Genomic DNA, 57671 nt, shown 5'->3' on the forward strand with positions numbered 1-57671 from the left:
GCTCAAGTTAGTACTGATTCAGCGAATGCAGCTTCAGTAGCAACGCTAGACTTGACCAATACCGCAAGTGACTATGCGGTGAAAACGGGAAGTGCTAATTCACTTGCCCAATCGATTGCCAGCGTCTACCCAACGGACGATGAAATTCAAAGTGCCGCTAAGGATGCCGTGGTCGCGGTTGCGAGTGCCAATGTTGCTGCCACTAGTGCATCCAGTGCGCTAACTGCTGCTAAATCAGCAGCTGATCAGGCCGTTGCACAGTCGTCAGCCGCTAATTCCTACGCTGCTCAAGCTGGGAGTGAATCAAATAACGTTAGTTCTGCCGTTGCTGCGGCTTCCAAGGCGCTTGCTGAAAATGACCATGTATCCGCTAGCTCATACGCTTCAATTGCTAGCCTTGCGGTGTTGCAAGCTAGCATTGCCGCCACGAGTGCTGCCAGTGCCAGTGCAATTGCTGCTGCAGCCAGTGAGACTGCTAAACAACAGGCCCTGCAGGCCAGCCAAGCGGCAGTCAATGCTTCCAATGCTTACGGAGTAGCTAGTTCTGCGTTGAACCTAATTGACCAACGGGCAAACTCATCTGCCAACAGTAAGGCCAGTTCAGCAAACTCTGCTGCGCAAAGTGAACACAGTGCCGCTAGTCAAGCCGCCTTTGGTTCTTCTAAAGCCCACGGCGCTAGTCAATATTCCGACCAGGTTAGTTCGTACGCCAGTCAAGTTGCGAGTGCCAACACCGACGTTAATAGCAACGCCGTCGTTGCAAATGATGCAACTCAGGCGGTGAATAGCTTAGTCAACCAATTCTCAGATAATCCTGACGTGAGTGCCGCTGCTGACAAGGCGCGTGCTGCCAATTCGACTGCCGATGCAGCTGCTAGCACCGCGATTGAAGCGACCGACCAGGCTGCTGCGGCCCAAACTAGCGCTAACAACGCTTATGCTGCTGCTTCAACCGCGGCTGCGAGTGCTTCTAGTGCTGCAGACCGGGCATCATTAGCCTCATCCCAGGCCTCAAGTGCTGCGCAGGCTGGTGATCACGTTGCTGCAGATAGCTATGCTGACCAGGCTAGCCTAGCTGAAATTGATGCTAGCAATGCTGCTAGCGAGGCCCAAACAGCTTTTGATAGCGCTGAAATGATTAACCAAGCGGCCAGTGCCGCGTTCAGTACTGCTTCATCAGCAAGTGCGGTGGCTAGCCAAGCTGCAGCGGATGCTAAGGATGCATTGAACGCTGCCCAAAGCGCTGCGAATAACAATGCGAATGAGACCGCCAGCTTAGCTAGCAGCGTGGCTTCAGTTGCCAATAGCGTGGCCAGTTTTGCGGCCTCCGGTTCATCTGATGCCCAGGGAGCTTCTCAACACGCTGATTCGACTGCCGTTATTGCTGGTTCAACGGCAAACTTACAACCATCCGTTGCAAGTGACCACCAATTGACCAGTAGCATTGCTAGCGATGCTAGTTCAATGGTTGCAAACAACCCGAATAACACCGTAGTTAGCAGTGCTGCTGAGGTCATTAATTCTGCCAATGCAGTGGCTGAACAAGCCGATGCGAGCGTCTCCCAAGCAGTTCAGGATGCTAATCAGGCTAAGCAATCAGCAGCCGAAAATTCATTAGCGGCTTCTATTTCAGCATCACTAGCTTCCAGTGCTGCTGCATACACTTCCAGTGCATCGGTCGCAGTCTCCAACGCAGTTGCCAGCGGTGACATTAACCGGGCCTCTGCAATGGCGAGTGAAGCTTCATTAGTAGCTAGCAGCGCTAGTTCCGCTGCCATTCGGGCCAGTGAAGCCAATTCGATTGCTGCCCACCAAGAAGCACTAGCCAGTTCAGCGTTATCCACTGCCAATGCGTCTAGTGATACCGCTAGTTCAGCGCGTTCTGCTGCCCAAAGTGCATTTAACGATGCGTACGAGAATGCCGGAAATGGCTCTAAGTACGCTAGTTCTGCCGCCAGTGCGAACGATCAGGTCGCCCAAACCAGCCAAGCTGTTTCACAAGCCACTAGTAATGCACAGACCAATCAATCACAAATTAGCACCGCCACCGCTCAGGCTGACGCTGCTTCTTCAGCGAACAATCAGGGCGTTTCAAGCGTGGCAAATGCAAGTGAAATCATCAGTAGCTTAAACGCATTAAATAGCGCTAATCCAGCGGTTTCAAGTGCATCGGTTGCAATTAGTAATGCTGCCGTGGATGCCGCTAGTGCTTCAACGAAGGCTTCAGCTGCTGCTAGTGCTGCCCAGCAGGCAAGCAATGATGCAATCAAAGCTAGTCAAGCAGCTAGTTCAGCGAATGCCACTTTAAGTCAAGCTGCACAGGATGCATCATCCTTTGCCGACCAAGCGAAGGTAGCTGCTGAACATGGTGATCAAAGTGGCGCTTCAATTGCAAACTCAAACGCCCAATCCGCATCCGCTGCAGCGAGTGCCGCTGCGGACCAAGCTAATGCTGCTAACGATCAGTTGAATTCAGCCGCACAGGCTGCCGTTAGTGCGGCTCAAGAAGCCCAACGGGAAAATGAGGTTGTGAATTCAGCCGCTCAAACGGCTTCAAATGCTGCTAGTGCGGCCTCTCAAGCTGTGGCTGATGGCATGGGTAGCGATAGTGATAAAGCCACTCAGGCTAGTTCACATGCATCAAATGACGCTAGTCAAGCTAGTCAGGCTGCCAATGGCACGCAAGCAAGTGCTGATGCGGCCAGTTCGTTTGCCGTGCAAGCTAGTTCAGCGAATGAACAGACCAGTCACTTTGCTTCTGAGACCGCTAGTGCGGCCGAACAGGCGAGTCAATTTGCCTCCAATAATCCGAATAACAAAGAAATTGCTGCTGCCGCTAGTGTTGCTAGTTCAGCTAATTCAGATGCCCAGTCCGCTTCCGCAGTGGCGAGTCAGGCTTCTGATGCTGCTTCCAACGCTTATTCAACTGCGAGTTCTGCGGTGGCGGTAGCTAGTCAAGCCGTTATTGAAGCCAGTGTTGCTGCTTCGAATGCCGCCAGCGCTTCAATTGCAACTGCTGACGCTGTTAACCGTGGTGATAGTGTCGCTGCTGCTAGTCATGCTGCTGCTGCCTCCTCAGCTGCCAGTGTGGCCCAAAGTGCCACTAACCATGCGACCCAGGCAAGTACTGCTGCCAGTCAAGCCACGCAACAGGCTTCCGCTGCTGCGAGTCAGGCCATTTCAGCCCAAGCCGTTGCATCGAATGCCGCTTCAATTGCCACTAGTGCTGAACAACGGGCTAGTGAATTGAACAGCTTTGAATCCAGCGCTGCTAATGATACGCAGGCTGGTAATAGTAGTGCCGCTTCCGCCTCGACTGCCGCTAGTCAAAATGCTGATCAAACTAACTCGATCTATGAATCCCTTGCAGCCGTTGCCGTTAGCTCCGCTAATCAATTCTCACAAGCCACCAGCGCAATTAGTGAGTACGCTAGTTCCGCAACCGACACGGTCGCAAGTGCTAATCAAGATGTTCAAAGCCACCTCAGTCAATATCCAGGCCATCCAGCCCTGAGTGCGGTAGCCCAAAGTGCTAGTGCTGCCAATAGTGCCGCAAATAGTGCTAATCAGGTTGCCAGTCAAGCTAGTCAACAGGCTTCGATTGCGAAGTCGATCGTTGATTCAGCTACGAATACGGCCAGTTACCAAAAATCAATCGCAGACTCTGCCAATAGTGCCGCTGCAGCCAACAGCGTTGCTGCGAGCCAGGCCTATGCCAACTCCGACTTTGCCGCTGGAAATGAATATGCTAAGCAGGCTTCGCATGCTGCTAATGACGCATCCAATGCCCACAGTAGTGCACTGCTTGCCTCAACTGCAGCTGCTAATGCCATCAATGATGGGAACACCGCATTGCAAAGTGCTCAAGCAGCCTCTGCTGCTGCAAGTGACGCTAATTCCTTAGCGCAAAGTGCTAGTTCCGCGGCCGAATCAATTGCCAATTCAATTGCCCAGGCTGCTAAGGATGCCAACGGGGACGTAGAACGGGCGACTAGTGCTGCCCATGGTGCAAATGGGGATGCCGAACAGGCTGCCGTTGACAATGCCCAAACGGAAACCGCCACTAGCAACGCCCACGTGGCCGCTAGCAATGCCACTGTGGCTGCTAGTCACGCTTCAACGGCTGCCAATGAGGCAAATGTTGCTTCCATCGCCGCTAGCAACGCCGCCAGTGGGCATGAAGACGTTGCCGGGATGAGCGAGGCCACGGCTCAAGCTACCAGTGCGAACACGACTGCTGTTAGTGCGGCTTCAGTGGCTAATTCCGCCAATGCCGATGCCCAAACTGCGTCTGCGAACGCAAGCAGTGCAACTGCTGATGCGCAAAAGTACGGTTCGGCTGCCGCCAGCCATGCGGCCACTGCATCGACTGCCGCGCAATCAGCAATTGATGCTGCGAACCGTGGTGATCAAAGCACTGCCGATTCATACAGTAATGCTGCTAGCCAGGCTGCTGACGCTGCTGTAGCCGCTTCTAACAGTGCGGCGCTTGCTTCTAGTGCAGCTACCGATGCTAAATCAGCTGCCATGACCGCTGAATCGATTGCAAACGCGGCTAATCAATCCGCTAGTTCCGCTGCGAACGAAGCCGGTGCTGCCGCATCCACTGCCCAATCACTGGCTGCATTTGCCGATGCTTCCCAAAGTGCCAAGCGGGCTAGCAACGCCGTTGATGATGTTAATAAGCACAGTGCCGCCATTTCAGTGGATGCTGATCAGGTAACGCAGGCCTCGATTGCCACTTCGAGCGCAACGGTTGCAACTGGTTCGGTCAATGCTGAATTAAGTTCGGCGGTAACTAGTGCTAGTCAACAAGCAGCACAATATTCTACTAACCCAATCGTTAGTTCCGCTGCGAGTGTAATTAGCAACGCAAGCCAGCAGGCTAGTTGGGCGTTAAGTGATGCCCACCAGGCTAGCCTTGCTGCCGATGCTGCTAAGTCGACTGCTGATTCCGCCACCGTTGTGGCTAACCAGGCGCAAGCCGCTGCAAGTAGTCACTATGCAGCTGCGAGTTCAGCCGCTGCTAATAACGACCCAACTACCGCTGAAGCTGCTGCTGATGCCGCTGCCGCCGCTGACCAATTGGCCAGTCAAGCTGCAGTGGCCGCAAGCAACGCGACCGTCAGTGCGAATAATGCTTCCGCACGGGCCAACAGTGATTTAGCGGTGGCCCAAAGTGCCGCTAACGCAGTGAATGCTGCTAGTTCAGCCATTCGGGATGCTGCCAGTGCCGCAGATGGACTGGTAACCGGCGTTCAATCGGATGCTGAGCGGGCCAAGAGTGCCGCCAGCGACGCTGAGCATAGTAACCAAGCGGTGATCGATGCATCATCCGTAGCGCAAAATAGCGCCCACCAAGTGGGAGCTGATCAACAAACGGTCAGCGCTACCGTAGATAACATTAGTCAAGCTGCTCAACAGGCCCAAACTGCATCATCAATCGCCGCTAGCGCCGGGCTTAGTAGCCATGCTGAAATGAGCAGTGCGGTTGCTACCATCACCAGCGCCCAAGGCGTCGCTGATTCAGCTGCGCAGGCCATTAGTGTTGCAAACAGCGGGGTTCAATCAGCAACTACTGAAATGAATACTGCTAGTTCGACTGCAAGCAGTGCGGCGGATGCTGCGAATAGCCATGCCCACCTTGCAAGTAGTGCGGCTGCTGATGCGGTTGCCGCTAATGACCGTGGTGACCTATCCGCAGCGCAATCAGCTAGTCAGGCTGCAAAACAATATGCCGACCAAGCGGTTGCTGCTTCCAGTGTTGCCGCTGCCGCTCAATCACAAGCTGCGCAAGCCGGTGATACGATTAAGCAACTAGCGCAAACGGCTGCTGATAATTCACAAGCTGCCTACCAGGCCAGCCAAGCTGCTAGCCAGGCGTTAGATGCGGCTCAATCAATTGCTGCGTCTGCTGATGCGGATGCTAGCGTGCAACGCGCTTCAGACGCCGTCAGCAATGCGAACGTCCATGCGAGTCAGGCTGCAAGTAACGCTGACGCGGCTAGTGCGAACTTCAATACAGCAAGCCAAGCCGCTGCTTCCACCGCTGCTAACCAGCAAGTGGCCCAAAGTGCGGCTGAACAAACTAGTGGCTTTGCTAGTCAATATCCAAACCACCCTGCAATTAGTAGTGGCGCTGCCGTTGCCCAATCCGCAACGAGTGTGGCCGCTAGTGCCAGTCAAAGCGCCGCAAGCGTTGCCAATGAAGCGGATAGTGCTGCTAAACTTGCCGAACAACAATCCAGTGTTGCAAGCAGTGCCGCAAGCGTTGCTGCTGATTACTTTAAGCAGGCCAGCGCTGCTGCTAGCAACGGGGACGTGTCAGGGGCTGCCAGTGCTGCTGATCAAGCAGTTATAGCACAACAAAGTGCTGCCGCCGCTTCATTTGCTGCAAGTCAAGCGGCTGATTACGCTGCAAGTGCCTTGAACAGTGCAAATGATGCTTCCAAGGTCGCAAGTCAGGCCGCTCAAGCGGCCACTGATGCTGCCCAAGCGGTCAGTGCCGCCGTTGACACGTTAAATAATCTTAATAACGGAGCGGATGCAGATGCAAACCGAGCTGCAAGTGCTGCTAGTTCCGCTACCGCCAGTGCTAGTGTTGCTGCCAATACGCACGCTGCTACCAGCGGGGATTCACAAACGGCTAGTTCCGCCGTTCAAACCGCAATGCAGCAATCAGTTGTTGCTAGTCAAGTCGTAGCCGACCTGCAAACGGCCGTTAGTGATGCCGCTAAGTACAACTTACCTGCGATGGATTCGTATGTAGCTGCGCTTAATAGTCATTCCGCCGTTGCCAGTCAAGCTAGCGATGCGGTGTCAGTGGCGAACGCCTCCGTTAGTGCTGCAATCAGTTCAGCAAGCTCTGCTGCTGTGGTTGCAAGTAGTGCCCAGGTCACTGCGGATTCATTCGCCCAGGCTGCAGCCGATCACGCCAGTGCTGCCAAGTCAGCCGCATTAGCCGGCGACGAAGCTGCCGCTAATCAGTTCAGTCATGCCGCTAGTCAGGCTGCTGATGCCGCCGCTGTTGCTTCTAATACTGCGCAAACGGCCAACCAATCAGCTAATGCTGCGAGTCAAGCTGCTGCTAAATCCGCTAGTGAAGCTGCCAGCGCTGCTGATCAGCTCAAACAAGCGGTCAGTGCAATGAGTAACGTTGCCCAATCAGCTCAATCGGAAGCTGGCGCTGCAAATGCGAACGAAAGTAAGGACCGGGCTAGCAACGCCGCTTCAGCTGCCGGAAGTGCCGCAATCAATGCCGGTAACTACCAACAGCAAGCCGAACATGCTAGTTCAGTGGCCAGTGTCGCTAATAGTGGGGCGAACGCTACTAGCCAATCGATCGACCAAGTCGTTCAATCCGCAGACCAAATCTTAAATGAAAACCCAAGTAATACCGTGGTACAAAGTTTCGTTGCCACTGCTAACCAGGCCGCTAGTCAAGCTGCTTCCGCTACTGCAGTGGGTAATCAGGCGCAGCTAGCTGCTAGCAATGCCGCCAGCCAAGCTGCACAAGCCACTTCACTGGCTGTGAACAACGTTTCGACTGCCAACTCCTATGCTGAAATTGCTAGTGCTGCCGCTGCTAAGAACGACCCAGTCGCTGCAGCTAGTGCTGCCGATGCTGCTAGTCAATATGCTGCTGAAGCAAGTCGTTCCAATGCAATTGCTAGTGCCGCTGCTGATACCGCAAACAGTGCTGCTGAACAAGCGGTTGCTGCTTCCAATGCGGTCAGTGCCGCCTTATCCAATGCTGAATCAGCATTAATGAATGCATCTAACGCCGCTGGGGATGCTGCCCAGACGGTTGACTCCGTCAATCAAGATGCAGCTAACGCTTCGCATGCTAATCAACAGGCCCACGGGCAAGCTGATCAGGTGCAGGACCTTTATAGCGCGGCTCAAGTGACGGTTAATTCGGTTGCTACAAACGTTGACGACACGCTTAGTTCTGCTGCCCAAGCAGCTCAAGCTGCCAATACTGCAAGTCAAGTGGCCGCTAGTTATCAAGACCACGCTGGCATCAGTAGTGCTAATTCCACGGCTACGAGTGCTGCGGTAGCTGCAAGCTCCGCTGCCAGCAATGCAGTGGTTGCTAAGGATGCTGCCGATAGTGCCTTTACTGTGGCCAGTTCTGCTAACTCGGCTGCCAGTAGCGCTGCCTTAGACGCAGCTAGTTATAATGCTGCCGCCCAATCAGCCGCCAGTTCTGCTACCGCTGCCGCCCAAAGTGGCGACCAAAACGCCGCTGAACACTTCAGCAGCGTTGCCAAGGACAATGCGACGGCCGCAAGTACCGCTGCGGGGCAAGTAAGTGCCGCCCTGAGTTCAGCTTCAGTTGCGATGGATGCTGCTAGTCACCAGGCCGCTCAAGTGCACCAGGCTAGTGTGGCTGCAAGTACTGCTAATTCAACTGCCAATTCCGCTGCCCAAGCTGCCCAATCGCTAGCGGGGGCCTTTGATGCCAATCAAAATGCGGACCGGGCCAGCGATGCTGCCAGTCAAGCCACGACTGGAGCCAAGGATGCTTCCGCCCATGCCAATTCAGCTTCCAACGCTTCCAATGCGATTGACCAACTGAATTCACAGACCGCTGATTACGCTGCGACTGCTTCATCAGCAGCTGCCGGCGCCAATGCGCAATCCAGCGCCAATCCACAAAATAGCGTGATTAATTCCGCTGCGGCAGTTGCCAACACCGCCAACCAAGCGGCCAGTGCTGCGATGGCTAGTGCAGAGCAACAGGCGCAAGCCGCAAGTGCTGCTTATGATCAGGCTAAGACTGCTGCTGGTAATGCTAGTGCTGCCGCCAGTGAAGCCAATCACTATGCCGAATTAGCCAGTTCCGCTGCTAAGAACGAGGATCGCTCCGCTGCTGGTTCATACGCGGACCTCGTTGAAAGTGCTAACCAAGTGGTCAATGATAATAACCAACTTGCTAGTCAAGCTGCGCAAACCGCATTTGACGCATCGAATGCAGCTGCGGAGGAGATGAATTCAGCCAGTGTGCAAGCTTCGATCGCAGTATCTGCGAACGAAGCAGCTTCCGCTGCGGCTGACTTTGCTAAGAATGCAATGGACGGGGCCGACCAAAACGCCAGTCGGGCTGCTAGCGCCGCGAGTCAGGCGCACCTTGCCAGTCAGGGGGCTAGTCAGGCCCAGACCAGTGCTGATTCAGCAGTCGTGAATGCCAGTCAAAATGACCAATCCGCAGCGCAAAGTGCAGCGGATGCCCATGATTTCAACCAACAAGCATTGGCAGCTTCCGAAGCCGTTGCTAAACATGGTCTGGTTAGTGGGATGAGTGCCGCCATTCAAGCTGCTAATAGTGCTGATCAAGCCGCATCGAATGCCGCTAGTGGTGCTAATGCAGCCCACTTAGCTGCCCAATCTGAAGCCGATTTAGCTGTTCAGGCAAGTAGTCATGCTGCCCAAGCCAGTGCCCAAGCCAGCTCGTACGCTACGGTGGCTTCTTTAGCTGCGGCTTCTGCTCAGGATGCCGCTACCCGTGGTGATCAACAGGCTGCCACTAGCTATAGTGAGGCCGCCCGCCAAGCTGCTGACGATGCTGTGAGTGCCGCTAGTTCTGCGAGTGCCGCCAATCAAGCGGCCGCCAACCACAGTGCCGCTGCTACTAGTTACACCGACCAGGCCAGTGCGTTCAATCAAACGGCCAGTGCTGCCCGTGAAGCTGCATCCAGTGCTGCTGAAACCGCCCAGGACCTTGCTGCATCTGCCGATGCCGACCAAAGTGCTAAGCGGGCTTCAAACGCCGCTAGTGCCGCCGGCAGTGCCAGTGCTGTTGTTGATAACGATGGCCGGATCGTTAGCTTTGTGAGTCAATCGATTCAGCTCGTTTCAGAAGCAACGTTAATGAACAGTGAAAATGCTTCATTAGCTGCCAGTCGGGCTGAACAAGTGGCGAGTCAAAACCCAGCTAACCAATCAGTTGCCAGTGCGGTGAGTGCTGCTCAAGCAGCTTCCACTGCCGCCAGTCAAGCTGCGCAACAGGCTAGTTCAGCTAGCGACCGGGTCAGCTCAGCCAACGCGACCGTCAGTCAACAAGCTAGCATTGCCGCTGCTGCCAGCGCTGCTGCTAGTTCGTTTGCTGCCCAAGCTCAATCTGCGGCCCAAAACCATGATTCATCCACTGCTGCCCAATTAGCTGACTCTGCAGTTGCCCAGGCACAAATTGCCAGTGCTGCAGCAGCCGCTGCGAATGACGCCCGTTCCGCTGCTGAGGCAGCGGTGCGAAGCGCCACTGCCGCCAACTCCGCTGCTAAATCAGCCGCCAGTGAGGCCGCTAACCAACAAAAAGCTGCTGAATCAGCTGCCAATGCTGCCGGGAACGTGAACACGACCGTTGCTAATGATAGTGCGCGGGCAGCAGCAGCCCTTTCAGCTGCAAGCCTAGCCGCTTCCGGGGCAAACCGTGATTACAGTGGCAATGCCAGCGTGGCCAGCCATGCCAGCGCCTCAGTTTCACAAGCAAACAGTGCCGTTGATACCACCACGAGTGCCCACCAAACGGCTAGTCAAGCCGTTGATCAGGTCAACAGTGTTGCCGTTCAAACGCCACATGTTTCCGGCATGGATTCAGTCATCAGTTCTGCAAGCATTGCTGCTGCTACCGCTAGCTCTGCGATCGATACGGCGACTCAAGCGGCCCAAAGTGCCCGTGATGAATTAGCCCGGGCCAGCGTTGCCGCTAGTACCGCCGATACCGCTCGTGACGATGCCAGTGCGGCCGCCCAAAGTAATGCACTCCATGCATCGCTTGCCAATAGTTACGCCGCTGAAGGCAACCTAGCTAGCGCGACCTTCCATAGTCAAGCTGCGAGTCAGGCTGCCGATAGTGCCGAGGCACAGGTGGCAATCGCTTCACAAAACAGCGTGACTGCTTCAAGCGCTAGTGTGGCGGCTGCTCAATTTGCCCAAACTGCGCTGGATGCAGCAACATTAGCTTCCAACGCCGCTAACTCGGCTACCAACGCGGTCCAAGCGGCCCAATCACTGGCTGATCACTTTAATGCCAGCACAAATGCTGACCGGGCAATCGTGGCTGCTTCCAATGCTAATCAAGCTGCAAGTGCGGCTGGTGTTGACCATCAAGCCGTTACGAGTGCATTATCCAATGTGAATAGTGCTGCTGCCGTTGCTTCTCAAATGACGCACAGTGCGAGTGCAGCTGCTAACCAAGTGGACCAACTAGTGGCAGCTAATGCCAATAACCAATCGGTTGCCAGTGCCGCGACTGCTGCGCATGCCGCTGCCAGCCAGGCAGTGAGCGCCAGTCAAGCTGCGAGCGCTGCCCAATCACTCGCTCAATCAGCGGCCAATACCGCTGATCGTGAGCTAGCAAACGTTAATTCAGCAAGTACGGCCGCTAGTTCATACGCTGAACTAGCTAAGTCAGCGGCCCAAACCAATGATGCTAAGACTGCTGAAGCAATGACGAGTTCAGCAATTGCCCAGGAACAATCAGCATCCCAAGCCTCCGCCGCGCTCAAGGCTGCTCGCGAAGCGGCTGAGCAAGCGGTTCAACAGGCGACCGATGCTGCGCATGCGGCCAGTGTTGCTAACGATGCTGCAAGTCAAGCCGCCCAATCGGCCACGGATGCTGCGCAAGCTGCTACTGGAACTAACCAATCGGTTGCCAGCACCGTTGACCGGACAAGTGCTGCGCTCACCAATGCTGACGCTGCTGCTTCCGGTGCCAACCTTGATTACAGTGGGACCGCTAGTGATTCCAGTCACGCTAGTTCATCGGCATCACTAGCTGCAAGTGCTTTTGAAGACGCTAATTTAGCTAGCACCACCGCCAGTGCTGCAGTCCAAGCTGGGGCTTCAATCGCTGCCAGTGCGGGACAGGTTGCTGAGGTCAGCTCAGCTGTTGCTTCAGCTGTCGCTGCTGCCCAGACCGCTAGTTCCGCTACCGCCGTTGTTAATGCTGCGAACTCCAATGCTCAAGTTGAACTGGGTAAGGCCAGTGTTGCAGCTAGTGCAGCCAATGGGGCCCGAGATAGTGCCAACCAAGCGGCATTGCTCAACTCCTCCAATGCTGAATTAGCTAATCACTATGCCGCATTGGGCGATGCTACAAATGCAGCTAAATATGCTCAACTTGCTGATGCTGCCGCCAGTGCTGCTGAAGCCCAGGCCGCCATTGCAAATGAACACAGTCAAGCTGCCTCCGCCGCTAGTGATGCTGCTAGCAGTTATGCTCAAATTGCTCAATCCGCTGCGGGGACTGCGACGGATGCTGCCAATGCTGCTAGTTCGGCCACTGATTTGGCCCAGTCACTAGCTGATCAATTCGCTGCCAACGCCAGTGCTAAGCAGGCTGCTTCAGCTGCCGATGGGGCGCAACAAGCCGCTAATTCAACGGCTGCTGATCGCCAAACCATCGCGGACCTCACTAGCCAAGTGGACAGTCATGCTAACGCTGCCAAAGCTAACGCCAGTCAAGCTGACCTGGCTGCTAGCACGGCGGCTCAATTAGCATCAGCCCACTCACAAAATAGTACGGTCACTAGTGCTGCTAAGGCGGCTACCAGTGCGGCTAGTCAAGCCCACCTTGCTAGTCAAACCGCAAGTGCAGCCCAAGCAAGTGCCCAATCCGCCAGCGTGATTGCGGATCAACAAACTCAATCTGCAAACGATGCTACCAGCGCTGCCAATTCCTATGCACAACTGGCTAGCTCTGCTGCGGTTGCCAATGACCCCGTTACCGCTAGTTACATGGCTAGTCAGGCCGTTGCGCAACAACAAGCAGCTAACCAGGCTTCCGATGCCGTTAAGGCGGCGTTAGCGACCGCCAGCCAAGCTGCCCAACAGGCTAGTCAAGCGGCTGATGATGCTAGCGCTGCCAACGATGCTGCAAGTCAAGCGGTTAACGCTGCGAGTCAAGCGGTCAACACCGCTGGCGCAACGAACAGCAACGTCGCTACCGATGTGAACCGGACCAGCGTTGCCGTTGTTGATGCCAGCACCGCTGCTGCCGGTGCCAACCGGGATTACAGTGGAACCACTAGCGTTGCGAACCATGCCAGCTCCGCTGCATCCGTAACGGCCAGCGCAGCCGTCGTGACTGCTGATGCCAATGGCACCACTAGTTCTGCCGTTGACACCGTCAACTCAATTGCCACCAAGCATCCAAACGTTGCCGGGATGGATTCTGCAATTTCAAGCGCCAGTGCTGCGTTTGCAACGGCTAGTTCTGCCAGTGCAGCGGTGCTTACTGCTAACTCCGCTGCCCAAGTGGAACTAGCGACTGCCAGTTCGGCTGCTGCGGCTGCCAATGCTGCACGGGATGCTGCTAGTCAACACGCTGAGGATAACGCTGCCAATGCGTTCCTTGCGAATAGCTTTGCGGCTGAAGGTAATGCCGAACGTGCGGATTACTACGGCAGCATTGCTAATCAAGCAGCTAGCGCTGCTGAAAGCCAGGCCGCCATTGCTAAGCAAAACAGCCAGGCTGCTTCATCAGCAAGCGTGGCTGCCGAAGGGTACGCCAAGACTGCTAGTGATGCGGCAATTGCCGCTACCAGTGCGGTAGCTAAAGCAAACTCTGCCATTGGCGATGCCCAACTCCTGGCCGATGGCTTTAATGCAAACTCCAGTGCGCAACGGGCAACCGAAGCGGCTGAAAACGCTAAGCAAGCTGCCAGTTCAGCGGGCGTTGATAGTCAGGCCATCAACAGTGCTTCGGGGGCGGTCGAGACTGCATCCAGTGCGGTTAAGGACAATACCGCTAGTGCGATTGCGAACTCCCAAGCCATTGATTCAGTCTTGGCTGCTCAATCGCAGAATCAAACGGTCATCAGTGCTGCTTCAGCTGCCAAGAGTGCGGTCAGTCAGGCCAGTGCTGCTAATTCAGTGGTTGCTGATGCGGCTCAAGTAACTGCGAGTGCCAGTGTCATTGCTGATCAACAAACGCAGGTTGCCAATGCTGCTCGCGATGCCGCTAGTTCCTACGCCGTGCAAGCGCTTAGTGCGGCCCAAAATCATGATCCGGAAACGACGTCTGCAATGACCGCTTCCGCCGTTAGCCAAGCCGCAATTGCCTCATCAGCTGCGGCTGCGGTCAGTGCTGCTCGCTCTGATGCTGAGGCTGCCAACCAACGGGCAAGTTCCGCAGCGGCGGTTGCTGCTGCTGCAAATGATGCGGTCACGAATGCCTTGCAGGCTGCCAACTCCGCGGCTACCCAGGCTGGTAATACCAGTGGTGAAGTCGCTCGTGATGTTGCTCGGGCTAGCACCGCTGCTAATGACGCCAGTGCAGCTGCTTCCGGTGCGAACCGCGATTACAGTGGGACCACCAGTGAAACTAACCATGCGATTTCATCTGGATCACTGACCGCCAGTGCGGCCGTGGTAACATCCAATGCTAAGTTGACTACGGCTTCGGCTGTGAACGCAGTCAACTCGATTGCTACGCAGCATTCGAACGTGGCCGGAATGGATTCCGCAATTGCCAATGCCAGTTCTGCATTTGCAACGGCTAGTGCCGCTAGTGAACAGGCTTCCTCAGCCAACGTAGCTGCCCAAGTCGAAATTTCCAGAGCCAGTCAAGCCGCCCAAGCTGCTAATTCAGCCCGGGATACCGCTAGCATCTATGCCAAGATGAATGTAAACAACGCCGCCCTTGCTAACAGCTACGCAGCGACTGGTGATGTTGCCAGTGCTGCCGCTTACGGGAAGGTGGCTAATGATGCCGCTAGTTCTGCTGAAGAACAGGCCGAAATTGCCCGGCACAATAGTCAACTCGCTTCGTCGGCGAGTGTTGCTGCCGATGGCTATGCAAAACAGGCCATTGATGCGACTACGACCGCCAATAGTGCCGTTGCGCAGGCTCATTCTGCGGTAGACGATGCCCAACTGCTAGCTGATGGCTTTAACGCTAGTGCCAGTGCTGATCAAGCCGCCTCCGCAGCTGAAAACGCTAAGCAGGCTGCTAGTTCTGCTGCCGTTGATAGCCAAGCCATCACTAGTGGATCCGCTTCAATTTCTGCGGCTTCCAGTGCCGTACAGGACAACACCGCCAGTGCGGTTGCTAATTCTAAGGCAATTACTTCCGTCTTGGCTGGCAATTCACAGAACCAAACGGTCATCAGTGCGGCCTCTGCTGCAGCTGATGCAGTCAGTCAAGCCAATGCTGCGAACTCAATTGCAGCTTCTGCTACCCAAGTTGCTGCGCACGCCAGCTCAGTTGCTGATCAACAAATCCAGGTTGCTAACGACGCTCGCGATGCTGCTAGTGCCGCTGCCAGCCAAGCTGCTTCAGCTGCACAGCACAATGATCCGGAAACGGCGTCAGCAATGACCAGTTCCGCAATTGCGCAGGCAACGTTAGCCAGTTCCGCATCCGATGCTGTTAAATCAGCACTGGCAACGGTTGAGGCGGCTCAAACACAAGCTACTGATGCTGCTTCAACGGCCTAAGCTGCCAATGAATCCGCTGCGAATGCACTCCAAAGTGCTCAATCGGCTGCCACGAATGCTGGGAACATGAACGGCGGCGTGGCAAGTGATGTTGCCAATGCCAATGCTGCCGCTAGTGCTGCGAGCGTGGCTGCTTCCGGTGCTGACCAGGCCTACAGTGGGGTTGCTAACTCAGCCACTTCCATCACTGCTAGTGCTTCAGACGTTACCGCTAGTGCTGTTAATACCACTAGTTCCGCCGTTAACGCAGTTAGTTCGATTGCGACGCAGCATCCAAACGTGGCTGGGATGGACTCAGCGATTGCCCACGCCAGTGCTGCATTTAGCACCGCTAGTTCTGCAAACATTGCCGCTACATCCGCTAACTCGGCCGCTCAAGTTGAGCTAACTAATGCTAGTCAGGCCACGAGTGCTGCCAATAGCGCCCGCGATGCAGCAAGTAGTTATGCCCAGGTGAATGCCGAAAATGCAGCCCTTGCTAATAGCTACGCTGCCCAGGGGAATGAAGCTAGCGCCGCTTCTGCAAGTCAAGCCGCCCACGATGCTGCTGCTTCTGCTGAAGCCCAAGCAGTCATTGCCAGCCAAAACAGCCAATCAGCATCCACTGCCAGTGAGGCTGCTGCAAGTTACGCTAAGGTTGCCAGTGATGCTGCAGTTGCCGCTTCCAGTGCGGTGGATCAAGCTACCGCTGCGGTAGACGATGCTAAACTATTAGCGGATGGTTTCAACGCCAACTCCAGTGCGCAACGGGCCGCCCAGGCTGCAGAAGATGCTAAACAGGCCGCTAGTTCCGCTGCCGTTGATAGCCAAGCAATTACTAGTGCTGCTCAGACGATTGATTCCGCATCAACGGTTGCCGACCAAAATGCGGCTGCGACCGTAAGCAATTCCAAAGCAGTTGATGCCATCTTAGCCAGCAACGCCCAAAACCAAGCGGTGGTCAGTGCTGCGAGCGCTGCCCAAGCTGCGGTTAGTCAGGCGCAAGCTGCGACCCACGCCGCATCCCAAGCAGTCCAAACCGCTGCTAACGCCAGTTCGGTTGCTGATCAACAAACTGCGGTTGCCAATGCGGCCCGCGATGCTGCCAGTTCTGCTGCTAGCCAAGCTGCTTCAGCTGCACAGAACAATGATCCGGAAACGGCGTCAGCAATGACCAGTTCCGCAATTGCGCAGGCAACGTTAGCCAGTTCCGCATCCGATGCTGTTAAATCAGCCCGCGCTGATGCCGAACGAGCTCACCAACAGGCATTAGATGCTGTTACTGCGGCTCAATCTGCCAATACTGCTGCTAGCGATGCAGTCCAAAGTGCTAGCGAAGCAGCAGCGAATGCTGAACGTATCAGCCAAACGGTAACTAGTGATGTTGCGCAAGCTAGTGACGCAGTGAACGCTGCCAGCGTTGCTGCCTCCGGTGCGAACCGCGACTACAGTGGGACCGCCAGTGAAAGCAACCACGCCAGTGCAGCCGCTGCTGTCACTGCGAGTGCGTTTGCGACGACCTCAACTGCGCAAACATCGACGCAGTCCGCTTTCGAAACGGTCGCCTCAATTGCCACGCAACATCCGAACGTGGCCGGGATGGACTCCGCCATTGCCAACGCGAATGCCGCTGTTAATACCGCTGATTCAGCCAATGCGGTGGCATCTTCTGCTAATGCAGTGGCCCAGACTGAGTTAACGCAGGCCCGCGATGCTGCCAGTGCTGCTGATGCTGCCCTTGCGACTGCAAGCAGCTACGCCCAGGTCAATGCCGACCATGCTGCGCTTGCGAATAGCTATGCTACCCAGGGGAACGAAGCCAGTGCAGCGTTCCATAGTCAAGCTGCCGCTGAGGCAGTTTCTGCAGCAATGAGCCAAGCTGCAATTGCCCAGCAAAATAGTCAAGTGGCTTCATCTGCTAGCGTTGCTGCTCAAGCTGCTGCTAAGACGGCGACCGATGCCGCCCAAGCTGCTGCCAGTGCAATCGCGCAAGCCACTTCCGCCGTTGGCGATGCCCAATTATTAGCGGATGGCTTCAACGCTAATTCAATTGCGCAACAGGCCGCCCAGGCTGCTGAAAATGCATCCCAGGCTGCCAGTTCCGCTGCACTGGATAGTCAAGCCATCACGAGTGCATCGCAGCAGGTTGAGACGGCTTCAGCTGCCGTAAATGATTACACGGCCAGCGCCGCTGCAAACTCACAAGCCGTTGATGCCATCTTGGCAAGTAACGGTCAGAATCAAGCAGTGATAAGTGCTGCGAGCGCTGCCCAATCAGCAGTCATTCAGGCCAATACTGCTAGTCAAGCAGCTACTCAAGCGAGCCACATCGCTGCTGCCGCTAGCTCAGTTGCCGATCAACAGACTAAGGTCGCAAATGATGCTCGGGATGCAGCTAGTTCCGCTGCGCAACAAGCCGCCAGCGCTGCTAAGAACAATGATCCAGAGACCGCGTCAGCCATGACGAGTCTTGCGATCACTCAAGCAGCTTCGGCTAGTGCCGCCGCTTCGGCTGTTGCAGCCGCTCGTGCGGACGCTGAACGAGCCCAACAAAGTGCGATTGCTGCATCCACTGCTGCGAGTGCTGCAAATGATGCTGTTGTCAACGCATTGCAAAGTGCCCACTCTGCAGCAGCAAGTGCCGAAATGAATAACTGGAGCGTGGCTAGTGATGTGGCCACCGCTAGTTCGGCTGCCAGTGCCGCCAGCGTTGCTGCATCTGGCGCTAACCAGGATTACAGTGGGGGCCCAAGTGCGACTGAGCACACCGTTTCGGCTGCTTCAGTGACTACTAGTGCGATCAGCGCGGTTGCAACGGCTAGCGGCACCATTAGCTCAGCCGTTACTACGGTGGACGCAATTGCTGCTAATTACTCCAGCGTAGCTGGGATGGATTCTGCGGTGGCCAGTGCGAGTGCCGCTGCTTCAGTTGCTGATTCCGCCCACCAGGTCGTTACTGCAGCTAATTCTGCTGCCCAAGTCGAATTAACGAAGGCCAGTCAAGCTGCCAGTGCTGCTGATGCTGCCCGCGCTGCCGCAAGTAGCTACGCCCAGGTCAATGCTGACCATGCCGCACTTGCTAAACAAAATGCTTTGCAGGGCAACGAAGCCAGTGCTGAATTCCATAGCCAAGCTGCCCATGCGGCTGCATTGTCGGCCGCTAGTCAGGCGACAATCGCCCAACAAAATAGCCAGGCTGCTTCATCGGCAAACGTTTCTGCATCAAGCTATGCCCAGGTTGCTACTGCTGCTGCCCAATCCGTGACTGCTGCAGTTGCACAGGCACAGTCCGCTGTGGACGATGCCCAACGACTAGCCGATGGCTTCAATGCGAATGTGAGCGCCCAACGGGCATCGCAAGCCGCTGATAATGCCACTCAGGCTGCTAGTTCAGCTGGAAGCGATAGCCAAGCCATCGCTTCAGTTTCAAATGCAGTGGCTGCCGTTGCCAGTGCTACCAGTCAAACCGCCGCTAGCGCAATTGCGAACTCCCAGGCATTGGATACGATCCTTGCCAGTCATTCACAAAACAAGGCCATCGTCAGTGCTGCGACCGCAGCTGCTGTTGCAGTTAGCCAAGCCAGTGCTGCTAATCAAGCCGCTGCCCAAGCGGGCCAAACAGTAGCAGCAGCCAGCAGCGTTGCTGACCACCAAACGCAAGTGGCCAATGCCGCTCGCGATGCCGCAAGCTCCTATGCTGCCCAGGCTGCATCCGCTGCGAAGAATAATGATTCAAAAACAGCGGCTGCCATGACCAGTGATGCGATCGTGCAAGAAACGGCTGCCAGTGTCGCTTCCGCTGCCGTGGCTTCCGCTATGGCGGATGCGCAACGCGCCCAACAAAGTGCGGTGGCTGCTTCAACGGCCGCCAGTGCTGCGGACCAAGCCGCTGCAACCGCACTGCAAAGTGCCCAATCTGCAGCGACTGCTGCCGGTAAGAACACCGCCAGTGTTGCTAGTGATGTCGCAATCGCTAGTTCCGCTGCAATTGCCGCTAGTGTGGCTGCTTCCGGGGCCAACCGCGATTATAGTGGAACCGCCACTGAAAACAACCACGTGAGCTCCTCAGTTTCATTAGCCACCAGTGCTGCTTCCGTAACTGCCAGTGCGGTTACAATGACGCAGTCTGCTTCCGTTGCCGTTAATTCGATTGCTACCAAGCATCCAAACGTAGCTGGGATGGATTCAGCAATTGCACACGCCAGTGCAGCGTTTAGCACCGCCAGTGCAGTTAATACCACCGCTAGTTCCGCGAATGCAGCCGCCCAAGCTGAATTAACCACGGCTAGCACTGCTGCTAGTGCGGCTAATACTGCCCGCGCTGCTGCAAGTAGTTACGCGCAGTTGAATGCTGATAACGCCGCCCTTGCCAATAGCTATACGGCTCAGGGGGCTGAAGATAGTGCCGCTGCTGCCAGTCAGGCTGCTGCGGATGCTGCTCAATCCGCAGCTAGCGAAGCGGCGCTTGCTCAACAGCACAGCCAGGCTGCTTCATCAGCAAGCGTTGCGGCGTCAAGCTATGCCCAGGTCGCAATTAGCGCTGCTCAATCAGTCGCTGCCGCAATTGCCCAGGCCAATTCTGCCGTGGGTGACGCCCAATTATTAGCGGATGGTTTTAATGCTAGTTCTAGCGCCCAACGGGCATCCCAAGCTGCGCAAAATGCTAAGCAGGCTTCTGGGGCTGCTGATGGTGATTTACAAGGAATCGTTAGCGCATCAAGCGTTGTCAATGGCGCCTCGAGCGCTGCAATCGTCAATGCCAATAGTGCTGCTACGAATGCGCAGTCAATTGATTCAGTCCTAGCTAGTCAATCGCAAAACCAAACGGTGCTTAGTGCCGCCTCAGTTGCGCATTCTGCAGTTAGCGCTGCGCATGCTGCTGCTGATGCTGCCGCTAAGGCGAGTCAAGCGGTGAGTGCAGCGAACTCGCTTGCGGCTCAACAAACTCAGGCCGCCAGTGCCGCCAGTGCTGCCGCTAGTTCCTATGCGGTGCAAGCATTATCAGCTGCGCAAAACAATGATCCAGAAACCGCTTCTGCAATGACCAGCCTTGCAATTGAAAAGGAAACGGCTGCTGCTTCAGCCTCCACAGCGGTTAAATCTGCTCGTGCTGATGCTGAACGGGCCCAACAAAGTGCGCTGGATGCATTTAATTCAGCTGTTGCTGCGAGTGATTTTGCTGCCAATGCATTCCGCAGTGCAGCATCCGCTGCCCAAGCTAGTCGTGATACGAATAGTGGCGTGGCGAGTGCGGGGGTAATTGCTAGTGCTGCCACGAATGATGCTGCTTCGGCTGCTGCTGGAGCAAACCGTGATTACAATGGGAATCAACAGTTCGCAAACCATACGCAATCATCCGCATCGCTTGCTAATAGTGCTGCTACGACCGTTCAACAGGTTGCTCAAAGCGTCACTAGCATTGCAGCAGTTGCGAGTGCAATTGCTAACTCCAATGCGACTGCGCCTGGCATGAGTGCCGCCATCAATGCGACTAATTCTGCTTCAGTGGTAGCAAGTAGTGCTGCAGCAACCGTTGTGAGTGCCAATACTGCTGCTCAATCAGAATTAGCCCGCGCCAGTCAAGCGGCCAGTGCTGCCACTGCTGCTCGTGATGGGGCAACTAGCTACGCCCAAGTGAATGCAAGCAACGCCTCAATGGCGAATAGTTATGCTGCTTTGGGGAACGTACAAAGTGCTGCCGCTTATAGTCAGGCGGCCTCTGAAGCTGCGAGTGCGGCTTCGGGACAAGCTGCAATTGCCCGGCAAAATAGTCAGGTTGCATCAATGGCCAGTCAAGCTGCGGCTAGTTATGCAGCGGTGGCTGCATCCGTGACCGTAATTGCCAGCACCGCTGCGACGTTGGTTCGGCAAAATGCTAGCCAAGTTGCAACGATTGCTAGTGCCGGGGCGGGCCTCAAATCGCTAACGACCAATAGTCAGGCGTTGAATTCAGTTGGCAGCCAAATTAGTGCCAACACGGCTCAGTTCAGTGCGAACACCGCTAGTGGTTACAACTACGGTTCAGTTGCCCAATCCGCAGTTAGCCAGATTAGTAGTGACCACAGTGTTGCCATCGTCACCGTTGGCAAGCTAAGTTCCTACCAAGCTGCAAACCCATCTAATGCGCAATTATCAGCATTGAACAGTCAGGCCCACAGCGCGAACGTGATCGTGAATTCAGCCAGTATCGTTGCTGATCGAGCCGCTAGCCAAGCAGTGCTAGCCACTAGTCAGGCGAATAGTGCCGCAGCGGTCGTGACAAGTGCGAACTCAACGGCGGTTAGTGCGCGTTCCAGTGCTGCCAGTGCGTTTACGGCGGCTTCGAACGCCTATGCTGCTGGTAGTTATGCGCTTGGTGATAGTTATGCTGCATTATTCAATGGCTACTCTGCAGCGGCCGTAAGTGCTGCAAACACCGCATCGAGTGCGTTGAGCATGTTTAGTGTTGCCAGTTCCACTGCCAGTTCTGCTGCTAGTCAGGCGCTTAGTGCTGCTAGCACGGTCAGAAGCGCAACTAGCTTTATTAGTAGCGCTAATCAAGCTGCTAGTTCACTGCTTCCAACCAGTGCGACCCAGTCATCAGCAACTTCAGCTTCGACTGCCTCATCTGCTGCAAGTACGAATTCTTCAGCTGCCTCTTCAACGGCAACTAGTTCTAGTTCCAGCACCAGTGCGGTTGAAAATGATAACTTCCTAAAGGGAGTCAATGATGCTAAGGCAAAGACCAATGATCAAGAATTGGCTACGGATAGTGCCTACGTTGCTGGGCGGACCGGCTACCTGGCTGGGAGTGCCGCTGGTTATAATGGTAAAAAACCTGCCGCACTCGCAAGTGATGCTAGTCAGTATGACCAGGCCTATGCAATGGGTGTGAGTGCCGGTTATGCTGGCTACAAGCAACAGGTTAAGCTTGGGAAGCAACGGGCTGCCACTGGTTACCTTGCCGTTGGTTCGTTGAAGCAACGATCTAAGGGTTACCGGGATGGGTACCTGAAGGCTTACAATGCTCAGCTGGCTAAGTACCCACGGTATATCTATGCGAAGGATGCTATTTACTCCTATCAATCCGCTACGTTTAATAAGGCGCTGCGGAAGGCATTGCATAAGAAGCAACCACGGACGAAGGCCATCCAATACCGGATCGACCGGGTAACGATTTCTAAGTCCGGGTTGGTTCGCTACCACGTTAAGGCCCTCCTTGATGGTAAGGATACAAACAAGTACAGCGGCTACATTACTGCTAACCGCAAGTACATTGTGAATACCTACTACCAAAGCACGCCAACGACGAAGCAGGTTCGGGTGATCAATGACCGCGGAATTCGAATCCATGCGGCCACTAAGTTCAACCGGGCGACTTCGACCCACGTTAAGCAGGGAACGAAGTTAACCGTGAACCGAATTGTTAAGTACAAGGGAATCACACGATTCTACATTGGCAATGGTAAGTACATTACCAGTAACAAGAAATTCGTTAAGTTTATTTAATACTAAAAAAGGTAATTAAATTGGAATTTAAGTCCATTTTAATTACCTTTTTTTGATGATAAATTCATGATAAGTACGCTAATAAATGTTACACTAAGTATCGTAAAATATGATTGGATTAGGGAGATGTCCAAATGCTTTATAATAAATCACAATTTCATAAAGTAAACGATAAAAAAGTACTTAAAAAAGTAAAGAAACAATGGGTGGTTGTATCACTATCTATGTTGGCCCTCCTTGGTGGGGGTGCGGTCTTCACTGATGGGACCACGAATGCAAGTGCAGACGTTACAAATACTGCTAATGCTAACTCACAGGGATCAACTAGTGCCAGTGGGCAATCAACTGATGCTGGAAGCAGCAGTCCGTCGGTTTCTGCATCGAGCGGGACGGATGTGACTAATAGTACACCTGCTGCCACTAGTAACACTAATACTGATGCAACTATCTCCAGTAGTGGTAGTGGGACTGTCGACACGACTAGTAACGCACCGTCCAGTTCTGATGTTAAGTCGTCCGCCAATGCTACGAATACCAGCAGTGCTAGTCAGACGAACACTAACGGCAGTGCCAATGATCAGTCAATGACCAGTTCCACTAACAGTACCGATAATCATTCTGTTAGTTCAACGGCAGTAAGTAGTAGCGCTAACGATCAGGCCGCTAACTCTAACGGCGGGAGCAGTAGTGCCTCAAATAGCAGTACGGCTTCAAGTGGTTCCGCAAGCAACGATGCTGCTTCGGGGACCTCAAGTAGTACTGATAGTAATGCCTCAGCTAGTGCTTCGGCCAGTGCTGAAGTTAGTGCCGGGTTTGCGGCCGCTGAATCCGCTGCGTTAGCTGGGACCACGCTCTCAGGTAATAATGATGCTAACTTCAATGCGGGGGTGACCAAATATAATGCCTCTGCCGCAAGCGTTTCGTTATTGGATGCCGATGATGGCTTAGATGATCGGATGGGTGATAATTCTTCCGGATCAGATAGTTCGGTGTATAGCTCCGTTTATTCAGCTGCCTATGCCGCTGCTCAAAACGGTTCGTCATACGCTAATAGCGATAGCAATGATTCCGCGGTTGCCAGTGCAATTGCTGATGCAAGCAGTGCTTATAATTCATACCACACCGCATTTAGCAGTGGGTTTGCAGCCGCTTCATCCGCTGCATTAACTGGCTCTTCAGCTAACAGTGTTAATGACAGTGCATTTAATAGTGGCTTGCAAGCTTACTACGCCGCCAATGCTGGTGCTGTGGCTGCCTGGAACTCACTGCATTCTGATGATTTAAAGTCGGCCGATGATAAGACCGATTCGTTTGCCGCTAGCAACGTTTTTTACTTAAATGGGTACAATGCAACCATTAATGCTTTCACGACCTATAGTAGTGCTAACTCCGGTGTCGGAACCCTTTCCGGTGCGGATGCTTATGGATCTAATACGAACACCACCAGTCAAACGAGCGGTTCGGTAGATTTAGCGAAGAAGGCACAGGTGGTCAATTCACCAAGTGACAGTGCTCAAGCTACTTCTGGATTAGATGTACAATCTTCCGCTGCTGGCAACTTAGCTGGGACTGGGATTAACACTGCGGCTCCTGATCAAAGCCTTGCTTACAACTACGCCGTCGACTTCCTGTTGAGTCGGCAGGGGGCCTATGATGCTGAAACCGGCCGGTGGAACGGATTGAATGGTTCTACGGTATTTAGCGCAAGTGGCACTAGTAATAACCCTTACACCCAGGCTTATCAGGGAGCAACTGCTGCAATTAGTAGTAACCAAAGAGGCAATATCTTTAGTGTTAGTGCTTTAAAAACACCACAAACGAATGCTTATACCTACGGATATAACGATGTGGCCAATAAGGTCAATAACCAGGGGATTGTCTTTGTTGACAGTACGAATGCATATAATAATTATAATAATTTCGTTAATACTACTTATAACCAAAGTGGGACCCACGAACTGCGGTTTACTGCTGATATTAATATGGGCAATCAAAATTATTTATCGTATAGTTCAAATAACAGTGTTAATTTAATTTTTAATGGGCAAAACCACGTGGTCGATTTTGGTTATACGACTAGAATTATTAATTTTACTAATTCAATTACCGTTGAAAATATGCGGAAAGAATACGCATATGATTATTATGGTCCGATTAATATGCAGGGATCCACCAGCGGGAACATGATCATGCGTAACATTAACTTCGAGGGGTCACAACTCTTTAATTCAACTAACGCAGGAGTGATGTTAACAATTGATGGGACTGTGAATGCTTTGAGTGAGGCTTCATATACTAGTCCATATAAAAATAACTATGTGACAATTGCTTCTAATCAGCAAAATATTCAAACTGCTAGTATGCAGTTATTAAAGGGCGCTAGTTATTATGGAACGACTAACAATGGGAATGTAATTGAACTTAGTGGGAGTTTAACCCTTAATGATGGTTCACATATGGTACTGATTCCTAATGGTACTAGTGGTGAAAACGTCGGTGCTAATGGGGCTTCTGCTAGTGTTAATGAAGGGTTAGTTCTTATGAATTCATCAAGTAACCTAAATATTAATCCAGGTGCTAACTTAACGATTAAACCTGGGATTGCAAGCGGCAATAGTAGAAATACGGCAATTTCTACAGCGACTGGTTCTACCGTTAACATTAGTGGTGGAACGTTAGATGTTGAAATGGATGGTAATTCTGCTAATGGAGCTCCGGTTAATCTGAACGGGAACGTTAACGTCCAAAATGATGGGTATCTCATTGCCCATGGAACCAGTAACCTAACTAATTTTGGTGGCAATCTTATTTCCGTTGGTGGAAACCTAAATGTTAAGGGTCGTGGGAATTTAGAGATTTATACTGACGGGAAAAGTACTAACCAATCAATGAACCTACTCTATAATGGTGGGACTGTGGTTATCAATAACCCTGGAAGTAGAGTTCTCTTTAGCCTAAATGGTCTTAATAATGACCAGGGTGGCAAGGGAGTCGGAAACATGTTCCAAAATCCTGGAAACATCACTGCGTATGCAGTTCAGGGAACCTTGGATGATAAGACTGATTCTAAGCCCCAATACATGATTAGCATCAAACAAAATAATGCCTTAATGACGGTTTATGATGTCAGTGGAAAACAGGTAGCCGATCAAACGTTGAATCCATTTCAAAACAGCGCATCTAAGTATCTCGCATTTAATGGAGTTCCGACCGTCTTCATTACCGGTTCGACCAACTTAGCTCACGATGATAGTGCCGCTTCTAAGTTCGATGTTAATACGACGCTACAATTGAATAACGTTTCTGATACTAGTGGCACTGTTTATGTGCGGGTAGCAACTAATGATATTGATGAAACGCCAGATTCCGAAACGGGTAGCAAAACGATGTTAACCGATTCTGATCAAGCACCTGGCAATGGTAGTGATTCTGACTACCGGAATGCATATACGGTCGCAATCCCAGTTTCTGCATTTCAAAGTCAGGGTGACGGGGTCTATACCTATAAGTTTGCCCGGCCGTTAAATGCGGTTACCACATTGCCTACTAGTGTTAAGGTGACTGCTCAATACGGCGTTACTAACAATAGTACTGAAATCAGTAATTCCAATGGTGGAACTGTCACGACTAATCAAACGCATAACCCTGCCACTGGGGCAATCACTAATAATTCTACGACTGCCTCTGGGACCATTACGGACAACGCTTCCATCCCTAGCACGACTGGTGCATCCACTAGTTCCGCAAATAGTCAGGCGGTACTTGCTAATTCATATGCATCCCAGATCCCGATCGATTCAATCACGAGTAGCGCTAGCTCGTACTCCAGTGCTGCTGCTTCTGCCTCGTCCGTAGTGAATAGCTATGCTAGCACTGCTAGCTCCCTTGCTAATGACAGTAGTGCAATGAAATCTAACGTTAGCTATGCCAGTGCCGTTAATTCAGCTTCGAGTGCGCTAAATAGTTTGAACGCCGATGCATCCAAGCAATCAGCATCCGCTCAATCGGCCAGTGCCGCGGCTAGTGCAGCGATTTCAAATGCATTTGCTGCCGCCAGTGCCGCTAATTCGTATGTTGGCTTGGCATCAAGTACTGCCAATACGTTCGCGAGTGCCTCTGGACCTAGTGCCCAAAGTGCGGTGAATTCAAAAACTGCTAGCTATGCATCGAACGCCGCTTCAGCTGCTAGTCAAGCATCCGCTTATTCAGCTGCGATTTCATCAATTAACAATAACGGGGTTCAAGCGGCTTCTAAGGCCATTGCTGATGAACAATCAGCGGCCATCCAAGCCGGTGCGTTAAATTCACTAGCGACTGTGAATACGATCAACAACACCAGCTCCGCCGCTTCTGACACCGATTCGCATGCGTCCAAAGCGGATGCTGAAAATAGTCAGATCAGCAGTAATTATACGACTGCTAGCTCGAATGCATCCACGACCGCAAGCATTGCGAGTCTCTATTCGGATAACGCTACGATTCAAAGTGACCAGACTAAGGCATCGAATGCCGCTGCTAGTGCTGCAGCTGCCGCTACTGCTGGGTCAACCGCTAATAGTACTGCGCAGTCCGCCAAGGGAGATGCTGACGCTGCCAATAGTGCGGCCCAAAATGCTAAAACGGCTGCGAATAGTGCATTCTTCGCTGCTAGCCAGCAATCCAGTATTGCTGCATTATATGCTGCATCTGATCCAACGAAGGCTTCATCTGCAGCTAGTGCTGCACAGTCATATACTAGTATCGCACAAAGTCAAATGGCGATTGCTAGTTCCGCTGGCCAGACCGCCAGTGCTGCACAACAAACTGCATCTGCAGCGGAATCAACCGTTGCTGCTAATTCAACTGCTGCCAGCACCGCTGCTAATGATGCGAGTGTTGCAAATAGTAATGCCAATTCAGTTGCAACTAGCCTGGTCAACAGTAAGGGCAGCACCGCTAATTCACAAGCTGCCGATGCATCCAATGCCGCATCCAGTGCTGCTAATGGGGCTTCAAATGGCGCCTCCAATGCTTCCGCCCGCGCCAGTGCTACCGACACGAATGCTGCTAACACTGCTAATGCTAATCAATCTGCCAGTTCCGTTAATTCAGCTGCAGCGAGTGCTAACGATAACGTTCAATCGCTAGCTGCTGAAAACGCTGGCAATGCTTCGATTGCGAATGCCGCAACGGCTGCCAAGAACGCTGCTTCCACCGTTAGTTCCGCAGCGGGGGTTGCTTCGGCTGCGAATAGTGCTGCCCAAGCTGCAAAGAGTCAGGCTGATAGCGACAATGCAAAGGCGGCCTCTGCTAACAACGTTGCTAGCTCCGCAGCCAACGTTGCTGCCACTCAATCTAAGGCGGCAGCTTCATACGCAGCTGCTGGTAACCAATCGGCAGCATCCAGTGCCGCTAGTGCTGCCAGCGCTGCTGCAATGACCGCGAATACTGCGGCAAGTGATGCTACCAGTGCCAACAACGATGCTAGTGGCGCTGCTTCAACCGCGGTTAGTGCATCGACTACCGCATCGAATGCGGCAAGTACGGCCGCCAGTGCTAATTCAGCCGTTCAATCGGCTAATGATTACATTAACTCGGTTACCGGTGGGGCTTCTAAGGCTGCAAGTGATGCTAATACTGCGGCATCGAATGCGGCAAGTGCTGCTTCTGATGCTTCTAATGCGGCATCGAATGCATCGAGTGGTGCTGATCGCGCCGCTAGTTCCGCTGCCGATCACGCTAGCGCTACCAGTGTCTCATCCAGTCAAGCTGCTCAATCGATGGGGTCAGTGGCCAGTGCATCCAATGCTGCTAATAGCTTAAGCAATGCCTATCCGGACAATGCAATCGCGAACTCAACGGCTAGTTCCGTAAATAGCATTGCAAATGCTGCTTCGCTTGCATCGAGTGATGCCACTGATGCTTCCAGCGCTGCAAATTCAGCGAGCGTTGCCGCTAGTTCATATGCGAGTGCTGCTCGCTCGGCTGCCAGTGACGCCAATACGCAAAGCTCAACTGCTGCTTCTGCTGCCAGTGTGGCGCATTCCTACGCCAGTGCCGGCAACTTAGCTTCTGCCCAATCAGCTGAACGGGTTGCCCAGACCGCTCAAAACGTTGCTAATCAGGATAAAAATAATGCTCAAACCGCAAGTAGTGCCGCCGATGCACAGGTAGCAGCCGGATCCTCAGCTGCTGCTAGGGCTGCTAGCGCTGCTGCTACCGTTTCCAGTGCGGCTAGTGCTACCAATTCAATGGTCGCTAGTGCTACGGATGCAATCAACCATGCGAATGCAGATGCATCTGGTGCATCTGATAATGCTTCGAAGGCTAGTCAATACGCTAGTTCGGCTGCCAACGCTGGCTCAAATGCTGGCCAACATAGTTCAGGGGCCGCTAATGATGCTTCCAATGCTGCCATCTCTTCTTCTGCAGCTGCTAGTGCTTCGGTGGTCACTAGTCGTGCTGCTTCGAATGCGGGGAGCGCTCAATCGATTGCCCAATCAGCACTGAATGATAACGCTTCGGATGCATCAATTGCTGCCAACGTAGCAGCTGCTAACTCGGCATCATCGGTTGCATCAAGTGAAAGTGCAGTGGCTTCGAGTGCCAATAGTGTGGCCCAATCGGCTAGTGCAGCTGCATCCACCGCTAGTTCAACTGCTGAATCCGCTCGATCAGCGGCATCCAATGCTGCTAACTTGGCTTCAAGCGCGGCGAGTGTTGCTGCTAGCGCTGCTGCCAAGGGTGATTCAACGGCAGCTTCCTCAGCGAGTGTTGAAGCTGCTGATCAAGCTGATACCGCTTCAAATGCCGCTAGCACGGCTAACGCCGCTAATAATGAAGCTGCTATGCAATCCACAACCGCTTCCAACGCAGCGGTCAATGCTTCGAATGCTGCCGATGCTGCCAATCAGGCTGCGTCTGCTGGGAGTTCAGCTGCATCATCTGCTCAATCTAGAGCCGCAATTTTGGATTCATCCAATGCCTCGTTGAGTGTCGACCGGGCCGCCAATGCAACGGATGCCACCGCTGCCCATTCTAGCAATGCCGATCGGTATGCCCAAACGGCAGCGAGTGCGAATGCCAGTGCCCAATCGTCGAATGCGCAAACAACCTCATCAGCCCAAGTGGCTAGTTCCGCTGCGCAAGTGGTGAATTCAATTGCCAATGATAGTGCGAATGCTGGCAATTCAGCGATTAGTAGTGCTGTAAATAGCGCAAATCAGGCGAGTGTTGCTGCTTCCACTGCCAGTTCAAATGCCGCCAGTGCCGCTAATGATGCCAGCACTGCTGCCAAATCTGCCGCGGATGCTGCAAATACGGCTTCGACCGCTAATGCATCGGCTGCTGCTGCTAATGCAACCGTTGCCAGCCTTGCTAGTGCTAAGTCCTATGACTCAAAGGCAATTAGTGCCGCCACTGCTTCCGCAGATGCTGCTAATGCTGATGCGTCAACTGCTGAAGCCAACGCCTCGAGTGCCGCCGCTTCAGCTAAGTCTGCATCGAATCAAGCCGCTAGTGATTCATCAACAGCGAGTGTCGCTGCGAGTGCTGCTAAGAACGCCCAAAGTAATGCGGAAGCAATCAGCAGCGCCATTTCTGCGAATAGCGTTGCCGCTGGTCAAGCCACCAGTGCCGCTTTAGATGCTAATTCTGCGTCTGAGCATGCCAATGCATTGAGCACCACCTCCAGCAGTGTTGCAAGTGCCACGAATAATGCAAGCGCGAGTGCCAGTGCTGCGCAATCCAATGCAGCCTACATTCAATCGATTGCTAGTCAAAATCCAACCAATGCATCATTACAAAGCGCAGCCTCGAGCGCCGCTACAGCTGCTGCCAGCGTTGCTGCTGCTAGTTCGACTGCTGCCAGTGCTAATTCAGCAATCCAATCAGCTAATCACAGCGCCAGTGCCGCTGCTTCGACTGCCGCTAGTGCTAACGTTGCTGCTAGTTCCGATGCGGACGTTGCCGCCAGTGCCAGTGCCGCTGCCGCAGCTGCAGCCAACGCCAATGATCCAGTGACCGCTGCTAAGCAGGCTGCAATTGCGAGTGCTGCTGCTGTGAAGGCGTCCAACGATGCTTCGAACGCAGCGAGTGCCAACGCTGCAGCTTCAACCGCTGCGGATTCAATTAGTTCCGCTGCGACGGCATTCAGTGCGGCTACTACTACAATCAGTAGCGCTGCCACTAGTTTAGCAAGTGCCAACACGAGCGTTAGTTCCGCTGCCGATGCTAGCTATGCGACTGCCGTTTCAAGCGCGGCCGTTCGTGCGAATGCTGATGCCGGTTCCGCTACTGACATTAGTGGCTCTGCTGCTAATAACGCCACCGATGCATCCCTGAAATCAAGTCAAGCCAGTTCCGCAGCTAACCAGGCTAGCCAATCTAACACCGCGGTTAATTCAGCCGCTACGGTGGTGAACAGTTTGAACAGTCTGAATAGCAACAACCCGGTTGTCGCCTCCGCTCATTCTGCGGTTGCCTCTGCTAGTGCGATTGCTAATGCTGCGACTGCCGATGCCACCAGCGCATCCGCCGATGCCGCCAGTGCCAAATCGGCCGCTGATGCTGCAACGGCCAGTGCCAATGCAGCTGCGACGGCTGCTTCCAATGCAGCTGGCCAGGCTAATTCGTATGCTGATGCTGCCAGGGGGACGACCGGTGCAACCGCCTCGCTCCTTGCCAGTCAAGCCGCTGCCGCTGCTGCGACTGCTGATAATGAACTCGCGAATGCCACCGCTGCCTCGAATGCTGCGAACACCGCTGCCCAAAGGGCCACCAGTGCTGCTCAACGGGCTGCAAATGACCAAGCTGCTGCTTCCAGTGCAGCCCTAGTAGCTTCCAATGCCGCTAACGATGCCATCAGTGCCATTTCTTCTGGAATCAGTAGTGCTAACAGTGCCAATCAGGTTGCTGGGACCACCGTTTCTGCTGCTAATACTGCTGGTTCGAACGCCGTTAGTGCCACCAGTTCCGCAAGTTCAGCTACCAACAGTGGCTCCACGCAAACCAGCGGTGCTAGTCTAACCGCTAGCTCGGCTGCCAACGGGGCGAACCTGGCTGCCCAGGATGCAGCTGCACTAGCGTCTGCGAACCCAGATAATCCTTCGCTCGCCGTTGCCTCTGATCAGGCCTCGAGTGCCGCCTTTGTTGCTAGTTCGGCCGCAAGCGTTGCCAGTTCGGCTTCACAAACCGCATCAAGTGCAGCCAGTGTTACCAACTCGGCCAATGCCGTTGCTTCGAGTGCCAATGATGACATTCGTGCTGCCAACAGCGACTACGCCTCCGCCGCTGCCGTTGAAGCTGCCGCAGCAAAGACCAGCAATAGTGCGTTAGCATCCAGTGCTGCCAGTGCCGCTGCCTCTGCAGCTGCCCGGGCCCAATCTGGAGCGACAATTGCGAGTCAAGCCGCTGCCACCGCTTCTTCAGCCGGCGTTGATGCTTCCAATGCCGTCACTGCCGGAAATCAAGCTGCCAGTGCCGCCAGTGCTGCTGCTAGCACCGCCGCTAGCGCCGATAGCACTGCCACCGCGTTGAACTCTGCTAAACCATCCGATGCAGCGAGTGCCGCAAGTGCTGGTAATCAGACTGCTGCCAGTGCCACGAGTGCCGCTAGTTCGGCTGCTTTGGTGACTGCACCGCTTGCTCAAACCACGAGTGGGGATGCCGCTAATGCTGATCGCTATGCCGAGGTTACCGCCACTGCTAACAATGGGACTGGCAGTTCCGCTAGCCTCGCAAACAGTGCTAATGCTCAAACTAGTCAATTTGCTGCCCAAGCACCATCGAATTCGACCATCAGTAGTGCCGCCTCCGTGGCGAATGCTGCTAATTCAGTGGTAAATAACGCCAGTTCACTTGCCACGAGTGCCAACCAAGCGGCTGCCAATGCTAAGTCCGTGGCCGATGCGGCTGCCAACACTGCTAGTCAACAAAATGCAATTGCGACCTCAGCTGCCAGTGCCACCAGTACGGCTTCGGCTGCTGCCGCCTCCGCATACGCTGCCGGCAACACCACCGCTGGGGACCGGTTTGCTCGGCAGGCCAGTCAAGCCGCTAGCGATGCTGCCGCCGCAGTGACAAAGGCGCAGGGCGCCACGAGTGCTGCTAGTTCCGCCGTGGTGGCCGCATCAAATGCTGCTTCTACCGCGACCGCTGCTAGTTCGGCGGCTGCATCTGCTGCCGGGGTTGTTAACAGTGCCCTTAACGTCGCATCGACTGCTGCATCGACTGCTGATCAAGATACCACCGGGGCCGCTAATGATGCTAATCAAGCATCCAGTGCCGCTTCGGTAGCCAAGTCCAATGCTACAGCTGCTAACGCCGATCAAGCTGGCGTAAGTAGCGCCGCTTCTGCAACGGAAACGGCATCCAGTGCCGCCAGTCTCTTTGCTAACAACACTAGCTCTGCAAGTACGACTACGGCAGCCATTGCTTCCACCCATCCAAATGACGCCAGTGTTACTAGCGACGCTAGTACCGCTGCATCCGCTGCCGTGGTTGCCAGTGATGCCAATCAGACCGTGAGTTCCGCTGCTGGAACCGTCCAATCCGCTAGTGCTGCAGCTAGTTCGGCAATCGCCAGTGCTAATACAGCTAGTTCCAATGCTGAGCTTGCCGCAAGCACCGCTAGTTCCGCCGCCGTGGTGGCCGCTAGTGCTGCTGCCAAGGGTGATCATTCAACTGCGGCGTCCGCTAGTGCGGTCGCTGCCCAGCAAGCCGCCAGTGCAAAGGCTGCTTCTGATGCTGCTGTGGCTGCACGCTCCAATGCTGATCGTGAGGCGACCGTGGCTTCTTCGGCCGCTACCGATGCTGTTTCTGCCGCTGCCGTGGCCAGTGCTGCCAACGACGCGGCCAGTGCGGCTACTAACGACGCCCAATCTAGAGCGGCGAGCTTGAATCCAAGTGATCCAACCGCCAACGCAGACCGGGCCAATAGTGCGTCGGTCGCTGCCGCTTCCAATGCAGCCGCTGCTGACAGCGCTGCTTCGGTTGCGTCGGTTGCAAATAGCGGGGCCAGTGCGGTTCCAGCCCAAACTAGTTCGTCGCAGCTTCAGACGACTTCAGCAACCGGGGTAACGAATTCGATTGCTGCTGCCCATCCTAACAATGCCGTGTTGTCAGCCATCGCTGCCACGACTAACGATGCCGATCGGGCCGCTAGCTCTGCTAACGCCGATGCCACCATCGCGACTGCTCAAGCGAGTGCTGCGAACCAATCAGCCCAAGCTGCGAAGACCGCTGCCGCCTCGGCTGCCGTAGTCGCCAGCTCAGCTAATTCGGTTGCCATTAGTGCTGCAAATGTAAAACCATTTGATGCTTCGGCCTCAGCAATTGCATCTAAGGCCGCTAAGGATGCTGAATCCGCCAACGCAGTGGCTTCTGCTGCCCAAACCAGTGCCGTTTCAGTTGCATCCGCTGCTCAATCGGCTTCGCAACGGGCTGCCACCGATTCATCATTAGCTCAATCCGCTGCCGTAGCTGCAAGCAATGCTGCTTCAAACGCCACTGCCATCAGTGGTGCCATCGCCAGTGCTAACTCAGCGGCTAGTTCTGCTAGTGCGGCTGCAAGCAATGCTGCATCGAATGCAACCAGTGCTGCTAGTGGCCAACCGAACGGGCCAAGTGATGCTAACAACGCTGCTTCCCATGCTGCTTCGGTCGGTGCAATTACAGCGAGTGCCGCGACAACGGCTAGTGATGCTAGTGCCACTGCGCGGGCTACGGCTTCCAATGCCGCCACCGCCCAATCTGTCGCCAGTGCAAACCCATCGAATGCGGGCGTTCAATCCGCTGCCGAAGTTGCGAGTCAAGCGGCTTCGAATGCATTGACCGCTAGCTAAGCTGCCACCAGCGCTAGTGCTGCATTGCAATCAGCAAGTGTTCGGACGACGAACGCTTCCTCAACTGCCACTAGTGCTAACTCAGTTGCCACTGCCGCTGCTGCTGAGGCTGCTTCTGCGAGCGTTGCCGCTTCGACTGCCGCTGCTAATGGTGATCCATCAACTGCTTACAGCCAAGCCAGCGTTGCTAGTCAAGCTGCCGCTAAGGCAAGCAGTGCTGCTAACGCTGCTAGTGCTGCCAATGCTGACGGTTCTGCTGCCGCCAACGATGCGGACGCTGCTGCCAAGAGTCTTGATTCAGCGAACCAAGCATTGGCTTCGGATGGGCGGGTAGCCGCTAGTGCTACTGCCACCGCTAATTCAATGGCGGATGCTGGTAACACTGCTGCTGCACAAACTGCTGCTTCGACTGCGAACTCCGCCAGTGTTAGCGCTGATATTAACACCGCTGCTGCCGGTAATAACGGCAACGACGCTTCGGTGAAGTCCAGTCAAGCGAGCGTTTCATCCAGCCAGGCGAGTGTGGCGACTGGCGCGGTCAACACTGCTGTTACAACCGTTAATTCGTTGAATAGTCTGAATGGGGCCGATTCAGTAGTTGCCGCCGCTAGTTCAGTGGTGGCCTCCGCTAGCTCGGTCGCTAATTCAGCTTCTGCTGACGCAACGTTGGCATCTTCAGACGCTAACAGTGCAAAGAATGCCGCTGATAGTGCGACTGCAAGTGCGAATGCTGCTGATCAATTGGCTTCAAACGCAGCCTTTAAGGCCAACTCGTATGCCACTGCTGCTAATTTAGCCCATGGTTCTGCTGCCGTGCGGTTAGCTAGTCAAGCTGCCTCTGCCGCAAATGAAGCTGCTGCGGCTTCCGCCAACGCTAATTCGGCATCGAATGCCGCCAACGCTGCGGCCCAAAAGGCTACGAGCGCTGCATTGCGGGCTGCTTCTGATCAAGCCCTGGCATCGAATGCTGCCAATGATGCGACTAGTGTCGCCAGTGCTGCTAGCAGCGAAGTTGCCGCTGGAATTGCGAGTGCCGATGGGACCACTAGTTCCGCAGGTTCGGTGACTGCATCTGCAGTTGCAAATGGTTCCACTGCGACTAGCACTGCCAATGTTGCCAGTGGGGCAACCAACGGTGCTTCCGCTCAAACGAGCAGCGCTAATTCCACCGCCAGTGCCGCTTTCGATAGCGCTAACCTAGCTTCACAGGATGTTGCTTCGATCGCAGCTGCCAACCCTGGTAATTCATCAATTGCCTCTGCAGCAACGAAGGCCTCCCGGGCTGCAAGTCTTGCTAGTTCGGCAGCTAGCGTTGCCAGTGCTGCGCACCAAAGCGCTTCCAGCGCTTCCAGTGTTGCTAGTTCTGCCGCTGCGAAGGTTGCAAGTGCCAATAATGATATTCAATCTGCTAATCAGGATTATGCTGCCGCTGCGAGCGCTGAAGCTGCTGCCGCTAAGGATGGTAACCGTTCTGCCGCCGCTAGTGCTGCTGCAGTTGCCGCTGCCGCTGCGAACCGGGCTCAATCGGCTGCCAGTGTTGCTAATTCAGCAATGACCGCTGCCAATGATGCCGCCAGCGCCGGGGCAAGTGCCACTGCTGCTGGCAATCAGGCTGCCAGTGCCGCCAGTGCTGCTGCGAGTGATGCGGCTGCCGCCGACAGTGCCGCTAATTCGCTGAATCCGACACCAGTGGATCCAACTTCCGCTGCGAATGCCGGGAACAGCACCGCAGCTAGTGCTGTCAGTGCGGCTAGCTCCGCTGCTTCAGTGACCGGGCCAATCGCTAGTTCGACCAGTTTGGATGCAGCGAATACCGATCATGATGCCAAGGTGGCTTCGGATGCTAATGATGGGGCGAACGATTCGGCTAGCTTAGCGAACCAAGACACCAGTTTCGCCAATCAGGCTGCTCAACAAGCACCAAGCAACACGGTCATCAGTAGCGCTGCTTCAGTGGCTACTTCTGCGAACGCAGTGGTGAGTTCCGCTGCTTCCACCGCCGCTGGTGCCAACAGTGCTGCCGCCAATGCTAAATCAGCCGCTGACTCCGCAGCTGCCGATGCTAGTCAACAAAATTCGGTTGCCCAATCAGCAACCAGTACCGTTAGTGCTGCTCAACAGGCTGCATCATCTGCATATGCCGCTGGGAACACCACCGCCGGGAACCACTTTGCACGACAAGCCAGTCAAGCCGCTGCAAATGCGAGTGCTGCAGCTATTCAGGCTCAAGCGGACGCCAAGACCGCTAGTGCTGCTGCGGTCACTGCATCGAGTGCTGCTTTTACCGCCACTTCCGCTAGTGCGGTTGCTAAGTCGGCAGCCAATGATGTAGCCAGCGCCTTTAGCGCGGCTTCAGCCGCCGCACAGGCTGCTGATGGGTACACCAATGGAGCTGCCAATGATGCTAAGCGGGCTTCCAGCGCCGCTTCGGTGGCCAACTCCAACGTTGCTGCCACTAGTTCGAATCAATCAGGGGTCACCAGCGCTTCCTCGGTGGTTAGTTCTGCCGGGAGCACTGCCACCAGTGTTGCGAGTGCGGTCAGTGCTGCGAGTGCTGCAATTTCATCGGCTGACTCGATTGCCAGTGCCGGTGGGCACGCTAATGATCCTCAAATCGCAAGTGATGCCAGCGTTGCTAAATCAGCTGCTTTGGTTGCCAGTGGTGCAAATGCCACCGTCAGTTCCGCTACTTCAGACTTTAATGCCGCAAGTTCTTCTGCAAGTGTGGCAATTGCGAGTGCAAATGCTGCCAGTTCAACTGCCGATACCGCTGCCACTAACGCGCAGTCTGCCGCCAATGCTGCTGCTAGTTATGCTGCAACGGGGAATGACTCCGCCGCAAGTTCCGCCAGCGTTGTTGCTTCTGAACAAGCGGCCACTGCGATGGGTGCATCAGATGCCGCTGTTAGTGCCCGTGCTCGTGCTAATACGGCTACTGATGCTGCATCAAAAGCCGCTAGCAAAGCTGCATCTGCCGCTTTCGTTGCTAGTTCAGCCAATGCGGTGACAAGTGCCGCCGTTAACGACGCCCAATCACAGGCTGCTAATTTGAATCCAACGGATCCGACCGCTAATTCTGCGCGGGCCCACAATGCAGCCTCAGCTGCCCAGTCAAATGCGGATGCTGCTGCCAGTGCTGCAAGCGTTGCTGCCAGTGCTAATCAGGATGCCACCGTTAGTTCGTCAAACGCTGATACTTCCAATCAACAGACGGCTTCGGCCACGAGTGCTGTGAACGCAATGGCAACTAGGTATCCAAAGAATTCCGCAATTGCTGCCGCATCCAACACGGCTAGTCAAGCCACCGCTGCCGCTAGTTCCGCTGCAAACGATGCCTCAATTGCCGCCAGCCAAGCCAGTGGGGTTAACGCCACTGCGCAATCCGCAAAGGATGCAGCCACCACTGCCGTTTCCGCTGCAAACGCTGCTAATGCTGCGGCTGCCAGTGCTGCACAGGCCAAGCCATTTAACGCGAGTGCTTCTGCAATTGCTGTGAGTGCTGCTCAGGCTGCCGAATCAGCCAATGCTGCTGCCTCAACGGCGCAAAGCAATGCTTCCAGTGCGGCCGTTGCTGCTCAATCGGCATCCGATCGGGCTGCAATCGATGCATCATTAGCTAGTTCTGCGGCTGCGGGTGCAAAGACTGCACAGGCCAATGCTAGTTCCGCTGTGCAAGCATTATCCGATACGGCTACCGGTGCTTCGTCGAATGCAAACCACGCGGCACAAGCCAATGATTTAGCTAACCGTGCTACGAGTGGCACCAATTCCGCTGCCACCCTAGCGGCTAGTTATGCTAGTCAAGCCGGTGATTCAACCAGTAGTGCTAGTGGTGATAACACCGCGGCCTCCACTGCGGCTAGCCAGGCCAACCAAGTTGCTGCTAACTATCCAAACAACATCCAGGTCCAATCCGCTGCGAGTGTTGCTAGTTCAGCTGCCGGAGTGACGAGTGCTGCGAATGCCGATGCACAAGTTGCAAATACCCAGGCGCAATCAGCTAGGGATGTTGCCAGCAGCGCTGCCCATGCTGCTGATCAGGCTAATTCAACTGCCAGTGGTGCAAACAGCGCAGCTGCCAGTGCCGCTTCAGCAGCACAGAGCTATGCTAATGATGGGGATCAAGCTGCCGCCCAAAGTGCTAATGCATTAGCCTCACAACAGGCCTCGACCGCCAGTTCCGCTGCCAGTTCCGCAGTGGTTGCCAGTCAAACCGCGTCAACGGCAGTCCAATCTGCAGCTAGCGCTTCAGTTAGAGCAGCTAGCGACGCTGCCAACGCCAGTGCTGCCGCATCAACGGCTAATTCAGCCAATGCGACTGCCTCGATGGCTGCATCTGCTCAGGATGCTGCGACCAAGGCGGCTGAGGATACCGTTAAGAATGCTTCATCCCACACCGATCAGACTGCTGGCCAGGCCAACAGCGCCCAAGCTGCGAACAGCTCAGCCAATGACCATGCCAATGCTACCGATTCGAATGCCGTAGCAATTCAAAACATGGCTGCTGCAGCGCAATCAGCCGCTGCTGCTGCTAATAGCCTAGCAACGAATGCACCCCAAAACACCAGTGCGCAAAGCTATGCGCGTGACGCAAGCACGGCCGCTGTAATCGCTAGTTCGGTTGCCAGTCAGGCAAGTAGTGCTAATTCAGTTGCCCAAAGTGCTCGCAATGCCGCTAGTGCTGATAATTCACAGGCGGCTGTTGCAAAACAAAATGCCAGTGCAGAAGCTTCAATGGCGTCCTCATTAGCTAGTCAAATGTCCAACGCGGCTAGTGCCGGGGACTTCTCAGCGGTCAACTCGCTCGGTAGCCTGCTTTCGTCAGCCAACAGTGCTAATAACTTGGATTACAGTCAGGCGGTTGCTGCAAACAGCGCCGCTAGTGCTGCGAATAGTGCCGCAAGTTCCGCTGAAGCATTGACCCAGTCGTTGACTGCGGTGGTTACTAGTGCCGCTAATCGGGCCCAAAGTGACTATTTGAACACCTACCGGGTGACCCATTTATCCAACGGGGCTAGTCATTTCATCCCCGCTGCGAGTCAGGCCGCTAGCGTGGCAAGCAGTAACATTAATTCGGTCAATGCCACTGCGAACTTGGCTAACCAATATTCCGTTGCGGCTTCAACCAGCACTTCAAATGGGGCGACCCCAGCTAGTTCAGCCCAACAACTTGCGAGTCAAGCTGTTATGATGGCCGCCCAATCAAACGCAACGCCTGCAATGCGTAGCTTTGCTTCGATTGCCAGTTCTGCTGCTAACACGATTGCAGCTGCATCTGCCGATGCGGTGATTGCCAACAGCCAGGCTAGTTCGGCCACTGCGGCTGCCAATGCTGCGGCTGCCATTGCTAACTCTGCTGCTGGAGTTGCGAATGCTGCTTACAGCGCTGCTGCTAATGCGAATGCTGCGGCTTCGAATGCATATGCGAATGGGGATCAAGCTGATGGCGATAGTTATGCTTCTACAGCTGCCAGTGCCGCTAGCGTTGCTAATCGTGCCGCCAGCCAGGTTGCCAGTGCTGATTCAGTCGTTGCTGCTGAAACAGCAATCGCCAGTTCCGCTGCAAGTCGGGCTGCTAGTGATTATGCAACGATCATTGCGGCCGCTAAGCTGATTTTTGCCCAGCAACCAACGAGTAACAGTGCCAATACCAATGATAGTAGTGCCGCTGATTACTACGACCGGGGAGTTAGTGATGCGAAGGCTGGCCACCATAAGGCCGCTAGTTACCTTAGCTCCCCAAGTTATCAGGGTGGTTTTGATGGCTACCGTGATGGCTACAAGAATCGGGTTCGGCAGACGAACTTCACTGGCAAGACCGCCGTTTACAAGGCTGACTATGCGAAAGCTTATCAAGCTGGACAAGCTGCTTACCGGGCCCAGGTTGCAAAGGGCCGGGCTGCTGCTAAGCGGGCTAGCCTTGCCGCTGGTTCACTATCCGGAAAATCTGCTGGCTACAAGTATGGTTATGCCCGTGAGTTCAACGCGCAGTTGAAAAAGCATCCTCAGTATATCTACAACACCCAAAACGTATACCTGTACACTAATGCGCGCTTTGGGACTGAGACCCGGATTAAGGGGTATGCTAAACAACCACGGAAGCGGGTTGCTGAATTTAAGATTACTAAGATGGTAGTTGAAAAGCACGGTCGGGTGCGTTACTACGTCAAGAGCCACTTGTCAGCTAATGTGACGAGGGGGTATTTGACCGCTAACCGGCGCTTCATTACCAATGCTTACTACAGCAGGGCGGATATGAAGCGGGCCAATCGCCATACCGTTCGGATCATCAATCCGAAGGGGGTCCGGCTCCATTCGACCAAGACGTTCAATAATAAAAACGGTAAGTACTACCGGGCTGGAACTAAGCTCCATGTCAACCACGTAGTTAATCATCATGGAATGACCCGGTTTAGTGTTGGTCATGGAAATTACATTACCGGCAACAAGAAATTCGTTAAATTTATTTAATGTGAATAATTAAATCAGGACATCAAATCGAGATTGAAAAGTCGGTTTGATGTCCTGATTTTTTGTTTATAAAATAATAGTTATTTTCATGCTAATTAAATTTAAAAATGGTACACTATACACAGTATATAAACATTAATCATGTGAACGCACGAAAAGGGGACCGACTTAATATGCTCTATAACAAATCGAGATTTAATAAGATTAAAGACAAAAAAGTCCTCCGCAAAGTAAAAAAACAATGGGTAGTGGTATCGCTGTCCATGTTAGCCTTACTGGGTGGAGGTGCAACGCTTAGTGAAAATAAAATCACTGCTAATGCTAGTGCGAACTACGGTAGTTCGACTAGTGATGGTGATCAGAGTTCGACTAGTGGAAATAATAGCTCAGGGACGAATGTTAGTGAGAATACGACTACGACTACTGATTCTGGCACAACTAGTTCGAATCTAACGACTGGGAATTCACTTACTACGAACACTACTGACGTGACCAGTGGTGCATCGGCTGGGACTTCATCTGCAGCTGATTCGACCACTACTGGTGCTGGTAGTAGTTCCACCACAAACTCTGGGAGTAGTAGTGCTTCGAGCACTGCCGATAGTGGTAGCAGTAGCGCTTCTAACGATGCCAACAGTGGCAGCAGTAGTACTTCAACCAGTAGTAGCGCTTCGAGCGATGCCAATAGTGGTAGCAGTAGTGCTTCGACAGGGAGTAGTAGTGCCTCAACGGGGAGTAGCACTTCAAGTGATGCTAACAGTGGCAGTGGCAGCAGTAGTGCCGCGAGTTCATCCACTAGTGATAGTAGCAGTGTCAACAGTTCTGCTGCCAGTGCTGCAATTAGCGCTGGGTTTGCTGCGGCCGTTTCTGCAGCTGCGGCGGGGACTTCAGCCCCTAGTAGCGCTGACTCTAACTTCAACCAAGGGGTTGCTGAATACCTAGCATCTGCAGCTGGGGTGATGACGTTAGATGCAGACGATGATGATGATGGGATCAGTAACCGAATGGGCAATGATACTAATGGTAGTTCTTCCGCAACTTCCAGTGAGGTCAGTGCGGTTTCTTCAGCTGCCTATGCCGCCCTTAGTGCTGGCTCATCGTACACTAACAGTAATAGTGATTCCGCAATTGTGGCTGCAATTTCAGCTGCTAGCATGGCTTATAGTGCCTACAGTTCAGCATTTAGTGCTGGTTTTGCTGCTGCTTCCGCCGCTGCGTTAGCTGGGAAGACCGCCTCTGCAGGAGCCACTAGTGGCTACACTGAAGGATTGAACGCCTACTACGCTGCTAACGCTGGTGCGGTTGCGGCGTGGAATTCGTTGCATCCTGACGATCTTAAGTCTGCTGATTCATCCACTTCATACACGACCAGTAACGCTTACTATACGAATGGTTATAATGCGACGATTGATGGTTACAATAAGTACAATTCGTTGAATTCCAGCGCTGGGACCCAATCTGGATCTGCAATTTACGGTTCGAATGGAATTGGTGGTAATACTAATTACGCAAGCGGATCAGTTAATCGAAATAATTCAGCTCAAGTGGTCAATTCACCTAGTGATAGTGCTGAAGCTTCTTCTGGTAACGATGTCCAACAAGGGACTGCTGGAACTGTCACGGGCGGTGGAGTAAATACTAACGCGCCGACCCAACTATTGACATATAACTATGGAATTGATTATTTTCTTAGCCGGCAAGGAGCCTACGATGCTGAAAGTGGCCGGTGGAATGGGACTGATAGTAAGGGTGACTTTACGGTTCTAAATACCCAAACGAATACTAATAATCCTTATATTCAGGCATATAACGGGGCTCAAGCTGCAATTAATAATGAAAATACTGGTAGCTTTACATCCGTTAACAAGTTAACGGGGACTAATACTACTAGTTATACCTATGGATATAATGATGTTGCTAATAAGGTTAACAATGGATATGTAGATGCCACTGGTACCACCACTTATATCTACTTTGCTGCTAAGCCAGGGATGATGGATAGTTATTTATCTTCTGGTAGCATTAACAATAAACATACAGAATTACGGATTACAAAGGATATGCAAAGCACCAGTGGTAGTAACTCTGCGACTCCAAGTGGAACTGGGACTTTCATCACCATTAATGGCCAAAATCACGTTGTAGATTTGACCACGATGCATAATAATCCGGTTAATGTTAACTTGACGCTAGAGAATTTTGCTAAAATGTACGGAACTAATATTTATGGACAAGTTAATATGTATAGTTCTAACCAAGGAAGCCTAACGTATAAAAATTTAAACTATGAAGGCTCGCAATTATTCTACGGACCAAATGTACCGAACGTTTATATTTCTGGTGACGTGTATGTTGTTAGTGAGGGTCAATATTCCAGTGTTTGGGGGAGTCGCAGAACTGATAACTATAACCAGCAAAACATGCAAATTAACAATTTGGAACTTCTGCCTGGTTCCACTTATACCGGTCAAACCCAGGATGGAAACGTAATTGAATTAGGGGGGAGCCTAAAGCTTGATCAGGGATCTACCATGACCCTTCTACCTGGTGGAAGAGGTGGTGAAAATGCTGGTAGTTTCAACCGGAGCGGCCAAACTGGGAATGAAGGGCTTGCCATCACCGGTGGGGGTGCCACGATTAACCAAGGTGCCACGTTGAACATTATTCCCCGTGATAACCAAGCCGATGCAATGGTTAACTCCGGTTACGTTAACATCAACGGTGGAACGATGAACGTTACCTATAATAACGCTCCATCTGATGGGGACCCACTTTGGATTAAGGGGTCCTTAAATGTCCAAAATGGTGGATCATTTAATGTTCACGGTGCTGGTTCAGGATTCGCTGGTTTTGGTGGCAACATGGTAACGGTTACGAACGCTAATATTAATATCCAAAACCGTGGGAATATGGCAATCTATACTGATGGGCAAACGACTAATAGTGGCCTAACCCTTTTAAAGAACTACCAAAGTGCGGTTACCATTAATAACCCCGGAACCAACGTCGTATTTAGTAAGAACGGCCTTAATAACGACGCTGGTGGCACGGGGGTTGGGAACTTCTTTAACACCACTCCAATTTATGCCTATGCGGTTCAAGGGCAAGTTGATAATAATACCGATAAAAAGTCTCAATACCTAGTTAAAATTAATGGTAGTAGTGGGAATGTCCTTCAGGTTTATGACCAAAACGGAAGTCTAATTGCTGATCCTGACATTAATAATTTTGATAACGCTAAGTCCCAATATTTAGCATTCCATGCCGTCCCAACCGTCTTTTTGAACGGGACGCCTGCATTATCAAGTGATAATAGTGCTGCATCTAAATTTGACGTCAATGCCCAAATTCAATTGAATAACGTTGATAGCACCGACGGCTACGTTTACGTCCGGGTTCAAACCAATGGAACGGATGAAAAACCAGCAGCTGGTGATAATGCTTCGAACACTACGACTGATAGTAAAGGGATGTTAAAAGACCCGGATCAAGCAGTTAGCACCGGTGGCGATAGTGATTACCGGAATGCTTATACAACTGCGATTCCAGTGTCTGCATTTACTAGTCAGGGGAATGGGGTTTACACGTATAGTTACAATCATCCCATTAATGCGGTTAGTTCTGCCCCCACTAACGTAATTGTGACTGCTCAATACCAAGTTACTAACAGTAGCACTCAAATTCAAAATAATGGTAGTAATACCAGTATTACGAATGTTTCGCATAACCCTGCGACCTTACCGATTACTAATAATACCTCTACCGTTAGTGGGACGATTACCCAAAATGTGATGGTTATAGACCAAACCGGGAAGTACAACACATCCGCCCAAACGGCTAACAGTAGCGCTGCTTCATACGCGACTGCGGCTGCTTCGGTGGCTAGTGCTGCGACCTCTTATTCCAGTGTGGCTTCGTCAGCATCATCCGTTGTAAATAATTACAGTGGGGTTGCGCAATCACTAAGTAGTGTTGCCCAATCACTGCTTAGTTCTGCCCAATCACAAAGCAGTGATTCGAACGCTAAGAGTGATTATTCTAGCTTATCATCAGCGGTTTCTTCAGCATCCAGTGCCATTAATTCATACAGTGCTGATGCTAAAATTCAATCATCAATCGCCAGTTCAGCAGCATCAGCAGTTAGTTCAGCCATTGCTGCAGCTTTTGCTGCGTCTTCGGCTGCCAGCTCTGCTGCTGTAGCAACCGCTAGTGCAACTACAGCCTTCAGTAGTGCTGCTAGTTTATCGCCACAATCTACAGTTGCATCAGTCCAGGGATCCATTAGTACGGCTGCATCGAATGCCGCTTCAACAGCGGTTTCAGCTGCTGCGGTTGCATTAAGTTTATCATCTAGTGTTGATTCACTTAACGTAAAGGGAACCAGTGCTGCAGCACAGGCAATTAACGATGAAAGCGCTGCTGCATCGTATGCATTTACGTTAAGTTCACTGATGAATAGCTTGTCAAGTTCCAATGCAAGCTCAAATGCATCGGTTGCAGATAGCGGAAATAGTTATATTTCTTCAAACGCTTCATTTACTAGTAGTCAAGCAGCTGCAGTTATCAGTATTGCTAATGTTTATCCCGATAGCGCTGATTTCAATGGGTTCAGAAGCACTGCTAATTCTGCATCTTCAACGATGTCGTCAGCATCATCTGCTGGCTCATCCGCCAATATTGTTGCGCAATCATATCGGGCAGCTGCTGATCAGGCGAATAGTAATGCTAAGAGTTACTACGCAGCTGCAAGCTCATACGCTAGTGATGCTCAGAGTCAAGCTATTGCGGCCCAGAGCTATGCTTCGTTAGGCAGTAGTGATTCTGCTCGTGATGCTGCGTCGCGGGCGGCAGTTGCTAGGTCAAACGCTGAGGGTGCTGGTGCTAGTCTAGCGATGTACGCATCCAGTACCACTAGTTATGCTGCTTTAGTTTCATCAGCAGAGTTAATTGTCTCTGCTAATGTCAAGTCTGCTAGTGTTGCCTATGATGCTGCTGCTTCCGCTTATAATAAGGCTCAATCAACTGCCACTAGTCATACTAACAGTGTTGCTTCTTCTGCTAAGTCCGTGGCCGAAAGTGCTTCGTCCGTCGCGTCAATAGCTGCTAGTGGGGCTTCCAGTGCATCCAGTACCGTTTCTTCAGCATCGGTGAATGCATCTTCCCATGCCTATTTAACTAGCTCTTACGCATCCGAAGCAAACACTAGTAATACAGGTGCACAGAATGATTCTAACGCGATTAACAATGCAAGGACCCAAGCCAGTGAAGCCGCTAAAAGCAATCCGACCAATTCAGCAATTAGTAGTGGCTCAAGCGTCATTAATTCTGCTGCTTCTACCGCTAGTTCAGCTGCTAGCGCTGCTTCATCGGCTAATACAATTGCCCAGTCAGCAAAAAGTAGTGCGGATGCTGCTAGTGCTTCCGCTGCCAGTGCAAACATTGCTGCTAGTTTAGCGGCCAGTGTAGCGAATTCTGCTTCTGTCGTCGCTAGTTCCGCTGCTGAAAAAGGCGACCAGGCTGATGCATTAGCTGCCGCTAATTCTGCTAGTGACGCTGCTAGTTCGGCTAATATTGCTGCTCAGTCAGCTTTAGCTGCTCAATCAGCTGCTTCAACTGCTGAATCCAATGCATCGAGTGCATCGAATGCAGTAGCTTCATATGCATCCATTGTTGCGGATGCGAATAAGTCTGCGCAAAGTGCAATGAATGAAATTAATGGAGTTATTAATCAGGGAAATAGTGCTAAGAATGAAGCAACTAGTCATGCTAATGATGCATCTAATCAGGCTAGTCAAGCTGGTAACGATGCTTCTGGTGCTAGTAGCGGTGCAATTAGTGCATCGAGTGCTGCCGGTAGTTTCTCGAGTCAAACGCACCAGACTGCAAGCAGTGCAGATCAAACCAAGGATTCAATGACCAGTGTGCAAACTTCAATTAATAGCCTCATGAGTTCCTATTCTAGTAATTCATATGTAAAAAGTGCCAATAGTGTGGTGAATAGTGCTTCCGGGACTGTCAGTTCGGCTGCAGATGATATGTCGAATGCATCCAGTACTGCTAATTCAGCTAGTTCGGCTGCTGGCTCATATGCATCCAAAGCTAGTGCAGATGCATCCGTTGCTAGTTCGGCTGCATCCATTGCCAGTTCTGCCGCTAATGCCGGCAATACGGATTCTGCTGTTACAGCTAATACCCAAGCTAGTTCCGCTGCCATTGCTGCATCAAATGCTGCCAATGATGCATCTGCAGCGCGGAATAGTGCTGAATCAGAGGCCTCAAAGGCATCGTCTGCTAGTTACCGTGCATCGGTTGATTCAGTCTCAATTTCAAATGCGGTTTCGGATGCTAATTCCGCGGTTTCGGCTGCTAGTGCCGCCGTTAGCGGTGGTAGTTCGTATACTAGCAACGCTTCAAGTGCTGCGAGTGATGCCTCCACTGCTGCGAGTGATGCCAATCAGGCTGCTTCCAATGCCTCGAGTGGTGCGGATCAGGCATCGACTGCCACGAATGAATCTTCAAGCACCGCAAATTCGTTATCAAGTCAGGCTAGTCAGTCGATGACTTCGTTTGATGCTGCTCATAATGTGATTAATAGCCTGCCCCAGTCTAATGCTGATGTTTCGAGTGCTGCATCCCTAACTTCATCTGCTTTGAGTGCTGCTCAATCCGCCACTAGTGATATGTCGAATGCATCCAGTACTGCTAATTCAGCTAGTTCGGCTGCTAGTTCCCATGCCTCAACGGCTGCATCTGCCGCTGCGGATGCAAATACGCAAAGTTCAATTGCTTCATCCGCGGCATCTGCAGCCAAGTCTGCTGCTGAGCAGGGGGATAATTCAACGGCCGCTTCCGCTGCTGCTACGGCTTCCGCTGCTCAATCAAAGGCCGATCAAGATAAATCGATTGCTGAATCAGCCAGTTCTGCTGCCAGTAACGAGGCTTCAATTGGCTCGACTGCCGTTGTCAGTGCTACTAGTGCCTCTTCAGCAATTGATAGTGCTGCTAAGGTTGCCAGTGAAGCTGCTTCCGAAGCCGCCTCAAAGGTATACAATAGCCAAGCTAGTTCGGCTGCTTCCGGGGCTAATACTGCTTCTGCGAATGCTTCGAATGCTGCGACCGGTTCTTCCAACGGGTCTGCAGATGCGTCTAACACCGCTTCGCACGCTAGTTCTGCCAGTGTAGTTGCTTCTAATGCGGCGTCAAATAATTCAGCGACGAGTACTGCTGCTAACTCAACGCATTCATATTCCAGCAACGCCAGTTCACTAGCTTCTGCGATTCCAAGTAACCAGGACATTTCCAGCGCTAGTTCAGCCATTGATTCCGCATCATCGGTTGCTAGCACCGCATCCACTAAGGCTGATGCAGCTAACCAAGCTGCTCAATCAGCTAAGTCACGTGCCGACAGTGATAATGCGAAGGCATCGTCTGCAAATGCGGTCGCTAGTTCTGCCGCTGCGGCTGCTAGTTCTGCATCGAATGCCGTAAGTAGCTATGCGACCGCCGGTAATTCTACTGCTGCTTCATCTGAGGCAGTTGTTGCCTCATCCGCAGCTTCAGTTGCCACCAGCGCTGCTAACGATGCTTCCGATGCAAATGCTGATGCATCGAAGGCCGCTTCTGATGCCGACAGTGCTTCTGCGGTCGTAGCTAGTCAATCTAGCATCGCAAGTAGTGCTAATTCAGTGGCAAGTAGTGCCAATTCAGTCGTCAACAGTGTGGCCACTAGCGTATACCAATCCAATGCTGATAGTGCTGCTACGAGTGCTGCTACGACCAATCATTCCGTTGCTTCCGCCCATGATTCTGCATCCAGCAACGGCAGTAACGCTGCGACTAAATCTGACCAGGCTAATACTGCTTCCAGTCAGGCTAGCACCGCGGCTCAATCAGCTAGCTCCGCTAATTCAGCCATTAGTAGCTTGAACAGCAATAACGCTGCAAACCCAGTCGTTGCTTCCGCCAGTGTAGTGGTTAGTTCTGCTAATTCAGTGGCGGCTTCCGCTTCTGCTGACGCGACGAGTGCAAGCAGTGATGCCGCGAGTGCCAAGAGTGCCGCTGACAGTGCAGTTGCTAGCGCCAGTGCTGCTGACAAGGCTGCCAGTGATGCTACTGTTGCCGCTAGTTCATATGCCGCTGCTGCTAAATCAGCGCAAACGCCGGATGCTGCTGCTAGCCTCGCGAGTCAAGCCAGTTCCGCTGCTGCGGTGGCATCAAATGCGCTCTCAAGTGCTAACGATGCTTCCAATGCTGCCAATTCAGCAGCTCAAAAGGCCACCAGTGCTGCCCAACGGGCTGCTGATGATCAATCAACCGCTTCCAGTGCTGCTCAAGTAGCTTCAAATGCTACCTCACAAGCATCTAGTGCCATTTCAGCCGGGATTTCCAGCGCTAATAGCACGGTTAGTTCTGCTGGGAGTGCTGTTCCTGCCGCATCGAATACCGCCTCAAGTGTGGCTAGTGGTGCGCAGGATGCTAATCAATCTGCCAATGCATCGTCATCACAGGCCAGTGCACTTAACTCAGCCGCTAGTTCCGCTGCCAATAGTGCGAACTTAGATGGTCAAGATGCTAATTCAATCGCATCTGCGAACCCGAATAATTCGGCAATTGCATCGGCCGCTAGTCAAGCCAATAGTGCCGCTAGTGCTGCTCAATCAGCTGCCAGCATTGCATCGACGGCTTCAAAAGCTGCTTCTAGCGCTTCCTCCACTGCGGCCAGTGCTAATTCAATCGCGGCCAGTGCTAACGCTGACGTGAGTGCTGCTAATAGCGCCTATGCTTCAGCATCTGCTGCTGCTGCCGCTGCCGCTAAGGATAACAACAGTGCTGCTGCGGCCAGTGCTGCAAGTGCTGCCGCTTCCGCCGCTGTCCGTGCCCAATCCGGCGCCAACGTGGCAAGTGCTGCGGCTAGCCAAGCTGCTTCCGCATCCAATACTGCTTCTTCAGCTGCTGTAACTGCTTCCAATGCCAATAGTGATGCAAATTCTTACGCTGGAATCGCTAGTGCTGCGGATAAAACGGCGAGTGCATTAAGTAGTGCTGCATCATCCGCAAATTCGGCCCAGATTAGTGCCGGGAATAGTACGGCCTCGAGTGCCGCTGATGATACTAGTTCCGCTGCAAGCACGACCGCACCGTTAAGTAGCGCTGCCAGTGCTGATGCATCGAATACTGATAGTTACGCTAAGATCACTAGTGATGCCAACGATGCTAAGAGTGGGGCGGGGAGTTCCACTAGCATTGCCAACGATGGGAATACCAAGGCAAGTAGTTATGCATCTCAATATCCACAAAATTCAGCAATTGCTAACGATGCATCCGTAGCTAGCTCCGCCAACTCGGTCGCAAACTCCGCTAATTCAGTTGCTTCAAGTGCGAACAGCGTTGCTCAGGCTGCTAAATCAACTGCGGATTCAATTGCTAGTGATACCAGTCAACAAAATTCGATTGCCAATTCCGCAAATAGCGTTGCTAGTGCTGCTAAGTCAGCTGCTTCAGCTGCTTATGCGGCTGGCAATAATAATGATGGTGATAAGTATGCTCGCCAAGCTAGTCAAGCTGCTAGCGATGCGAATAACGCTGCTTATCGCGCCCAAACGAACTCGGCGGCAGCTAGTCAAGCCGTTGTGGACGCTTCCAATGCTGCCTCGACTGCTGCCTCGGCATCTAACGTGGCTTCCAATGCCGCTAGCACCGTTAACAGTGCCGTTGAAAATGCTGCTAGCACGGCTAATACGGTAAACGGGTATGCATCCGGTGCGTCAAATGATGCAAGTAAAGCTGCTAGTGCTGCCTCAATGACGAATTCACAAGCCGCAAGTGCTAACCAAGTTACATCGGGAGTCACTAGTGATGCTTCAGATGCAACGGTGGCATCAAGTGTCGCATCAAGTGCTAACCAGACCACTAGTCAGGCCGCTGACGCTGCTTCAATTGCCAATTCGCTTGCGTCGTCAGCCGCTAGTGGGCATGTGGATCCCGTAGTTTCATCTGCTGCTAGCGTTGCTAGTTCTGCGTTTAGCGTCACTTCCAGTGCGGCTAGCGTTGCTAGTTCTGAAAATAACGTTGCATCCGCTGCTAATCAGGATGCAAAGGCTGCGGTCTCATCAGCGAATACTGCCGCTGCAAATGCATCTGCTGCAAAGGATGCGGCTTCCAATGCCGCCAGTGTGGCTTCGAGTGCTGCTGCAAAGGGAGATGGGTCGACTGCTGCTTCCGCTAGTGCCGTGGCATCCCAACAGGCTAGTTCCGCGGTTTCCGCAGCTAGCATTGCCAGTGCAGCCCGTTCTAAGGCCGATAGTGCATCGAGTGCTGCTTCCAGTGCTGCCAGTGCTGCTGAATCCGCTGCCAGTGTCGCCAGTGCCGCCAATCAAACCGCCAGTTCCGCTGCTTCAACCGCGCAATCTCAAGCAGCGGTCATCGACTCTTCAAATGCCGAACTGACTTCTGATCGGGCTTCTTCAGCGACGGATGCGACCGTTGCTCATTCGGTAAATGCTAATAGTTATGCTAAAACTGCTAGTGATGCGAACAGCGGTGCGCAGGGCCAGAGTTCACAAACTAGCGTCTCCAATATTGCCGCTAGTTCCGCTGCATCTGCAGTCGCCTCAATTGCGAGTGCTCATTCTGATAACTCAGCCATTGCTAATGCTAATTCGACTGCCCAATCAGCTAGCCAGACTGCAACGTCAGCTGCTGCTGACGCTTCGATTGCGGCTAGTCAGGCAAGTGCTGCTAATTCATCCGCAGTTGCAGCCTCGACTGCAGCCAGTCAAGCAGTTGATTCAGCTAACGCTGCCAACGCTGCGGTGAAATCAATCGCTAGCGCCCAACCATTTGATTCTGATGCTGCCGCATCTGCTGCTGACTCTGCCGCTGCTGCTAATTCAGCTGCCGATCGTGCTGAATCGAGTGCATCGAGTGCTGCGAGTGCCGCTAAATCTGCATCTGATCGGGCAGCTACCGATTCAACCATTGCAAGTAATGCGGTCAATGCTGCGCAAACAGCTCAAGCCAGTGCGACTGCCATTAGTAATGCATTAGTGAACGCTAATTCCACCGCTAGTTCCGGTAGTTCGGTCGCATCGAGTGCTGCTTCGGAAGCCACTAGTTACGCTAGTGGGACTTCCAATGGCCCTAGTGACGCTGCCAATGCTGCTTCCAAGGCCGCTTCAGTTAGTGCGTTAGCTTCGAGCGCATCCAACACCCTCAATTCCACTAGTTCCGCTGCCAGTGCTACTGATTCGAACGCGACCCATGTCCAATCGCTCGCTAGTTCTGCATCTGGCAATTCCGGGATGCAATCAGCTGCATCGGTTGCCACCAGTGCGGCTACTGATGCCGCTAATGCTAGTCAAGCAGCCGTTAGTGCTAATTCAGCAATCCAATCCGCTAAGGACCGGGCTAATTTAGCATCATCAACTGCTGCTAGTGCCAATTCTGCAGCCAACTCCGCAGCCGCAGCCGCTCAATCAGCTAGCCAAGCCGCCTCATCCGCAGCTGCTAATGGTGATCCATCAACGGCATTCAGCCAGGCCAGCATCGCTAGCCAGGAGGCTGAAAGTGCTAAGGCCGCAGCCAATGCTGCCAGTGCGGCTCGTGACGATGGAAACGCTGCTGCTACCGCTGCTGCGAATGCTGCCACTAGCATGGACGCTGCGAATGCGGCTGCCAGTGCTGCTAACAGCCTCGCATCCAGTGCGGCTTCCACTGCCAACTCGTTAGCCGATGACGGTTATGCATCAGTTGCTAATAACGATGCTGATGCCGCGAAGGCCGCAAGTACAGCGGCACAAGGGGCCAATCAATCTGCTGCCAATAACGGCAATGATGCTTCATTGAAGTCCAGTCAAGCAAGCGTTTCTAATAGTCAAGCAAGTGATGCCGCCAGTGCCGTTAACTCTGCCGTTACGGTTGTCAATTCATTGAATGGCCTGAACAGTGCTAATCCGGTCGTTACCTCCGCTAGTTCGGTGGTCGCTTCCGCTAGTTCAGTGGCCAATTCGGCATCCGCTGATGCCACTAGCGCTTCTGCTGATGCTACCAGCGCTAAGAACGCTGCAGATTCAGCCACTGCTAGTGCCATTGCTGCCTCCACTGCGGCTTCCTACGCTGCATCGAGTGCCGCATCATACGCTGATGCTGCTAAATCAGCGCATGGGTCTGCTGCGATAAGCCTTGCTAACCAGGCTTCATTTGCTGCGTCTGCTGCTTCCGCAGCCCAAAGTAGTGCCTATGCGGCTTCGAATGCTGCTAACTCTGCCGCCCAAAAGGCCACCAGTGCGGCATTACGGGCTGCATCTGATCAAGCCCTTGCTTCGAATGCTGCCCGGGATGCTACCGCTGCTGCTAGCCAGGCCACGAGCGTTATTGCCGCTGGGATTTCCAGTGCCGATAGCACCACTAGTTCCGCAAGTAGCGCGGTTTCTTCAGCCCAAAGTACGGCTACGAGTGCCTCCAGTGCCACGAGCGTTGCTAGTTCGGCTACTGGGAGTGACTCAGTCCAAACGAGTACGGCTAGTTCAACTGCTAGCTCGGCTGCAAATAATGCTGGGTTAGACGCCCAAGATGCTTCAGTCATTGCATCGTTGAACCCTGGCAACGCCTCGATTGCTTCTGCGGCCTTGAAGGCTTCTAGTGCCGCCAGCGTTGCTAAGTCAGCTTCAAGCGTTGCTAGTTCAGCTTCACAGACCGCATCCAGTGCGTCGAGTGTTGCTAATTCGGCTGCAAATGCAATTGCTAGTGCAAACAATGACATTAATGCTGCTAATACCGACTATAGTTCTGCTGCATCCGTTGAGGCTTCCGCTGCAAAGACCAGCAATAGTGCATTGGCATCCAGTGCTGCGTCTGCTGCTGCCTCAGCTGCTGCGCGGGCCAAGTCCGGAGCAGATGTCATCAGCCAAGCTGCGTCTGCCGCTTCAGCCGCTGCTGTTGATGGATCTAATGCCGTAACTGCCGGCACCAATGCTGCGAATGCTGCATCGAGTGCCGCTAGTGATGCTGCAGCTGCCGATAGTACCGCTAATGCGATGAATACGGCTAAGCCGGCTGATCCAAATAGTGCCGCCAGTGTTGGTAACAGCACCGCATCGAGTGCCGCTAGTGTGGCTAACTCAGCTTCCGGGGTTACCGGACCAATTGTTAGTTCCACGAGTCAAAATGCATCCAACACCGATGGCTATGCGAAGGTGGCTTCCGATGCCAATACCGGTGCCGGAAGTTCGACTAGCGTTGCCAACAGTGAGACGGGTCAAGTCAATAGCTATGCTGCTCAATACCCAACCAATACGGTAATTAGTAGTGCCAACTCGGGTGCAAACTCCGCTAATTCAGTGGTGAACTCCGCCAATACTGCTGCTTCAAACGCTAACAGTACGGCTGCTGCTGCGAAGTCGACTGCTGATTCCGCAGCTAACGATGCAAGCAAGCAGGATTCAGTGGCGAAGTCCGCTGCTTCGACGGCTTCAGATGCCTCTGCATCTGCTTCATCTGCCTATGCCGCTGGAAACACCACCGAAGGGGACCGCTACGCACGACAGGCTAGCCAAGCCGCAACTGATGCTAATTCTGCTGCCACTAAGGCGCAGTCAGACTCCAGCGCTGCGAGTGCTGCCGTTGTGACGGCTTCGACCGCTGCTTCCACCGCCGTTTCTGCTTCAAGTGTTGCTGCAAGTGCTGCCCAGGTCGTTTCTGGAGCATTTAGTAATGCAGCCTCCGCTGCTGCTGCCGCTGATGGGTACGTCAATGGTGCTGAAAATGATGCTAAGAAGGCCGTTAGTGCAGCGTCGGTTGCAGACTCTAATACCGCTGCCGCTGGTTCTGATCAGGCTGGGGTAACCAGTGCTTCATCAGTGGTCAGCAATGCCACGAGCGCTGCTACGAGCGTTGCCAGTGCGACGACTTCTGCAAGTGCTGCCATTTCAGCTGCTAACTCGATTGCCACTGCGGGTGGCCATGCTAATAATCCTCAAATTAATAGCGATGCAAGCGTAGCTTCATCTGCTGCTAGCGTTGCTAGTTCCGCCAACTCAGTAGTCAACAGTGCCGCTAGTGACTTTAACGCTGCTAGCTCCGCAGCTTCAAATGCGATCACCAGTGCAAACGCCGCCAGCAATGCTGCTTCAATTGCAGCTTCACTCGCTCGCTCTGCTGCTGATGCCGCTTCCAGTGCAGCTGCGAAGGGTGATAATACCACCGCTAGTTCCGCAAGCGTAGTGGCTGCGCAACAAGCTGCCTCCGCAGTTTCAGCTTCTAACGCTGCCGTTAGTGCACGCTCGGATGCTGATCGTGCAGCAATCGCTGCCTCCAATGCTGCCAGTCAAGCTGCCTCTGCCGCCACCGTGGCTAGTTCTGCGAATGCCGTGCAGAGTTCCGCTGCAACTGATGCCCAGTCAATTGCCGCGGGATTAAATCCATTGGACCCAACTGCTAATTCCAACCGGGCAAGTAACGCTGATTCCGCTGCTAATTCCAATGCATCCGCTACCAGCAACTTTGCTTCAACGGCTTCAGTGGCTAACAGCGGGGCGCAATCAACTGCTACGCCAACTGACAGCGCCAATCGGCAGGCTAGCTCCGCAACTAGCGTTGTGAACTCGCTTGCTTCCAAGTACCCAAGCAACCCGGCCATTTCAGCAGCTTCTAATATTGCTAGTCAGGCCAATACAGCCGCTAGTTCTGCGAATGCCGATGCTTTGATCGCCACTAGTCAAGCCAGTGCTGCTAAATCCAGTGCGGATGCTGCTGCCAGTGCTGCCAGTGCCGCAGCGAATACCGCTGCGAGTGCGAACTCGGTGGCTGCCAGTGCTGCTAAGACGAAGCCATTCGACTCTGCTGCTTCTGCTACCGCCTCCAAGGCTGCTGCTGATGCTGAAGCTGCAAATGCCAATGCTTCGGTTGCCCAAAGCAACGCCTCCGTCGCTGCTAGTGCTGCGCAATCTGCATCCGAACGGGCCGCAACCGATTCATCATTAGCTAGTTCCGCTGCTGCGACTGCGCAAACGGCGGCCGCCAATGCTCTTGCTACCAGTCAGGCCATTGCCAGTGCTGCCAATGCTGAAGTATCAGCATCGAACGCTTCTCAATACGTTACTGCTGCAAGTAAGGCTGCAAACGATGCTACGCCGGTACAAAGTGCTGCCAGTGCTGCCGCTACTAGTGCAAATGCAAGTGCAAATGCTACGACTAGTGATACCTCAGCATTGAGCTCCACTAGTTCGTTCGTTGCAAGCATTGCTTCACTTAACCCAACTGATTCGGGAGCTGCCAGTGCGGCTAACTCAGTTGCTACGTACGTTGCCGCTGGTTCCAAGGCGTCGGCTGCTGGTTCAACGGCAGCCTCCAATGCCGCTGTGGACAGTAAGAATGCTGCCAGTGCTGCTCAGCAGGCTGCTAGTCAATACGTTGCTGCTGCCAGTGCATCATCAGCTGCTAAGGCCTATGCTGATGCTGCCACTAGCTTTGCGCAAAATGGGGATAGCAGTAATGCCGCTTTGAATTCGAGCTTAGCTGATTCTGCAGTCAGTGCCGCTTCGCAAGCTGCTGCGAGTGGGTCTGCATTTACTAGTACCGCTTCGAGTGCTGCTAGCCAAGCAATTGTTGAGTCACAAACTGCATCCAGTGCTAAGAGTGCGACCCAATCCGCTGCGTCAGCTGCCGCACAAGTTCAAACGAGCTTAATGAATTCAATAGCCCAGGCTAGCTCGACTGGTAATAGCACCGCAAGTAGTGCCAACAGTGAGGCCGCAAACCTGGCGAGTGGTGCGAACACCAGTGCTTCGAATGCAAATGATAACGCCCAATCCGCTGCTAGTGATGCGAAGAGTGCCAGCACCGCCCATAGTGGGGCTAATGATTCATCATCTGCCGTAAGTAGCACTGCGCAATCTGCTAATTCAGTGGCGAATGATTACCGCAGCAATAGTGCGGTTAGTGCAGCGGTTGCTAAGATCAATTCAGCCAATACGACGGCCGCCAGTGCCGCCGCCGATGCTGCCATCGCAAGCAGTCAAGCGACTGCTGCAAAGGCGGCTGCTGATGCTGCCAATGCTACGGTCAGTGCCCAAAATGCACTCGCGAAGAGTGCTGCGGACCAGGCCAATGCCGACTCAATCAGTGCTTCAATTGCCTATGCTGCTAACAATTACGTTGCCGGCAATAGCTATGCGAATGCTGCTAAGTCAGCTGCGTCCAGCGCAGTGACTGCTAGTTCGAATGCCGCTTCGGCCGCCATGAGTGTTAAGGCCGCTACTGATCAGGCTGCGAGTGCTGCTGTCCGGGCTAATGCTGATTCTACTGCTGCATCCAAGGCCGCTGCTGATGCAAGTACCGCTGCTAGTGAATTAGATACCGCCGTTAAGACGCAAAATTCACAAACCAGTGAAGCCTCTGACATTGCTAGTTCAGCGAATGCTGCTAACAGTGCTGCTGATAGCGCAAATCACAACACGATTAACAACAGTA

At 53.2% G+C, this 57671-nt stretch carries 5 protein-coding genes (2 of these 5 cut by a window edge); all 5 read left to right on the forward strand.

The window, feature by feature from the left end:
• Positions 1-15444, forward strand: partial view of a hypothetical protein gene (locus MOO44_RS04310; RefSeq protein WP_260117185.1) — the 3' portion only. It extends 5484 nt beyond the left edge of the window; 15444 of the gene's 20928 nt are visible here — the last part of the coding sequence; its start codon lies beyond the left edge, outside the window; it ends in the stop codon at positions 15442-15444.
• A 66-nt stretch (positions 15445-15510) separates the two neighbouring features.
• Entirely contained in the window at positions 15511-22911 is a 7401-nt protein-coding gene (locus tag MOO44_RS04315) for a DUF5776 domain-containing protein (protein ID WP_260117186.1), read from the forward strand.
• Positions 22912-23045: 134 nt separating this feature from the next.
• Positions 23046-34733: a hypothetical protein gene (locus MOO44_RS04320; protein WP_260117187.1), complete on the forward strand. Its 11688-nt coding sequence runs from the start codon at positions 23046-23048 to the stop codon at positions 34731-34733.
• A 24-nt stretch (positions 34734-34757) separates the two neighbouring features.
• Positions 34758-41204, forward strand: coding sequence for a DUF5776 domain-containing protein (locus MOO44_RS04325; RefSeq protein WP_260117188.1), 6447 nt, complete (start codon positions 34758-34760; stop codon positions 41202-41204).
• A gap of 263 nt (positions 41205-41467) precedes the next feature.
• Positions 41468-57671 carry the 5' portion of a DUF5776 domain-containing protein gene (locus MOO44_RS04330; protein WP_260117189.1) on the forward strand. The gene runs 4040 nt beyond the window's last position, so 16204 of the gene's 20244 nt are visible here — the first part of the coding sequence; its start codon is at positions 41468-41470; its stop codon lies off the right edge, out of view.

Origin of the sequence: Nicoliella spurrieriana, assembly GCF_023380205.1 — a bacterium.
Classification (GTDB): Bacteria; Bacillota; Bacilli; order Lactobacillales; family Lactobacillaceae; genus Nicoliella; species Nicoliella spurrieriana.

Coding starts and splice junctions, on each gene's coding strand:
- MOO44_RS04315 (WP_260117186.1), top strand. CDS start 15,511: ATGAACGGCGGCGTGGCAAGTGATGTTGCCAATGCCAATGCTGCCGCT.
- MOO44_RS04320 (WP_260117187.1), top strand. CDS start 23,046: ATGCTTTATAATAAATCACAATTTCATAAAGTAAACGATAAAAAAGTA.